At 65.3% G+C, this 53500-nt stretch carries 59 protein-coding genes (2 of these 59 running past the window's edge); 37 read left to right on the top strand and 22 right to left on the bottom strand.

The features are described from left to right. From AC58EF_RS12840 to AC58EF_RS12820, 5 genes are all read left to right on the top strand, one after another. Window positions 1–901 carry the 3' portion of an efflux RND transporter periplasmic adaptor subunit gene (locus AC58EF_RS12840; protein ID WP_497276707.1) on the top strand. It extends 635 nt beyond the left edge of the window, so 901 of the gene's 1536 nt are visible here — the last part of the coding sequence; the start codon falls outside the window, past its left edge; it ends in the stop codon at window positions 899–901. Window positions 902–906: 5 nt separating this feature from the next. Next, complete coding sequence (locus tag AC58EF_RS12835; protein ID WP_497276706.1) at window positions 907–1608, top strand: ABC transporter ATP-binding protein; 702 nt, start codon at window positions 907–909, stop codon at window positions 1606–1608. Continuing rightward, a complete protein-coding gene (locus AC58EF_RS12830; RefSeq protein ID WP_497276705.1) occupies window positions 1608–2813 on the top strand; it encodes an ABC transporter permease in 1206 nt (401 codons plus the stop codon). Before AC58EF_RS12835 ends, AC58EF_RS12830 begins: the two co-directional genes overlap by 1 nt. A 121-nt stretch (window positions 2814–2934) precedes the next feature. Further along, on the top strand, window positions 2935–3102 hold the full coding sequence (locus AC58EF_RS12825) for a hypothetical protein (protein WP_497276703.1): 168 nt from the start codon (window positions 2935–2937) through the stop codon (window positions 3100–3102). A 293-nt stretch (window positions 3103–3395) separates the two neighbouring features. Then, window positions 3396–3779 (top strand): RcnB family protein, encoded by a 384-nt coding sequence (locus AC58EF_RS12820; RefSeq protein WP_497276701.1) that lies wholly within the window; start codon window positions 3396–3398, stop codon window positions 3777–3779. A 53-nt stretch (window positions 3780–3832) separates the two neighbouring features. On the opposite strand, the gene AC58EF_RS12815 is transcribed toward AC58EF_RS12820, so the two are convergent. Beyond that, complete coding sequence (locus AC58EF_RS12815; RefSeq protein ID WP_497276700.1) at window positions 3833–5233, bottom strand: GntP family permease; 1401 nt, start codon at window positions 5231–5233, stop codon at window positions 3833–3835. A 275-nt stretch (window positions 5234–5508) separates the two neighbouring features. On the opposite strand from AC58EF_RS12815, the gene rpsF reads away from it, so the two are divergent. The 3 genes from rpsF to rplI are packed head-to-tail and all read left to right on the top strand — an operon-like array spanning window position 5509 to window position 6776. After that, window positions 5509–5928, top strand: coding sequence for a 30S ribosomal protein S6 (gene rpsF / locus AC58EF_RS12810; protein WP_497276699.1), 420 nt, complete (start codon window positions 5509–5511; stop codon window positions 5926–5928). Window positions 5929–5941: 13 nt separating this feature from the next. Beyond that, entirely contained in the window at window positions 5942–6166 is a 225-nt protein-coding gene (gene rpsR, locus AC58EF_RS12805) for a 30S ribosomal protein S18 (RefSeq protein WP_004212076.1), read from the top strand. Window positions 6167–6179: 13 nt separating this feature from the next. Further along, window positions 6180–6776, top strand: coding sequence for a 50S ribosomal protein L9 (gene rplI, locus AC58EF_RS12800; RefSeq protein ID WP_497276696.1), 597 nt, complete (start codon window positions 6180–6182; stop codon window positions 6774–6776). A gap of 194 nt (window positions 6777–6970) precedes the next feature. Here rplI and AC58EF_RS12795 read toward each other — a convergent pair whose 3' ends face one another. Next, entirely contained in the window at window positions 6971–7564 is a 594-nt protein-coding gene (locus AC58EF_RS12795) for a hypothetical protein (RefSeq protein ID WP_497276695.1), read from the bottom strand. A gap of 351 nt (window positions 7565–7915) precedes the next feature. Continuing rightward, window positions 7916–8221: a plasmid stabilization protein gene (locus tag AC58EF_RS12790; protein WP_497276693.1), complete on the bottom strand. Its 306-nt coding sequence runs from the start codon at window positions 8219–8221 to the stop codon at window positions 7916–7918. Window positions 8222–8338: 117 nt separating this feature from the next. Here AC58EF_RS12790 and AC58EF_RS12785 point away from each other — a divergent pair, with 117 nt between their 5' ends. The 5 genes from AC58EF_RS12785 (at window position 8339) to AC58EF_RS12765 (ending at window position 11822) form a co-directional block, all read left to right on the top strand. Next, entirely contained in the window at window positions 8339–8671 is a 333-nt protein-coding gene (locus tag AC58EF_RS12785; protein WP_497276692.1) for a hypothetical protein, read from the top strand. Continuing rightward, complete coding sequence (locus AC58EF_RS12780; protein ID WP_497276691.1) at window positions 8668–8901, top strand: hypothetical protein; 234 nt, start codon at window positions 8668–8670, stop codon at window positions 8899–8901. Before AC58EF_RS12785 ends, AC58EF_RS12780 begins: the two co-directional genes overlap by 4 nt. A gap of 101 nt (window positions 8902–9002) precedes the next feature. Next, the gene (locus AC58EF_RS12775; RefSeq protein ID WP_497276690.1) at window positions 9003–9938 is read left to right on the top strand and encodes a DUF808 domain-containing protein; all 936 of its coding nucleotides are present in this window, start codon (window positions 9003–9005) and stop codon (window positions 9936–9938) included. A 161-nt stretch (window positions 9939–10099) separates the two neighbouring features. Further along, complete coding sequence (locus AC58EF_RS12770; protein ID WP_497276775.1) at window positions 10100–11410, top strand: MATE family efflux transporter; 1311 nt, start codon at window positions 10100–10102, stop codon at window positions 11408–11410. Window positions 11411–11501: 91 nt separating this feature from the next. Continuing rightward, window positions 11502–11822: a WYL domain-containing protein gene (locus tag AC58EF_RS12765; RefSeq protein ID WP_497276689.1), complete on the top strand. Its 321-nt coding sequence runs from the start codon at window positions 11502–11504 to the stop codon at window positions 11820–11822. Between the two features lie 102 nt (window positions 11823–11924). On the opposite strand, the gene AC58EF_RS12760 is transcribed toward AC58EF_RS12765, so the two are convergent. Both AC58EF_RS12760 and AC58EF_RS12755 read right to left on the bottom strand, forming a co-directional pair. Next, window positions 11925–12695: an ABC transporter permease gene (locus AC58EF_RS12760; protein ID WP_497276688.1), complete on the bottom strand. Its 771-nt coding sequence runs from the start codon at window positions 12693–12695 to the stop codon at window positions 11925–11927. Beyond that, window positions 12692–13624 carry an ABC transporter ATP-binding protein gene (locus AC58EF_RS12755; RefSeq protein WP_497276686.1) on the bottom strand — a complete coding sequence of 311 codons (933 nt, stop codon included), beginning with the start codon at window positions 13622–13624 and terminating at the stop codon, window positions 12692–12694. The genes AC58EF_RS12760 and AC58EF_RS12755 overlap by 4 nt, the downstream gene beginning before the upstream one ends. Before the next feature lie 127 nt (window positions 13625–13751). Here AC58EF_RS12755 and AC58EF_RS12750 point away from each other — a divergent pair, with 127 nt between their 5' ends. After that, window positions 13752–14339, top strand: coding sequence for an RcnB family protein (locus AC58EF_RS12750; protein ID WP_497276684.1), 588 nt, complete (start codon window positions 13752–13754; stop codon window positions 14337–14339). A 51-nt stretch (window positions 14340–14390) separates the two neighbouring features. Here AC58EF_RS12750 and AC58EF_RS12745 read toward each other — a convergent pair whose 3' ends face one another. Further along, on the bottom strand, window positions 14391–15020 hold the full coding sequence (locus tag AC58EF_RS12745; protein WP_497276682.1) for a class I SAM-dependent methyltransferase: 630 nt from the start codon (window positions 15018–15020) through the stop codon (window positions 14391–14393). A 38-nt stretch (window positions 15021–15058) separates the two neighbouring features. Further along, window positions 15059–15961, bottom strand: coding sequence for a LysR family transcriptional regulator (locus AC58EF_RS12740; RefSeq protein ID WP_497276681.1), 903 nt, complete (start codon window positions 15959–15961; stop codon window positions 15059–15061). Window positions 15962–16081: 120 nt separating this feature from the next. Between AC58EF_RS12740 and AC58EF_RS12735 the strand changes: the two genes are divergently transcribed. Beyond that, entirely contained in the window at window positions 16082–17581 is a 1500-nt protein-coding gene (locus AC58EF_RS12735; protein WP_497276774.1) for a CoA-acylating methylmalonate-semialdehyde dehydrogenase, read from the top strand. Window positions 17582–17649: 68 nt separating this feature from the next. Here AC58EF_RS12735 and AC58EF_RS12730 read toward each other — a convergent pair whose 3' ends face one another. Then, window positions 17650–17955, bottom strand: coding sequence for a GIY-YIG nuclease family protein (locus tag AC58EF_RS12730; protein WP_497276680.1), 306 nt, complete (start codon window positions 17953–17955; stop codon window positions 17650–17652). Window positions 17956–18002: 47 nt separating this feature from the next. On the opposite strand from AC58EF_RS12730, the gene AC58EF_RS12725 reads away from it, so the two are divergent. The 3 genes from AC58EF_RS12725 (at window position 18003) to mmsB (ending at window position 21211) form a co-directional block, all read left to right on the top strand. Continuing rightward, on the top strand, window positions 18003–19145 hold the full coding sequence (locus AC58EF_RS12725) for an acyl-CoA dehydrogenase family protein (protein WP_497276679.1): 1143 nt from the start codon (window positions 18003–18005) through the stop codon (window positions 19143–19145). Between the two features lie 85 nt (window positions 19146–19230). Then, window positions 19231–20298, top strand: coding sequence for an enoyl-CoA hydratase/isomerase family protein (locus AC58EF_RS12720; protein WP_497276678.1), 1068 nt, complete (start codon window positions 19231–19233; stop codon window positions 20296–20298). A 28-nt stretch (window positions 20299–20326) separates the two neighbouring features. Then, window positions 20327–21211, top strand: coding sequence for a 3-hydroxyisobutyrate dehydrogenase (gene mmsB / locus AC58EF_RS12715; protein WP_497276676.1), 885 nt, complete (start codon window positions 20327–20329; stop codon window positions 21209–21211). Between the two features lie 145 nt (window positions 21212–21356). On the opposite strand, the gene AC58EF_RS12710 is transcribed toward mmsB, so the two are convergent. From AC58EF_RS12710 to folE, 3 genes are all read right to left on the bottom strand, one after another. Further along, window positions 21357–22136 carry an enoyl-CoA hydratase-related protein gene (locus AC58EF_RS12710; protein ID WP_497276675.1) on the bottom strand — a complete coding sequence of 260 codons (780 nt, stop codon included), beginning with the start codon at window positions 22134–22136 and terminating at the stop codon, window positions 21357–21359. Between the two features lie 85 nt (window positions 22137–22221). Next, window positions 22222–23061 (bottom strand): SDR family oxidoreductase, encoded by an 840-nt coding sequence (locus AC58EF_RS12705; protein ID WP_497276674.1) that lies wholly within the window; start codon window positions 23059–23061, stop codon window positions 22222–22224. After that, the gene (gene folE, locus AC58EF_RS12700) at window positions 23058–23663 is read right to left on the bottom strand and encodes a GTP cyclohydrolase I FolE (RefSeq protein WP_497276673.1); all 606 of its coding nucleotides are present in this window, start codon (window positions 23661–23663) and stop codon (window positions 23058–23060) included. The genes AC58EF_RS12705 and folE overlap by 4 nt, the downstream gene beginning before the upstream one ends. 156 nt (window positions 23664–23819) lie before the next feature. Between folE and AC58EF_RS12695 the strand changes: the two genes are divergently transcribed. Continuing rightward, complete coding sequence (locus AC58EF_RS12695; protein WP_497276672.1) at window positions 23820–24419, top strand: nucleotidyltransferase family protein; 600 nt, start codon at window positions 23820–23822, stop codon at window positions 24417–24419. 2 nt (window positions 24420–24421) lie between these two features. On the opposite strand, the gene AC58EF_RS12690 is transcribed toward AC58EF_RS12695, so the two are convergent. Further along, window positions 24422–26092 carry an MFS transporter gene (locus tag AC58EF_RS12690; RefSeq protein WP_497276671.1) on the bottom strand — a complete coding sequence of 557 codons (1671 nt, stop codon included), beginning with the start codon at window positions 26090–26092 and terminating at the stop codon, window positions 24422–24424. Between the two features lie 337 nt (window positions 26093–26429). On the opposite strand from AC58EF_RS12690, the gene AC58EF_RS12685 reads away from it, so the two are divergent. The 5 genes from AC58EF_RS12685 to pgl all read left to right on the top strand — a co-directional run bounded on the left by AC58EF_RS12685 (window position 26430) and on the right by pgl (window position 32188). Beyond that, complete coding sequence (locus tag AC58EF_RS12685) at window positions 26430–27638, top strand: acetyl-CoA C-acetyltransferase (protein ID WP_497276669.1); 1209 nt, start codon at window positions 26430–26432, stop codon at window positions 27636–27638. A gap of 131 nt (window positions 27639–27769) precedes the next feature. Further along, window positions 27770–29947, top strand: a complete 2178-nt coding sequence (locus AC58EF_RS12680; RefSeq protein WP_497276668.1) for a 3-hydroxyacyl-CoA dehydrogenase NAD-binding domain-containing protein — start codon at window positions 27770–27772, stop codon at window positions 29945–29947. 68 nt (window positions 29948–30015) lie between these two features. Next, on the top strand, window positions 30016–31017 hold the full coding sequence (gene galE, locus AC58EF_RS12675) for a UDP-glucose 4-epimerase GalE (protein ID WP_497276667.1): 1002 nt from the start codon (window positions 30016–30018) through the stop codon (window positions 31015–31017). Continuing rightward, window positions 31014–31490 (top strand): YbaK/EbsC family protein, encoded by a 477-nt coding sequence (locus AC58EF_RS12670; protein ID WP_497276666.1) that lies wholly within the window; start codon window positions 31014–31016, stop codon window positions 31488–31490. The genes galE and AC58EF_RS12670 overlap by 4 nt, the downstream gene beginning before the upstream one ends. Before the next feature lie 5 nt (window positions 31491–31495). Further along, on the top strand, window positions 31496–32188 hold the full coding sequence (pgl, locus tag AC58EF_RS12665) for a 6-phosphogluconolactonase (RefSeq protein ID WP_497276665.1): 693 nt from the start codon (window positions 31496–31498) through the stop codon (window positions 32186–32188). Window positions 32189–32269: 81 nt separating this feature from the next. On the opposite strand, the gene AC58EF_RS12660 is transcribed toward pgl, so the two are convergent. Further along, the gene (locus tag AC58EF_RS12660; protein WP_497276773.1) at window positions 32270–32533 is read right to left on the bottom strand and encodes a hypothetical protein; all 264 of its coding nucleotides are present in this window, start codon (window positions 32531–32533) and stop codon (window positions 32270–32272) included. Window positions 32534–32591: 58 nt separating this feature from the next. Here AC58EF_RS12660 and AC58EF_RS12655 point away from each other — a divergent pair, with 58 nt between their 5' ends. Then, the gene (locus tag AC58EF_RS12655; RefSeq protein ID WP_497276664.1) at window positions 32592–33728 is read left to right on the top strand and encodes a pyridoxal phosphate-dependent aminotransferase; all 1137 of its coding nucleotides are present in this window, start codon (window positions 32592–32594) and stop codon (window positions 33726–33728) included. An 88-nt stretch (window positions 33729–33816) separates the two neighbouring features. Here AC58EF_RS12655 and AC58EF_RS12650 read toward each other — a convergent pair whose 3' ends face one another. Further along, window positions 33817–34113, bottom strand: coding sequence for a chorismate mutase (locus AC58EF_RS12650; RefSeq protein ID WP_497276663.1), 297 nt, complete (start codon window positions 34111–34113; stop codon window positions 33817–33819). Between the two features lie 179 nt (window positions 34114–34292). On the opposite strand from AC58EF_RS12650, the gene rpsD reads away from it, so the two are divergent. Further along, entirely contained in the window at window positions 34293–34907 is a 615-nt protein-coding gene (rpsD, locus tag AC58EF_RS12645; protein ID WP_497276662.1) for a 30S ribosomal protein S4, read from the top strand. Between the two features lie 131 nt (window positions 34908–35038). Here rpsD and AC58EF_RS12640 read toward each other — a convergent pair whose 3' ends face one another. Beyond that, complete coding sequence (locus AC58EF_RS12640; RefSeq protein ID WP_497276661.1) at window positions 35039–37015, bottom strand: alpha/beta hydrolase family protein; 1977 nt, start codon at window positions 37013–37015, stop codon at window positions 35039–35041. A 130-nt stretch (window positions 37016–37145) separates the two neighbouring features. Between AC58EF_RS12640 and AC58EF_RS12635 the strand changes: the two genes are divergently transcribed. Further along, window positions 37146–38816, top strand: coding sequence for a M28 family metallopeptidase (locus AC58EF_RS12635; protein WP_497276660.1), 1671 nt, complete (start codon window positions 37146–37148; stop codon window positions 38814–38816). Window positions 38817–38844: 28 nt separating this feature from the next. Here AC58EF_RS12635 and AC58EF_RS12630 read toward each other — a convergent pair whose 3' ends face one another. Further along, a complete protein-coding gene (locus AC58EF_RS12630; RefSeq protein ID WP_497276659.1) occupies window positions 38845–39288 on the bottom strand; it encodes a DUF6265 family protein in 444 nt (147 codons plus the stop codon). A gap of 100 nt (window positions 39289–39388) precedes the next feature. Here AC58EF_RS12630 and AC58EF_RS12625 point away from each other — a divergent pair, with 100 nt between their 5' ends. The 4 genes from AC58EF_RS12625 (at window position 39389) to AC58EF_RS12610 (ending at window position 42179) form a co-directional block, all read left to right on the top strand. Then, entirely contained in the window at window positions 39389–40378 is a 990-nt protein-coding gene (locus AC58EF_RS12625; RefSeq protein ID WP_497276658.1) for an agmatine deiminase family protein, read from the top strand. A gap of 80 nt (window positions 40379–40458) precedes the next feature. Further along, the gene (locus AC58EF_RS12620) at window positions 40459–40833 is read left to right on the top strand and encodes a DUF2501 domain-containing protein (protein ID WP_497276657.1); all 375 of its coding nucleotides are present in this window, start codon (window positions 40459–40461) and stop codon (window positions 40831–40833) included. Window positions 40834–40924: 91 nt separating this feature from the next. Beyond that, window positions 40925–41773 (top strand): N-carbamoylputrescine amidase, encoded by an 849-nt coding sequence (aguB, locus tag AC58EF_RS12615; RefSeq protein ID WP_497276656.1) that lies wholly within the window; start codon window positions 40925–40927, stop codon window positions 41771–41773. 13 nt (window positions 41774–41786) lie between these two features. Further along, window positions 41787–42179, top strand: coding sequence for a DUF1801 domain-containing protein (locus tag AC58EF_RS12610; protein ID WP_497276655.1), 393 nt, complete (start codon window positions 41787–41789; stop codon window positions 42177–42179). Window positions 42180–42331: 152 nt separating this feature from the next. On the opposite strand, the gene AC58EF_RS12605 is transcribed toward AC58EF_RS12610, so the two are convergent. The 3 genes from AC58EF_RS12605 to pgsA are packed head-to-tail and all read right to left on the bottom strand — an operon-like array spanning window position 42332 to window position 43612. Beyond that, window positions 42332–42775 (bottom strand): molybdenum cofactor biosynthesis protein MoaE, encoded by a 444-nt coding sequence (locus AC58EF_RS12605; protein WP_497276654.1) that lies wholly within the window; start codon window positions 42773–42775, stop codon window positions 42332–42334. Then, entirely contained in the window at window positions 42772–43026 is a 255-nt protein-coding gene (moaD, locus tag AC58EF_RS12600; RefSeq protein WP_497276653.1) for a molybdopterin converting factor subunit 1, read from the bottom strand. Before moaD ends, AC58EF_RS12605 begins: the two co-directional genes overlap by 4 nt. A gap of 22 nt (window positions 43027–43048) precedes the next feature. After that, complete coding sequence (pgsA, locus tag AC58EF_RS12595; protein ID WP_497276772.1) at window positions 43049–43612, bottom strand: CDP-diacylglycerol--glycerol-3-phosphate 3-phosphatidyltransferase; 564 nt, start codon at window positions 43610–43612, stop codon at window positions 43049–43051. Window positions 43613–43733: 121 nt separating this feature from the next. On the opposite strand from pgsA, the gene AC58EF_RS12590 reads away from it, so the two are divergent. Further along, a complete protein-coding gene (locus tag AC58EF_RS12590) occupies window positions 43734–45044 on the top strand; it encodes an MFS transporter (RefSeq protein WP_497276652.1) in 1311 nt (436 codons plus the stop codon). A gap of 20 nt (window positions 45045–45064) precedes the next feature. On the opposite strand, the gene AC58EF_RS12585 is transcribed toward AC58EF_RS12590, so the two are convergent. Beyond that, window positions 45065–45262 carry a hypothetical protein gene (locus AC58EF_RS12585; RefSeq protein WP_497276651.1) on the bottom strand — a complete coding sequence of 66 codons (198 nt, stop codon included), beginning with the start codon at window positions 45260–45262 and terminating at the stop codon, window positions 45065–45067. Between the two features lie 108 nt (window positions 45263–45370). Between AC58EF_RS12585 and AC58EF_RS12580 the strand changes: the two genes are divergently transcribed. Together AC58EF_RS12580 and AC58EF_RS12575 are read left to right on the top strand one after the other, a co-directional pair. Continuing rightward, window positions 45371–47428, top strand: coding sequence for a transglycosylase domain-containing protein (locus AC58EF_RS12580; protein ID WP_497276650.1), 2058 nt, complete (start codon window positions 45371–45373; stop codon window positions 47426–47428). Between the two features lie 152 nt (window positions 47429–47580). Then, the gene (locus AC58EF_RS12575) at window positions 47581–49290 is read left to right on the top strand and encodes an ATP-binding protein (RefSeq protein ID WP_497276649.1); all 1710 of its coding nucleotides are present in this window, start codon (window positions 47581–47583) and stop codon (window positions 49288–49290) included. 60 nt (window positions 49291–49350) lie between these two features. On the opposite strand, the gene AC58EF_RS12570 is transcribed toward AC58EF_RS12575, so the two are convergent. Continuing rightward, a complete protein-coding gene (locus AC58EF_RS12570; RefSeq protein WP_497276648.1) occupies window positions 49351–50523 on the bottom strand; it encodes a BaiN/RdsA family NAD(P)/FAD-dependent oxidoreductase in 1173 nt (390 codons plus the stop codon). Next, entirely contained in the window at window positions 50524–50979 is a 456-nt protein-coding gene (locus tag AC58EF_RS12565) for a YaiI/YqxD family protein (RefSeq protein ID WP_497276646.1), read from the bottom strand. It abuts the gene before it with no gap. A gap of 158 nt (window positions 50980–51137) precedes the next feature. On the opposite strand from AC58EF_RS12565, the gene AC58EF_RS12560 reads away from it, so the two are divergent. The 3 genes in view from AC58EF_RS12560 to AC58EF_RS12550 are tightly spaced (each overlapping or abutting the next) and all read left to right on the top strand, a layout consistent with a single transcriptional unit that may run on beyond the window. Next, window positions 51138–51560, top strand: a complete 423-nt coding sequence (locus tag AC58EF_RS12560) for an iron-sulfur cluster assembly scaffold protein (protein WP_497276645.1) — start codon at window positions 51138–51140, stop codon at window positions 51558–51560. Further along, a complete protein-coding gene (locus AC58EF_RS12555; RefSeq protein ID WP_497276644.1) occupies window positions 51560–53359 on the top strand; it encodes a monovalent cation:proton antiporter-2 (CPA2) family protein in 1800 nt (599 codons plus the stop codon). Before AC58EF_RS12560 ends, AC58EF_RS12555 begins: the two co-directional genes overlap by 1 nt. Continuing rightward, on the top strand, window positions 53356–53500 hold the start of the coding sequence (locus AC58EF_RS12550) for a DUF423 domain-containing protein (RefSeq protein WP_497276642.1). Its footprint extends 182 nt past the window's final position; the window shows 145 of its 327 coding nt (coding positions 1–145); its start codon is at window positions 53356–53358; its stop codon lies off the right edge, out of view. The genes AC58EF_RS12555 and AC58EF_RS12550 overlap by 4 nt, the downstream gene beginning before the upstream one ends.

Raw genomic sequence — 53500 nt, 5'->3', positions numbered from 1 at the left:
GAACGGCGTCGTCCTGTCGCGCGACATCGAGCCGGGCCAGACGGTCGCGGCGTCGCTCAACGCGCCGGTGCTTTTCACCCTGGCTGAAGACCTGACGCAGATGGAAGTGGAAGTATCGGTCGATGAAGCCGATGTCGGTCAGGTGAAGGAAGGCCAGACCGCCAATTTCGCGGTCGACGCCTTTCCCGGCCGCACCTTCCCGGCAAAGGTCACGCGGGTCAATGTCGGGTCGAACGCATCGAGCAGCAGTTCCTCATCCTCGTCCACCACGACAACGACCAGCACCACCGGCACGGTGGTCGCCTATACGGCGGTGCTGTCGGTGGACAACAAGGATGAGACGCTGCGCCCCGGCATGACCGCCACGGCGGACATCGTGACACAGGAACTGCATGACGTGCTGCTCGTCCCCAACAGCGCGCTGCGCTTCAAGCCCAGCACCCAGGCGCAGGGCGGCGGCATCACCAGCGTCCTGCCCGGTCCCGGCCGGATGCGGCGCGGCGGCGGCAACCGTCAGGTCAGTTTCGGCGCCGGGAGCAGCCAGACCGTCTATGTCGTGGGCGAGGACGGCAATCCCAAGGCCATGCAGGTCATAGTGGGCGCCAGCGACGGGTCGCGCACCGTCATCACCGGCGGCGACCTGAAGGCGGGGATGCGCGTCATCACCGGCCAGTTGGCCAAGGGGCAGCAAGCGCCGGCGGAGGACCAGAATGGCGACGCGAAAAGGGACCAGAGCGCGCGCGACCGCCAGCGCAATCCGTCGGCGGACGGCACCCCCGCCACCGTCGGGAAGCTCGGAAATTCGGGTGACGCCGCGCCGGAGACGGCTCCGGTCGAGCCGGTCGACGGCCGGTCCCGCCCGGCCCAGACGCGCGGCAACGGCCGCCAGAGCGGAACCTGACACACATGATCGCCGATCCGATCATTTCCCTGCGCGGCGTGACCAAAATCTATGGCGAGGGGCCGACCGCCTTTCAGGCGCTGAAGGGCATCGACCTGGACATAGCCCAAGGGGATTTCGTCGCCGTCATGGGGCCTTCGGGGTCGGGCAAGTCGACCACGATGAACATATTGGGCTGCCTCGACGTGCCTTCGAGCGGGGAATTCCTGTTCAAGGGCCGCCATGTCGAGCGGCTGGACCGCGACCAGCGCGCGCTGCTGCGCCGCCGCTATCTCGGCTTCGTGTTCCAGGGCTTCAACCTGCTGTCGCGCACCACCGCGCTGGAGAATGTCGAACTGCCCCTGCTCTATCGCGGCGATGAAAAGAAGGCGCGCTACGATGCCGGCATGGCCGCGCTCGACAAGGTGGGGCTGAAGGACTGGTGGGACCATACGCCCGCCGAACTGTCGGGCGGCCAGCAACAGCGCGTCGCCATCGCTCGCGCCATCGTCACCCGCCCCGACGTGCTGCTGGCGGACGAGCCGACCGGCAATCTCGATTCGGAACGGTCGGTGGAGATCATGGAGTTGCTGACCGATCTCAACCGCAACAGCGGCATCACGGTGCTGATGGTCACGCACGAACCCGACATGGCCGCCTTCGCCCGCACCATCGTCCATTTCAAGGACGGCCATGTCGAACGGGTCGAGGAAGGGGTGAAGGGGTAATGCTAGGCACGACCATCATTCTCGCCTTTCGCGCTATCAACCGGCACAAGCTGCGCAGTTTCCTGACGACGCTGGGCATCATCATCGGCGTGGCGGCAGTCGTGACCATGGTCACGCTGGGCAATGGCGCCACCGCCGCGGTGCGCGAACAGATCAGTTCGCTGGGCGCCAATGTGCTCCAGCTGCGCCCCGGCCAGGGTTTCGGCCGCGGCGGCGGCGGCCCGCGCCCGCCCGACTTCAAGCCCGCCGACCTCACCGCCATCGAAAATCAGCTAACCGGCGTGCGCGCCGTGGCGCCAGTCGTGCAGTCGAGCGGCACCGCCATCTATGAAGGCAATAACTGGTCGACCACCGTCTATGGCACCACCTCTGCCTATTCCGAGGTGCAGCAGTGGAAGGTGCAGGACGGCCGCCTGTTCCTGCCCGACGAGGAGGAAGCAGGCAAATCCGTCTGCATCATCGGCAATACGGTGCGCACCAACCTGTTCCAGGGCGCCGAGCCGGTGGGTCGGCGGATGCGGATCAAGGGCGTGTCCTGCCAGGTCGTGGGCGTGCTGGCGACGCGGGGACAGGGCGGGTTCGGCGACCAGGATGATATCGTCGTCATGCCGATCAAATTCGTCCAGCGCCGCTTCACCGGCGATCGCGACATCAGCCAGATCATGGTCGCGGTGGACGATGCCTATGACAGCGCGACCGTCCAGAACAGCCTGGAGGAGCTGATGCGCGAGCGGCGCAAGATCAAGCCGGGCGACCAGGATAATTTCAACGTCTTCGACACCAAGCAGATCAGCGACACGCTGACCGGCACCACCACCATATTGACGCAGATCGTGGGCGCGGTGGCGGCGATCTCGCTGCTGGTCGGCGGCATCGGCATCATGAACATCATGCTGGTGTCAGTGACGGAGCGCACGCGGGAGATCGGCATCCGCCTCGCCATCGGCGCGGTCGCGCGCGAAGTGCTGATGCAGTTTCTGGTGGAAGCGATCGTGCTGTCCTGCCTGGGTGGCCTGATCGGCCTGCTGCTGGCGCTGGTCGCGTCGATCGTGATCGCTCCGCTGATGCAGGTGCCCTTTATCTTCGACGTGAAGGTGAACATGATCGCCTTCCTCTTTTCGGCGGCGATCGGGGTCGTGTTCGGCTATTTCCCGGCGCGGCGGGCGGCAAGCCTCAATCCGATCGACGCGCTGCGGCACGAATGATCGGATTCGTCGTCTGATACAATTTCCGACAAAGGCGGATGTCGGTTGGCACAGTCCTGCGACATCCGAACCCTAAAACCCCCTTCGTGCCGCCAACCCGGCGGCGCGGAAGGACCATCCCATGAAGACCATCGCCCTCAGCATCGCCAGCAGCGCGCTGATCCTGGGCGCGAGCCTTTCCGCTATGACGGCCGCGCCTGGCCGGCAACCCGCACCGATCGTCGAGGGCAAGGACCGGCCCATCCTGCTCCAGCGCATGGTGGTGACGGCGACACCCCTGCCCAACTGAGCGCCCGCTCTCAGACAATAGCCTCGCAGCAACCACTGCGGGGTTTTTTTGACTCACGCTGAGGCGCGGGGGACACAACCAGTTCTCGAACTTTGCCGTTCTTTATTCTCCGCGTCTCCGCGCACACTTGCTTAAATTCGTTCCTTTCTGAACAATTGTTCAGATTAAATCACATTCTGATACAATTTCCGACAATCTTCCCCGCTCCCCGGCACAGGCTTGCGACAAGTGCCGCCTATCTCTGTCTTCGACGCCACGGAACGGCGCCCGGACACACGATAAAGGAGCATTCTATGTTCAGGAAGATCATCATGGCCCTGGCCACCACCACCCTGGTCGCCAGCCCCATCGTCGCCGCGCAGGCGCAGGCTGCCCCCTATCATGGCGGCCAGCATCGCCAGGAAGTCAGCCGCACGGTCATCAAGGAAAAGCCCAACGGCCGCACCGTCGTGAAGAAGCAGACCGTCGTGCGCAAGGCCACGCCGCGCCGCTGGGCCAAGGGGCAGCGTTTCGACCGCCGCTATGCCACCAACTATCGGGTCGTGAGCAATTATCGCGACTATCGTCTGTCCGCCCCGCCGCGCGGCTATCATTGGGTCCGCTCGGGCAATGACGCGGTGCTGATCGCGATCACCAGCGGCCTCATCGGCGCCGTGGTCGGCGGCGCGATCCGCTGAGGACTGAAAACCCAGGAAAATGCCTCGGAGATTCCTCCGGGGCATTTGCGCGTTCAGACCAGCCCGGTCAGATAATAGACCGCGATCACCACGAAGACGGTCAGCGTCTTGATCAGGGTGAGGGCGAATATGTCCTTATAGGCCTGCCGATGGGTCAGGCCCGTCACCGCGAGCAGGGTGATGACCGCGCCATTGTGCGGCAGGCTGTCCATGCCCCCCGACGCCATGGACGCGACCCGGTGCAACACTTCGCGCGGGATGCCCGCGGCGTCGCCCGCCGCCGCAAACTGCTCCGCCATCGCCGCCAGCGCGATCGACAGCCCGCCCGATGCCGATCCGGTAATGCCGGCGAGCGAGGTCACGGTGATCGCTTCATTGACCAGCGGATTGGGAATGGCTCGCAGCGCCTCCTTGACCAGCAGAAAGCCCGGCAGCGCCGCGATCACCGCGCCAAAGCCATATTCGACCGCCGTATTCATGCCCGCGAGCAGCGCCCCGCCGACCGCCGCCCTCGATCCGTCTGCGAAACGCTTCGCCACGGTCGGGAAAGCGAAGAGCAGGATCGTGCCGATCCCCAGCAGCAGCGCACCTTCCACCGCCCAGAGCGCCGATACCTGCGCCACCTTGACCGCGACCGGTTCGGCCATGCCGGGCAGCGAGAGCGTCACCGCCTCCCCGCCCACCCAGCGCGGGATGGCCAGCGTCAGCAGCAGATTGCCAATCCCCACCACCAGCAGCGGCAGCAGCGCGATCAGCGGATGGACATCCACGCCTTCCTCGACCGGCTCCGGTTCGTTCACCAGCGTGTCCGGCGCGCCATAGCCCTCCCCCGCGGCCATCAGCCGGCGTCGGCGCCACGCCAGATAGCCAAGCCCCATCGCCGCAATGCAGACCGACCCGATCGTCCCCAGCACTGGCGCGGCCCAGGCGGTGGTGCCGAAGAAGCTGGTCGGGATGATGTTCTGGATCTGAGGCGTGCCGGGCAGCGCGTCCATGGTGAAGGTGATGGCGCCCAGACCGATGGTCGCGGGCACCAGCCGCTTGGGAATGTCGGCGCGGCGAAACATTTCGGCGGCGAAGGGATAGACAGCGAAGACCGCGACGAACACCGACACGCCGCCATAGGTCAGCAGCGCGGTCACAATCATGATCGCGGGAATGGCGCGCGCCGCGCCCACCACGCCGATCACCGCCGTCACGATGGCGCGGGAGAAACCCGATATCTCCACCAGCTTGCCGAACAGCGCGCCGAGCAGGAAGACAGGGAAATAGAGCTTCAGGAAACTCGCCACCCTCTCCATGAACAGGCCGGAAAAGGCGGCGGGGACGGCGGCCGGATCGGTCAGGAACACCGCCAGCATCGCCAGCAGCGGCGCCATCACGATGACGCTCATCCCGCGATAGGCCGCGATCATCAGCAATATCAGAGATAAAGCCGCAATTCCGACTGCCATGTTCCGCTTCCAACTCCGTTCGGCCGTTCTCTTCTTCTGCCCAGACGCGCATTAAGAAGAAAAGCAGGCCTTCGACAAGCTCAGGCCGCACGGCTTCATTGCACGTACATGGCGCGACAATGCACCCTTGCCTTTGCACCGCTTTTCCGTCATAGGCGCGCCTTCGCATCGGCCCCGAGGTGACTCGGGGGCCTTGCGAAGCATGAAGACGACAGCCGGAGGGGCGTTCCACATGGGGTGGGCGTCAGCGATCGGCCAAGAGATGAGGCTTACCCATGGCTCTTTACGAGCATGTGTTCCTTGCGCGCCAGGATCTGGCACAGGCGCAGGTGGACGCTCTGGCGGAAACCGCCACCAAGATCGTCGAGGAAAACGAAGGCAAGGTCACGAAGGTCGAGACCTGGGGCCTGCGTTCGCTCGCCTACAAGATCGCCAAGAACCGTAAGGCGCACTATGTGATGCTGAACATCGACGCCCCCGCCGGCGTCGTCGCGGAACTGGAGCGCCAGACCCAGATCAACGAAGACATCATCCGCTACATGACCGTCAAGGTCGATGCGCTGGAAGGTGGCCCGTCGGTCATGATGCGCAAGCAGGAGCGTTCGGACCGTGGCGATCGTGGCCCGCGTGGTGATCGCGGCGACCGTGGTGATCGTGGCCCGCGCCGCGAGCGCGAAGACGCTGCTGGCGAATAAGGAGATCTGAACCATGGCACGCCCGTTTTTCCGCCGCCGCAAGAGCTGCCCCTTCGCCGCCAAGGATGCGCCGAAGATCGATTATAAGGACGTCCGTCTGCTCCAGGGCTTCGTGTCCGAGCGCGGCAAGATCGTCCCCAGCCGCATTACGGCTGTGTCCGCCAAGAAGCAGCGCGAGCTGGCCCAGGCCATCAAGCGCGCCCGTCACCTGGGCCTGCTGCCCTACATCGTGAAGTAAGGGAGAAAGACCCATGGAAATCATTCTCCTCGAACGCATCGAGAAGCTGGGCGCCATCGGCGACGTCGTCACCGTGAAGGACGGCTATGCCCGCAACTTCCTGCTGCCCAACAAGAAGGCGCTGCGTTCGAACGCCGCCAACAAGAAGGTCTTCGAAGCCAACCGCGCGAAGATCGAGGCCGACAACGCCGCTCGCCGTTCGGACGCCGAAAAGGCTGCCGAAGGCGTCAACGGCAAGCAGATCGTCCTGATCCGCCAGTCGTCCAACGCCGGCCACCTTTATGGTTCGGTCGCCGTCCGTGACGTCGTGGAAGCGCTGCACGCCGAAGGCGTCACCAACGTCACCAAGGCGATGGTCGTGCTTGAACGCCCGATCAAGACCCTGGGCGTCTTCGACGTCAAGGTCGCGCTGCACCCCGAAGTGGCCGTCACCATCACGGTGAACGTCGCCCGCTCGCCGGAAGAAGCCGACCTGCAAGCGCAGGGCGTCGACGTGATGGCCGACCTGTTCGAAAAGGACGAAGCCGGCTTCACCGAAGATTATGATCCCAACGCGGAACCCGGCGAAATCGCCGCGGAAGCCGAAGAAGCCCCGGCCGAAGAAGCCTGAGCCTTCCGACAGGATCAAATGAGAAAGCCGCCCCTCACCGGGCGGCTTTTTTGTTGCCTATTGGATGCGGTTTTTTTGGGGAGGATGCCGCGGTTCCCGGCCTGCGCCTTTTCGCCATCCCTTCATCGACGGGCGGCCATCATCCACGAAACCCCGTGCGGCGCTCCCCAATGGCGTCGCACAGGTTCTGACGCTCAAGTCACCGGTGACGCCGCTTCCCCCGTTGCGGGTGCGGCGGCGGGCTTGACCGGATCGGGCGCGGATTGCGCCTTCAGGCTGGCAGCGGCCGATTGCAGAGCGATCGCGGCAGCTTCGAGCGCGGCAGCGGGCGAAGCGGACGCGGCAGGCGGAGCGGCCTGCGCGGGGCTGGCGGCGGCGACAGCCACGGTGGGAGGCTGGCCATCAGGTACGGCCTTGACCACTTCGGCTGTTACCACGGGGGCAACCATGGCGCATTCATCCCCAACACCCACCGGACGTTCGGAAAAACTGCGCGCAAGCGTCGGCAATTCCGCATCACTGGCGTTGATCGCCAATGTCAGCAGCGCATCGGCCATGTCGCAAGACCCTGGAGACTGTCGCAGAGCGGCATGGCTATTGGCCAATTTTGTGGAAAAGTCCTGATAGGCCTTATGGCCGTTATCGATACCTAATTCCCGCATATAGCGCATCTTCAATATGTTGTCATAGTTTGCGATCATATGATGTTTTTTCTCTGAGAATTCATTATATCTATCGTAAATATGACCATTGCTTGACCGGCATTTCAGAGATTGCAGCATAAGCATGGTCTGAAGTTCTCTTACCCTTGCCGCCTCCATTTCCTGTGCTTGCCAGCACGTCGTTTCGGCTAGCGCCGTTGTCGGACCTGAAACAAGCACGACAAGGCAGCAGGCGACCTTAGCCGCCATTGACAATTTTCTCATGGTGGACCTCGCAGAGTCGATACATCCCCGCTGAGGAAAGGTTAACATTTTGCCCTAAAAATGCCATTATTTTTCTCTTGACCGTGGCATTTTTAGCGCGATTTTCACTATCGCACCTGCGAAGAATTTTTTCAGGATAGCGCGGTCGCAAACGGAAAAGATGCGATCGGCGTAACCCTGCTTGGAGTGGCCGAAATCGCTCCGAAAGCGCCTTCAATCACGGGCGCGCTTCCGTCGCGTTTCCCAGCCCTTCTTCGCTGCGGCGGAACGATCGGCTGCCGAACGCCGTGCGGAGGCCGCGCCGCCCTTGCGCCCACCCTTGCGCGACGAGACATGGGTGTCGGGCTTGCCGCGACCCGAGCCGGACTTGTTGCCGCCGCCCGATTCCCGGTTCACCGTCGCCCAGGCGCGGCGTTCCGCCTCCTTGTGGCCGACGCCGCGATCCTCATAGCCTTCCTCGATATGCTGCGCCTTGCGCTTCTGCTTGTCGGTATAGCTGCTCTTGTCGCCCTGGGGCATGGCTCGTCTCCTTACATCCCCGCCCCTCCTCAACACGCCGCGCGCGCGGCGGTTCATATGGATGCGATATCGTCACGACGGAGCGGAACGGGCAACGTCGATGCGCGTTCGCCCTTCATGGAAGACCGTTCCCTGATCGAAAGGCTGGCCCGTCATCTCGCCGCGGCGGAACCGGAAAATTGGCCCGTCCGGGTGGAGGATGCCGCCAGCATCCTGGCCCTGATCAAGGAGCCGGACGTCGCCATGCGCGCGGTGGGCGACCCGGATATCTGGCGCGAGATGATCGATGCGGCGCTGCGCGAGCGCTGGAGCGTCGGACCGCTTGCCGCGGATGACGATGCCCCGTTAGGATCAGATGAGGAAGGCGAGATTCGCCTGACGCCCGACACCGTGCGGGGCGATCACGCCGATTGGGTTCATCTTCATCCCGGGCAGGAGAAGCAAGCATGAAGGGGCTGTTGAAACTGGCCATCGTCACCGGCCTTGGCGCGATTGCGTTCAAGGGCTGGCGTGAGTGGATGGGCGATGGCCGGGAGCCGGACGATCGCGGGCCGGTCGGATCATCGGGCGTCGTCCGCGACGCCGGACCGCAACATGGCATCGCGCCCCATGATTGGGACAAGGTCGATGAGCAATCGGACGAAAGCTTCCCGGCCAGCGACCCGCCCGGAAACTTCTGAGCCTCTATTCCCGAACCGACACAGTCCATTGCTCCTCTGATGCGCGCCCTCTATGAGGCTGACGCAAGGGCGTTTTCGTCCGTAACAGGGGAAAGATTGATATGCCTTCGGGTCTGATCGCGCTGCTCGACGATGTAGCGGGCATTGCCAAGCTGACCGCGACCTCGCTGGACGATGTCGCGGCGGCCGCCGGCAAGGCCGGGTCGAAGGCCGCGGGCGTGGTGATCGACGACGCCGCCGTCACCCCCAAATATGTGATGGGCCTGACCCCCGACCGCGAACTGCCCATCATCTGGAAGATCGCCAAGGGATCGCTGCGCAACAAGCTGCTTTTCCTGCTGCCCGCCGCGCTGCTGATGAGCGCCTTCGCGCCCTGGCTGTTGCCGCCGCTGCTGATGCTGGGCGGCGCCTTTCTCTGTTTCGAGGCGGTCGAAAAGCTGCTGGAGGCGCTCCAGGGCGGCCATGACGTGGCGGAAGAAGCGCTGGAGACCCATAGTTCGGCCGAACTTGAGAACCAGAAGGTGTCGGGCGCGATCCGCACCGACTTCATCCTGTCGGGCGAGATCATGGCGATCGCGCTGGGCACGGTCGCGACCGAGCCGGTGTGGGAACAGGCCATCATATTGGTGGTCGTCGCCATCCTGATCACCGCCGGCGTCTATGGCGTTGTCGGCCTGATCGTGAAGATGGACGATATCGGCCTGCACCTCGCCAAGCGCGAGTCCAACGGCACGCAAGCGCTCGGCCACGCTCTGGTAAAGGCGATGCCGATCCTGATGTCGATCCTGTCGGTGGTCGGCACGGCCGCCATGCTGTGGGTGGGCGGCGGCCTGATCGTCCATGGGCTGCATGAGTTCCACCTGGATCTGATCCCCGGCGCGATCCACCATGTCGCGGAAGACGCCGCCCATGCCGTGCCCGCGATCGGCGGCTTTCTCGACTGGCTGGTCAACGCCATCGGCGGCGCGATCGTCGGGCTGGTGGTCGGCGGGATCATTGTCGGGGTGCTGCATCTGTTCCCATCCAAAAAGCATTGACCTCCATCCAGCCGTTCCGCCCTTCGACATTCAAACGAGACAAGTGGCTCGTTTGAACAGGGCGAACGGATCATATTTGACAGCTTACCGGATAGATTGACGTGACTCATCCCTCCCCCTGGCGCATCGAGGCTGGTGCGCTGATCGCGCTGGCGCTGCCGATGATCGCAGGCAATATCGCCTGGTCGGCGATCGCCGCCACCGATCTGCTGCTGCTCGGCCGCCGGGGCGCGGAGAGCGTCGCGGCCGGCGCGCTTGCCATCAACCTGTTCCATGCGCTGCTGATCTTCGGCATGGGCCTCGTCACCGCCGCCTCGCCGCTGATCGCCAGCGAACGGGGACGCCGCCGGCATAGCGTGCGTGACGTGCGCCGCACCGTCCACCAGACCTTGCGCGCCGCCGTCTTCTTCGTCCTGCCCGCCTGGGCGATCCTGTGGGAATGCGAGACGATCCTGCTCGCCATGGGGCAGCAGGCGGACCTCGCCCATGAAGCCGGCCAGTTGATGCGCGGGCTGCAATGGGCGTTGCTGCCCTTTCTCTGCTTCACCACGCTGCGCAACTTCATCGCCGCGCTGGAACGGCCGATCTGGGGCCTGGTCATCATGCTCGCGGCCATCCCTTTGAACGTGCTGATGGGCTGGGCGCTGATCTTCGGCCATCTCGGCTTCCCGGCGCTCGGGCTGTTCGGGGCGGGCCTCGCCAGCAGCCTCTCCTCCAGCTTCCTGTTCCTCGGACTGCTCATCGTCATCCTGATCGACCGGCGTTTCCGCCGCTACAGGCTGATGGGCCGCTTCTGGACCCGCGACCGCGAACGGCACCGGCAGGTCTGGGCGCTGGGCCTGCCCATCGCGATCACGCTGGGGTTCGAAACGACCGTGTTCAACGCCTCGGCCTTCCTGATGGGGTTGATCGGCCGCGATTCGCTTGCCGCCCATGCCGTCGCGATCCAGATCGCCGCTCTGGTTTTCATGGTGCCGATGGGCATCGGTCAGGCGGCCACCGTGCGCGTCGGCATGGCCTATGGCCGCAAGGACCATGCCGGCATCGGCCGCGCCGGCTGGCTGGCGCTGCTGATCGGCACCGGCTTCGCCTTTTGCGCCGCCGCGCTGCTGATCCTGATGCCGCGCACGCTGGTCTCTGCCTTTCTCGACCTGTCCGACCCGGCCAATGCCCGCACCGCCAGCCTCGCCGTCAGCTTCCTTGCGGTTGCTGCCCTGTTCCAGCTGGTCGACGCGGCGCAGGCGGTGGGCGCGGGCGTGCTGCGCGGGGTGCAGGACACCAAGGTGCCGATGATCTTCGCGCTGATCGGCTATTGGGTGGTGGGCATCGGCGTCGGCACTTTGCTCGCCTTCCCCCTGCATATGGAGGGGGTCGGCATCTGGCTGGGGCTGGCCAGCGGCTTGGGCGCGGTGGCGCTGCTGCTCATCACCCGTTGGAGCCTGCGCGCGCGGCTGGGGCTGCTGCCCGCCTGAACGCTTCGTCCCGTCGATTGCACGGGAAGGATATGGTGCGGCGCACAAAGCAATTGAAAGAATCACGAAAATCGGTCAGGGAAAACCGATCATGCAAGCCCCGACCGAGATTTTTGAAGCGATCGCGCTCCAGAAGTGCCTGAAGGTGACCTATAACAAAATGGTCGTCACCCTGGCGCCGCACATTCTCTACACGCGCCATGACGAGATGTATATCGACGCGGTGACAACGGACCGCGACGGCCGCCCCCCGCGCGAGCTGAAGCTCGGCACCTTCAAGCTGACGGGCCTGTCCGACCTTCAGGTCTTGGACGAGACGTTCGAAGCAATGTACGGCCTCTACAATGACGGCGACGACAAATATAAGGACGTGACGCTGTTCGCCGTGACGCCCGAAAGCCAGGCCGCCTGATCCGCTACCCGTTCGTTTCGAACACAGTCGGGAAATAATAGCCGCTTCACGACACGCTGACAGCCAAGGGCGGTTGGGGACATCGCCCCAACTCCGCCCGCCTCATTTCTTCAGCCTGTATCCCGTGCGGAACATCCAGCCGATGATCGCGATGCAGACCGTCAGCATCCCCGCCACGAACAGCAGGCTGAACTCGATCCCCACATCACCCCGGCCGAAGAAGGTCCAGCGAAAACCCGAGATCAGATAGACGATCGGGTTGAACAGGGTGATGGTCCGCCACGGCTCGGCCAGCATATGGACCGAATAGAAAGCGCCGCCCAGAAAGGTCATCGGCATGATCAGCAGCAGCGGGATGACCTGCAACTGCTCGAAACTCTGCGCCCAGATGCCGAGGATGAAACCGAACAGGCAGAAGCTGACCGCGATCAGCACCATGAAGCCGACCATGGCGAAGGGATGCGCCACCGGCACGGCGACGAACAGATGGGCGGTCAGGAAGATGATGCTGCCCACGATCAGCGACTTGGTCGCCGCCGCACCGACATAGGCGATGATTGTCTCGGTGGCCGACACCGGCGCCGACAGCAGTTCGTAGATGGTGCCGGTGAATTTGGGCATGTAGATGCCGAAGCTGGCGTTGAAGATGCTTTCGGTGAACATCGACATCATGATGAGGCCCGGCACGATGAAGGCGGCATAGGGGATGCCATCCACCTCCGTCATGCGCGAGCCGATCGCGCCGCCGAACACCACGAAATAGAGCGATGTGGTGATGACCGGCACCAGCAGCCCCGTCAGCAGGGTGCGGCGGAAGCGATGCAGTTCGAACTTGTAGATGGACGCAATGGCGCGCAGATTCTGGAGACTCATGCGGCCTTCTCCTGATGGACCAGCTCCACGAAAATATCCTCCAGGCTGCTCTGTTTCGTGTTCAGATCCTTATAGGCGATGCCGAGGTCGCCCAGTTGGCGCAGCAACGAGGACACGCCGGTCCGCTCCGCCTGGGTATCGAAAATATAGTCGATCTCATGGCCGTCGTCGCCCAGCGTCACGTCCCATTGGGCCAGTTCCGTCGGCAGCGCCGCGATCGGGTCGGCCAGCACCACCGTCAGCGTCTTCTTGCCCAGCTTCTTCATGAGGGCGGTCTTTTCCTCGACCAGCATCAGTTCGCCCTTGTTGATGACGCCCACACGGTCGGCCATTTCCTCAGCCTCCTCGATATAATGGGTGGTCAGGATGATGGTGACGCCGGTCTGGCGCAGTTCGCCGATCAGCTTCCACATATCGCGGCGCAGTTCGACGTCGACGCCCGCGGTCGGTTCGTCCAGAAACAGCACGCGCGGTTCGTGGCTCAGCGCCTTGGCGATCATCACGCGCCGCTTCATGCCGCCCGACAGTTCGAGGATCTTGTTGTTGCGCTTGTCCCACAGCGACAGGTCGCGCAATATCCTTTCGACATGGGCGTCGTCACGCGGCTTGCCGAACAGGCCGCGGCTGAAGGTCACGGTGTCGATGACCCGCTCGAACTGGTCGGTGCTCAGTTCCTGCGGCACCAGCCCGATCGCCGTGCGCGCGCCGCGATAGTCGCGTACGATGTCATGCCCGGCCACGACCACGCTGCCGCCGCTCGCGCGCGCAATACCGCAGATGATGGAAATCATCGTCGTCTTGCCCGCGCCGTTCGGCCCTAGCAGCGCGAAGATTTCGCCTTCCTCGATCGTGAGGTCGACGCCCTTCAGCGCCTCGAAACCCGACGCATAGCGTTTCGTCAGGCCCTTGATTTCAATGATGGATGCCATGGATGGCTCTGCCCCTTTCGCTTAGCCGAGAAGATAGGGCCGCAACGCCATGATGCAACCGCCTCTAAAACATTGCGCCAGCGACATGATCGGCATAGCGTCCGCTTCCCATAAGCGGAGAAGGCCCATGAAAAAGGCAGTCCTGTTTCTCTCGATCGCGCTCGTCGTCACCCCCGACATCGCTCTGGCCCAGCAACAGCAGGATCGGTTGCAAAGGCCGTCCCAACCGACGACGCGCCCTGCCCCGCCGTCCCGTCCGAATCCATCTCGACCTCAACCGCCCCGACCGCAACCACCCCGCCCCGGCGGTCCTGCCGTGCAGCCCGTCCGTCCAGGTGGCCCCTCCATCCAGCCGCCACGCCCCGGTACGGGCGGCCCCGCCATCCAGCCGCCACGTCCCGGCAAACCGCAACCATCGCGCCCGGTGAAGCCGCTGCCGCCGCATCGTCCCGGCGCGGGCCGCCCGCCACATTTCAAACCGATCCACCGGCCCGGCTTCCAATATCCGCACGGATATCGCTATCGCCGCTGGACCATTGGCCTGCTGCTGCCGACGATCTTCCTGTCGTCGCGCTATTATTACAATGATTACAGCTATCTGGGCGTCGGCGCGCCGCCCTATGGCTATCGCTGGGTGCGCTATGGCCCCGACCTGCTGCTCGTCCGCACCCGCACGCGCAAGATCGTCGATGTGATCTACGGCGCCTTCTACTGACAAACGAAAGGGGCCGCGTCGTCCGACGCGCGCCCCTTTTTCCTGTTCGTGCTATTCGCCCCGGCGAAAGAAGCGGAAGACCGTCGCCGGCGGGAAGTTGCGCACCGTCTGGCCGGCGCGCACGACGTCCAGGTCCAACGCATCCAGCAGTTCGCGATTGACCGGCGGGCGCATGGAATAAGTGAATTGCACGAAGCTGCCACCCGGCTTCAACATGCGGAAGGCTTCGGACAGGATGTCGACATGCATCCGCCGGTCCATCGCCAGCAGCGGCAGGCCGCTCACCACCGTCTGATAGTCGCCCGGCTCGCCAGCCGTCGCGGTCGACACGATCTGCGCCGGGGTTTCCAGCACCGAGACATGAGGGAAATGGCGACGAAGGCCGCGCGCGAAGGCGGGGTTGATCTCCACCACTTCCAGCTTTTCGGGCGGCAGGCCGGTTTCCAGGATGGCGCGGGTGAAGACGCCGGTCCCCCCGCCCAGTTCCAGCACGCGGCCGTCCTGCGGATCGATCTGCGCCACCATCAGCCGCGCGAGATAGCGGCTCGACGGCACGACCGAGGCGGTCTGGCGCGGCTTCTTCACCCAGGCGGCGAGAAAATCCAGATATTCCGTTGCCCGCGCGCGAAATTCACCGCTGGGCAGGGCGATTGCCCGGCTGCGCTTGGGCTTATGCTGCATGGGCGAAATGCGACCGCTCTCTATCCATCGCGACTCCCTTAGCGAGGTCGAGAGGCCACGTCGATTGACTTTAAGATATCGACCCTTTCCTGCAACCAATCGGCTACCGCGCCGATCCGCGCCAGCCGCCGCATGTCGCCCTGCATGACCAGCCAGAAACTGCGTATGATCTCCACCCGATCGGACATCAGTGGCATCAGGCCGGGATCGCGCCGGCCTATGAAATCGGGCAGCACGCCAATCCCGGCGCCTTCGGCGATCATCCGCTGCTGCATGATGATGCTGGTCGATCGCAAATTGGCCTCCAGCCCCGCTTCCACCTCGTCCAGATAGTCGAGTTCGGGAGAGAAGATGAATTCCGGCACATAGCCGATCAGCGTATGGTCGCGCAGGTCGGCGGCCCGGCCCGGCCGGCCGACCCGCTCCAGATAGGCGGGCGACGCATAGAGATGCAGCCGATAGTCGCCCAGCCGCCGCACCGTCAGCCGTCCGCGCTGCGGCCGCGCCAGCATCACCGCCATGTCGGCTTCACGCTTGGAGGGATTGAGGAAGCCCGATGCGGTGATGATGTCGAGGCGGATGCCCGGATGCCGTCGGTTGAAATCGCCCATCCCCGGCGCGAGCACCCAGGTGCCGAAACCCTCCGCCACCGACAGCCTGACCTGGCCGCTGAGCTTGCGTTCCTGCCCGTTCACCTGCTCGATCGCCGCCAGCGCCGCGCTCTCCGCCGCTTCGGCATGGCCCAGCAACTCCTGCCCGCGCGACGTCAGCGACCGTTCGCCCGCTCCCATCTCGAACAATTCGGCGTCGAGCGCCTTTTCCAGTCGCGCCAGCCGCCGCGCGATGGTCGTCGCGTCGATCCCCAGCGCCCGTGCCGCCGGCGCGACCTTCCGCGCCCGCGCCACCGCCAGAAACACGCGGAGGTCATCCCAGTCGAACATGCCGCCCCTTGCCGCTGCATAATTGCAGCATCGCCATGCAATAGTCCGCTGTTGCTTGCAATAACGCCGGAGGTCTAAAAGACGGCAACCAAGGAGAGGCCAATGAAAGGACAACTCCCGATGCGTGAAATTTCGCACAAGCTCGCTTTCGCCCATGACGCCGCGCCGACGCGCACCAGCGACGTGTTCGATCCCAATAATGGCAGCGTGCAGGCCCGCGTCGCGCTCGGCGACGCCGCGCTTCTCGACAAGGCCGTCGAAGCCGCGAAGAAGGCGCAGCCCGCCTGGGCTGCCGTCAATCCACAGCGCCGCGCCCGCGTCATGTTCAACTTCAAGGCGCTGGTCGAAAAGCATATGGACGAGCTGGCGCACCTACTCAGCTCCGAACATGGCAAGGTGATCGCGGACTCGAAGGGCGACATTCAGCGCGGGCTGGAGGTCATCGAATTCTGCTGCGGCATCCCCCATGTGCTGAAGGGCGAATATACCCAGGGCGCGGGTCCGGGCATCGACGTCTACAGCTTCCGCCAGCCGATCGGCATCGGCGCGGGCATCACGCCCTTCAACTTCCCCGGCATGATCCCGCTGTGGATGTCGGGCGTCGCCATCGCCACCGGCAACGCCTTCATCCTCAAGCCCTCGGAACGCGACCCATCGGTGCCCGTCCGCCTTGCCGAACTCTTCCTGGAAGCCGGCCTGCCCGAAGGCATTCTTCAGGTCGTCCAGGGCGACAAGGAGATGGTCGACGCGATCCTCGACCATCCCGATATCGGTGCGATCAGCTTCGTCGGTTCGTCCGACATCGCCCATTATGTCTACAAGCGCGGCGTCGACAACGGCAAGCGCGTGCAGGCCATGGGCGGCGCGAAGAATCATGGCATCGTCATGCCGGACGCGGACCTCGACCAGGTGGTGAACGACCTGGCCGGCGCCGCCTTCGGGTCGGCGGGCGAGCGCTGCATGGCGCTCCCCGTCGTGACCCCGGTGGGTGAGAAGACGGCGATCGCGCTGCGTGAAAAGCTGATCCCGGCGATCGAGGCTCTACGTGTCGGCGTGTCGACCGATCCCGAAGCCCATTATGGTCCGGTCGTCACCGCCGCGCACAAGGCGAAGATCGAAAGCTATATCCAGATGGGCGTCGATGAAGGCGCCGAACTGGTGGTCGACGGCCGTGGTTTCAAGCTGCAAGGCCATGAGGAAGGCTTCTTTGTCGGCCCGACCTTGTTCGACCATGTGAAGCCGACCATGCGTTCCTACAGGGAAGAGATTTTCGGCCCCGTGCTCCAGATGGTGCGAGCGGAGAGCTTTGAGGAGGCGCTCGCCCTCCCCAGCCAGCATCAATATGGCAATGGCGTCGCTATCTTCACCCGCAACGGCCATGCCGCGCGGGAGTTCGCGGCGCGCGTCAATGTCGGCATGGTCGGCATCAACGTGCCGATCCCGGTGCCGGTCGCCTATCACAGCTTCGGCGGCTGGAAGCGTTCGGCCTTCGGCGACACCAACCAGCACGGCATGGAAGGCGTGAAGTTCTGGACCAAGGTCAAGACCATCACCCAGCGCTGGCCCGACGGCGGGGTGGGCGACGCGGCGAACGCCTTCGTCATCCCGACCATGGGGTGAGGGGATGGGGGGAGGCACTGCCCTCCTCCCCTTCCCGTCATGCTGACGAAAGTCAGCATCCATTGTCTCTACGGCAAAGGCTCAAAACCCAGCATGATGGCCCGATATTCCCAGAAGGGATTTTCCTTCTCGATCAACGCGACCTTCCAGTCGCGCCGCCAAGCCTTCAACCGCTTCTCGCGTGAAATCGCCACTTCCATCGTATCGGCGACCTCGAAATGAACCAGCCGCTTCACGCCATAGCGCGACGTGAATCCGTCGATCATGCTGGAGCGATGCTGATGCAGGCGCGCCATCAGGTCGGACGTGACCCCGATATAGATGATGCCGTGACGCCCGCTGGCAAGGATGTAGACGCAAGGTTGACGATCCATTCCAATGCCGCGTTAATGGATGGAATTTTTTGCATGGGCAAGTCATCATGACCCAATTCGACCTGACCGACGACCAGCGCGCGATCCAGGAGATGGCGCGGCGCTTCACCGCGGACGCCATCACGCCCCACGCAGGCGAATGGGACGAGAAGCATATCTTCCCCCGCGACACGATCCGCGCGGCGGCGGAACTGGGCTTCGGCGGCATCTATGTGTCGGAAGCGGCCGGCGGGATCGGCCTGGGGCGGCTGGAGGCGGCGCTGATCATGGAGGCGATGGCCTATGGCTGCCCCTCGACCAGCGCCTTCATCTCGATCCACAATATGGGCGCCTGGATGATCGACCGCTTCGGGTCGCAGGCGGTGAAGGACAAATATCTGCCCGACCTCGTCCCCATGGCGCGCATGGCAAGTTATTGCCTGACGGAGGCGGGCGCAGGCTCCGATGCGGCCAGCCTCAAGACCCGCGCGGTCAGGGATGGCGACCATTATGTCGTCACCGGCTCCAAGCAATTCATCTCCGGCGGCGGCGAGAATGAGGTCTATGTCGTCATGGTCCGCACCGGAGAGGACGGCCCCAAGGGCATCTCTTGCCTGGTCATCGAAAAGGACATGCCCGGCGTCAGCTTCGGCGCGCAGGAGCGCAAGCTGGGCTGGCATTCGCAACCCACCGCGCAGGTCAATTTCGACGGCGTGCGCGTGCCGGTGGACAATCTGGTCGGCGGCGAAGGCGAAGGCTTCCGCATCGCGATGATGGGGCTGGATGGCGGCCGGCTCAATATCGGCGCCTGCTCGCTGGGCGGCGCGCAGCGGTGCATCGACGAGGCGGTGCAATATACCAAGGACCGCAAGCAGTTCGGCCAGTCCATCGCCGATTTCCAAAATACCCAGTTCATGCTGGCCGACATGCAGACCGAACTGGAGGCGGCCCGCACCCTGCTTTATGCCGCCGCGGTCAAGGTGACGGAGAATGCACCGGACAAGACCCGCTTCGCCGCGATGGCGAAACGACTTGCCACCGACACCGGATCGTCGGTGGTCGACCGCGCACTGCAACTCCATGGCGGCTACGGCTATCTGATGGACTATCCGATCGAGCGCTTCTGGCGCGACCTGCGGGTGCATTCGATCCTGGAAGGCACCAACCAGATCATGCGGATGATCGTGGCGCGGGACATGCTGCGGCAATGACTTTCCTGCCGTTCGGTTCGAGCTTGTCGAGAACCGGCCGCAAAGTTCTCGACAGGCTCGAACCGAACGGATTTGAGGAGCAGATATGACAGACCAGGTTCTGACCTTCATCGAAAATGGCGTCGGTCGCATCCGGCTCAACCGGCCCAAGGCGATCCATGCGCTGACGCCGGAAATGTGCGACGCCATCAACGACGCGCTGCTCGGCTGGGCGCGGGACGACAGCGTCATCGCGGTGATGATCGACCATAGTGAAGGACGGGGCTTCTGCGCGGGCGGCGACATCGCGCTGATCGCCAACAGCGCCAAGGCGGACTGCGTCGAGGCGGAGCGTTTCTTCACCCTCGAATATCGGATGAACCATCTGCTGTTCGTCTACCCCAAGCCGATCGCGGCCTTCATCGACGGCATCGTCATGGGCGGCGGCGTCGGCATCTCCCTCCCCGCCCGCTTCCGTATCGCGACCGAGCGCACGACCTTCGCCATGCCCGAAACCGGAATCGGCCTGTTCCCCGACGTGGGCGGCGGCTGGTTCCTGCCGCGCCTGCCCGGCCGGACCGGCGCCTGGCTGGCGGCGACCGGATCGCGGATCGACGGAGCGGATTGCGCCGCGATCGGCATCGCGACCCATTATATCGCTTCCGACAGGCTCGACGCGATCAAGGCCCGCATTCTGGCCGATCCGCTGGGTCTGGGCGAGATATTGGACGAAAATGCGGAAGCGCCGCCGCCGTCGAAACTGGCGGCGCATCGCGACGAGATCGACCGGCTGTTTGCCTCCGACAAGGCCGAGGAGATCGTCGCCGCGCTCACGGCCGATGGCGGGGAATGGGCCACGAAGCAACTGGCCGTGCTCGCCACCAAGTCGCCCCAGACGATCAAGGTCGCGCTGCGCCAACTGGCCGAGGGCGCCGGGAAGACCGACTTCGCCGACAATATGGCGATGGAGTTCGGCCTTGCCTGCGCGATCATCCGACGGCCCGATTTCGTCGAGGGCGTGCGCGCCGTGATCTTCGACAAGGATAATGCGCCAAGCTGGAACCCGCCCACGCTGGAAGAAGCGACCGACGCGATGATCGATGCGATCTTCGCGCCGCTGCCGCCGGAAAAGCAATGGACGCCGCTGCCGGAAGCCGCCGCGATCCGCGTCTGAGATATATCTGAGAGAGGAAGCCCGGAACATGACCCAGACGATCGCCTTTATCGGCCTTGGAAACATGGGCGGCGGCATGGCCGCCAATCTGCTGAAGAACGGCTATGCCGTCCGCGCCTTCGACCTGTCGGAAGACGCACTGGCCAAGGCGGAAAGCCATGGCGCCGCCCGGGCGGCCAGCGCGGCCGATGCCGTCACCGGCGCCGACGCCGTGGTGACGATGCTGCCCGCCGGCAAGCATGTCGAAAGCGTCTATGGCGAACAGGTGTTCGACGCGGCGAAGCCCGGCGCGCTGTTCCTCGACTGCTCCACCATCGACGTCGCCACCGCCCGCCGCGTGATCGAGGCGGCGAGCGCCAAGGGCTTCGAGATGGTCGATGCCCCTGTGTCCGGCGGCATCGCGGCGGCCAATGGCGGCACGCTCACCTTCATGGTCGGCGGCGCGGATACGGCCTTCGCCAAGGCCAAGCCGATCCTGAGCGCCATGGGCAAAGCGGTGATCCATGCCGGCGGCGCGGGCAATGGGCAGGCGGCCAAGATCTGCAACAATATGCTGCTGGGCGCAACCATGGTCGCCACCTGCGAAAGCTTCGCCATGGCGAAGAAACTGGGCCTCGATCCCCAGACCTTCTACGACATCAGCAGCGTCTCGTCGGGCCAGAGCTGGTCGATGACCAGCTATTGCCCCGTCCCCGGCGTCGGCCCGCAGACGCCGGCCGACAATGGCTATCAGGGCGGCTTCACGGTCGGGCTGATGCTGAAGGATCTGAAGCTGGCGACCGAAGCCGCCGCTTCGGTGGAGGCTGCGGCGCCGATGGGTAATGCCGCCGAAGCGCTTTACCAGATGCTTGCCAATCGCGGCGAGGCCGGCCGCGACTTCTCGCTGATGATCGAGATGCTGGAGGGGAAGTAAGCAAACATCTTCCGTTCGTTTCGAGCGTGTCGAGAAACAAAAAGCGCTGTACTGGCCGCTTCTCGACTTCGCTCGAAGCGAACGGAGGTTTAATGCTGAGTAATCGCGAAGACTCCAGTCGAGATGATTGCAGGCTGCTCGGCGATCAGCGGCCCTTCCAGACGCCGGGCCGCTTTTCGACGAAGGCGGTCATGCCTTCCTTCTTGTCTTCGGTCGCGGTCAGAATCTGGAACAGGCGGCGCTCGGTCAGCAGCCCCTGGGCAAGGCCCGTCTCGAACGCGATGTTGACCATTTCCTTGTTCATCATCGCGGCCATGGGCGGCATCGACGCGATGGTCGCGGCGGTCTTGAGCGCCTCGTCCAGCAGGTCGGCGGCCGGGACGATGCGGCTCACCAGCCCGGAGCGCTCGGCCTCCGCGGCGTCCATCATCCGGCCGGTCAGGCACATTTCCATCGCCTTGGCCTTGCCCACGGCGCGGGTCAGGCGTTGCGACCCGCCCATCCCCGGACCGACGCCCAGCTTGATTTCGGGCTGACCGAATTTCGCCGTGTCGCCCGCGATGATGAAATCCGCCATCATCGCCAGTTCGCAGCCGCCACCCAGCGCAAAGCCCTGCACCGCCGCGATCCACGGCTTGCGGGTCGCGACCACGCCGGTCTGCCAGCCGGAGAAGAAATCCTGGAGGAAGAAGTCGGCGGAGTCCTTCTCGACCATTTCCTTGATGTCGGCGCCCGCCGCGAACGCCTTTTCCCCGCTGCCGGTCAGGACGGCGCAAAGCTGGGTCGGGTCCGCGTCATAGGCGGCGAAGGCGGCGCTGAGGTCGGCCAGCACATGGCTGTTGAGCGCGTTCAGCGCCTGCGGCCGGTTGAGCGTGATCAGCGTCACCGCGTCGCGCTGTTCGACCAGGATCGTTTCATAGGTCATCGCCAACTCCCTTAATCCGTTCGGGACCCCTTTATGGGGAAGGCCAACGCTTCACCAGCCCCAAGTCATCGCATTTGCGCCAATGCTATCGGCACAGATGCATGAAATCCCGATCATAGCTTTTGAGGTGCGCGCCGCCGTCGACATAGAGGGTCTGGCCGGTGACGGCGGTCGCGTTCACCAGATAGAGCACGGCCTGCGCGATCTCCTCCGCCCTGGGCAGGCGCGCCAGCGGCATCATCGCACCCAGCCGCTCCATCTGCGCCTCGTCATAGTCGGGCGTCGCGATCGTCAGGCCCGGCGCCACCGCATTGACCCGGACTTTCGGCGCCAGGCTATGGGCGCTGGTGCGCGTCAGGCCGGCGAGCGCCAGCTTCGAGAGCGTATAGGCCAGCTGGTCCGAATGGGGATGGTCGATCCGCTGGTCGAGGATGTTGACGATGCAACGATCGCCCACGCCCGCCGGTACGGTCGCAAATGCCTTGGTCAGCATCGTCGGCGCCGCGCAATTGACCGCATAATGGCGCATCAGATCGTCCGCGCTCACCGTGTCCAGCCGGTCCTGGCCGAAGATGGCGGCGCTGTTGACTAGAATGTCGGGCGGACGGCCGAAACGCTCGGCCACCATCGCCACCAGTTCCTCCGCCCCTTCGGGATCGGCGAAATCGACGACGAAGCCGTCCCATTCGGTCTTCTCCTCCTCGAAGGCCAGCGCCAGATGGGAATCGAGCCGGGTATCATGGCTGCCATGGATGGCGAGCGAATGGCCCGCTCTGGCCAGCGCCGCCGCGATGATGCCGCCCAGCCGCCGGTGCCCGCCGGTGACGAGCGCAAGCCGCTTCTGCGCCAGCGGTGCGCCGACGGGCTTTGCGTCCTCCCGCGCCTTGCCGAGCGGCCGATAGGCAGGCTCCTCCGCTTCGTTCATGAGGCGATGAGCTTCAGCACTTCCTCGCGCGACTTCACATCGTCGCGGAACACGCCCAGCATACGGCTGGTCTTCATCATGACATTGGGGGTGCGCACGCCGCGCCCGGTCATGCAGCCATGGGTCGCCTCGATCACGACGGCGACGCCCTGGGGCTTCAGATTTTCCCAGATGCAGTTGGCGACTTCCGACGTCAGCCGCTCCTGCACCTGGAGCCGGTTGGCGAAGGCGTGCAGCACGCGGGCGAGCTTCGATATGCCCACCACATATTGGCCGGGCAGATAGGCGATATGCGCCCGCCCGATGATCGGCGCCATATGATGTTCGCAATGCGACTGGAACGGAATGTCCTTCAGCAGCACGACATCGTCATAGCCGCCCACTTCATGGAAGATGCGGGAGAGATGATAGCCCGGATCGTCATCATAGCCGCGGCAATATTCCTTCCATGCCCGCGCCACCCGTTCGGGCGTTTCCAGCAGGCCTTCGCGCTCCGGCGCGTCGCCCGCCCAGCGGATCAGCGTGCGGATCGCTTCGCTGACATCGGCCGGAACCGGTTCCTTGCCTTCGCCGACGGTTTCGGCATCGAGGTCATATGCCATGAACAGGGCCACTCCTTATGCTGTTGGCCCCGCATATGGCGACTCGGTTCCGCTATGGCCAGCCCTTTTGGCCCCGCTGGACACAAGATCGCGCTAGTGGCACATCGGAGCCAAAAGAGGTCGCAAACAAAATAATGCCAGTCCGTTTTACACGCCATGCGCACTGAACGTATCGCGGCCGTCCTGCTGGCGGCCGGCACATCGTCCCGCTTCGGCGAGGAAGACAAGCTGATGGCGGACCTGCGCGGCAAGCCGGTGGCGGCGCACACGCTGGAAACGGTGGCGTCCATGGCCTTCGCCGAACTGGTCGCGGTCGTGCGCCCGATCGAGCTGGCGCCGGTGCTCCATCGCAAGCTCGACCGGCGCGGCTACAGCATATTGGTCAATGACCGCCCGGAGGACGGCATATCGGGCAGCATCATCCGCGCGGTCGAGCATGTGATGCCGATCCAGCGCATTCGCGGCATCCTGATCTGCCTGGCCGACATGCCCGACGTGCCGCCCAGCCATTATAACCGCATCTGCATGGCGGCGGAGGATGTCCGATCGGTGGTGGCCAGCACCGACGGCTTCTCCTCCTCCCCGCCCGCCTTCATCGGCCGCAAGCATTTCCCCGAACTGTTGGCGCTCAAGGGCGACCAGGGCGCACGCGCGTTGCTGAGCCACGGCCTCCAGATCGAAACGACGGGCGCGATCCTGCACGATATCGACACGCCGGAGGATCTGGCGGGCGGACGGTCGGTGACGCCGGCCTGAGTTCAGCTTGATCGGGTCGGATCGGTCAGGCCGTCGCCCATCTCGCGCGCGTCGGGCGCGCGGCTGATCGGCAGCGATCCGGTCTGCCGCTCCAGCCGGCGATGGACGACCGGCGCTTCCGGGCCGGCGTGCAGCGCATGAATCGCGTCGCTGTTGGCGATGTCGGCGACGGTGCGCCGCTGATTGTGGCGGACATAATCGAGCCAGGTCGACACATGATAGCGTTCGACCCAGAGGTCGGATTCGCCCAGATCGCGCAGCAATTGCCAGCCATGGGCGCCATCGCGACGCCGGATGCGACGGCGCTCGCTCATGGCGGTCAGGAAGGGCACGACCGATCCGGGCGGGATGCGATATTCGATGGTGATGACGATCGGCCCGCTGCGCGGCTCGACCGGGACAGCGGTGTCCGGCTCCTGCCAGTCGTCGCGCGGATCGAGATTGTCGTTGCCGGTCTGGGGCAGCGGTCGCCACAGCCCCAACATGGCCGAGGCGAACTGCGCCGCCGCGGCGGCATAGAGGCCGGTGACGACACCATGATGCTCCGCCACCCAGCCAAACAGCCAGGCGCCGGCGGCCATGCCGCCAAAGGCGGTCATCTGGTAGAGCGCGACCGCACGCGCCACAACCCAGCGGGGCGCGGACATCTGCACCGACACGTTGAAGGTCGACAGCGCCAGCACCCAGCCGGCCCCCGCCAGCATATAGCCAAGCATCGCCAGCGCCAGCCAGCCGCTCACGCCCGTCAGCGCCGTGCCCAGCGCCAGCGCCAGCCCTGCGAACCGCACGATCGTCTCGATCGCAAAGCGCGCGCGCAGATGGCGGCTCGACAGCGCGCCCAGCACCGCGCCGAAGCCGAACGCGCCGCTGGTGACGCCGAAGGTCAGCGCGCCGCCGCCCAGCAGATCGCGCGCCACCAGCGGCATCAGCGCCGACACGGCGCTGGCGCCGAGGCCGAACGCGCCGCCGCGCAGCAACACCCGTTTGATCTTCGGCGACGCGGCCACATAGCCCACGCCCGCCACCATCGCGACGCCCAACCGCTCGCGCGGCAACAGCTTGGGCGGCAGGTCGGGCCGCCATCGCGCCAGCACGGTAAGCAGGCCAAGATAGCTGAGCGCATTGACCAGGAAGGCGGCCGCCGCGCCCGCCGCCGCGACGATGATACCGCCCAGCGCCGGGCCGACGCTGCGGGCCAGGTTGAAACCCATCGAATTCATCGCCACGGCGCTCGGCAACTGGTCGCGCGGCACCATGTCGCCGACCGACGCCTGCCAGGCCGGACCGTTGATCGCGGTCGCGCAGCCGATCGCGAAGGTGAAGCCCAGCAGCAGCCAGGGCGTCATCAGCCCGGCCCAGGCCGTCGCCGCCAGCAGCGCCGACGTCAGCAACATGGCGGACTGGCAGGCGATCATCACCTGGCGCCGGTCGAGATTGTCGGCGACCGCCCCGGCCCACAGCGACAGCAGCATGATCGGCAACGTGGTCGCCGCCGGCACCAGTGCGATCAGCAAGGGCGAGGCGGAGAGCGAGGTCATCATCCAGGCCGCGCCGACCGACTGGATCAGGCCGCCGAAGTTGGAGGCGAGGCTGGCGGTCCAGATGGCGCGGAAGGTGGGAATGGAGAAAGGTGACGGGGGCTGTCGGGTCGGGGCTTCGGTCACGCTGTCCATGAGTGGGGGATATAGACCCCGGGGACGAAGGCGCAACGCTTCTATGTCCGGCCGCTGCTTCGGCTGACCGCACGACGGACTCCCGACCCTGGGCGGACAGGCCGGCGCCGCGAAGAAAGTCAGGAGATTCGCACGATAAAAGGGGGTAAACACGACAGCGATCTGGACAGTTGCGGCGCGTTTTGCATCAATGGATTGCGGCTGCCGTTACGGCAGGGCCGCCGCGGCGAACGGATCGCAATAGAGACTTGCACTTTACGTAAACGTAAATACATTCACGGCATGTCACATCCATTTGGCGAAGCGCCGGAATGACCCCCACGGAGAGGGAATGAACATGGAAGCCTATATTTACGACGCCGTCAGGACGCCGCGTGGCCGGGGCAAGGCCGATGGCTCGCTGCACGAAATCACCCCCATCCAGCTGGCGACGCAGGTGCTGGAAGCGGTGCGCGACCGCAACCAGATCGACACGGCGGACGTGGACGACGTGATCCTGGGCTGCGTCAGCCCGGTCGGCGAACAGGGCGCGGATATCGCCCGTGTCGCGGTGCTCAACGCCGATTATGCCCAGACCGTGCCGGGCGTGCAGATCAACCGTTTCTGCGCGTCGGGCCTGGAGGCAGTGAACATGGCCGCCGCCAAGGTCTTTTCGGGCGAGGCGATGTTCGCGATCGGCGGCGGCGTCGAATCGATGAGCCGCGTGCCGATGGCGTCGGACGGCGGCGCCTGGGCAATGGACCCGGCGGTCGCTTACAAGACCTATTTCGCGCCGCAAGGCATCGGCGCCGACGTGATCGCCACCAAATTCGGCATCAGCCGCGACGAGGCCGACGCCTATGCGGTGGAAAGCCAGAAGCGCGCCAAGGCGGCATGGGACGAAGGCCGCTTCAAAAAGTCGATCGTGCCGGTGAAGGACGTGATCGGCCGGGTCGTTCTGGACCATGACGAGCATATGCGTCCCGACGCGACAATGCAGTCGCTGGGCAGCCTGAAACCCAGCTTTGCCGCGCTGGGCGAGGATATGCCGGGCTTCGACACCGTCGCCCTGCTCCGCTATCCTGAACTGGAGAAGGTCAACCATGTCCATCATGCCGGCAACAGCAGCGGCATCGTCGACGGCGCGGCGGCCGTGCTGGTCGGCAACAAGGATATGGGCGAGAAATATGGGCTTAAAGCCCGCGCGAAGATCAAGGCCATGGCGTCGATCGGGTCGGAGCCGCTGATCATGCTGACCGGGCCGGAATTCGTCGCCGGCAAGCTGCTCGCCCGCGCGGGCATGAGCCAGAGCGACATCGACCTGTGGGAACTCAATGAGGCCTTCGCCTCGGTCGTGCTGCGCTACATGCAGGCGATGGACCTCGACCATGGCAAGATCAACGTCAATGGCGGCGCGATCGCCATGGGCCATCCGCTGGGCGCGACCGGCGCGATGGTGCTGGGCACCGCGCTGGACGAGCTGGAGCGGTCCGGCAAGGGTACCGCGCTCATCAACCTGTGCGTCGGCGCGGGCATGGGCACCGGCATCATCATCGAACGTATCTGACGCATTCATTCCCCCTCCCGCGAGCGGGAGGGGGTTAGGGGTGGGCTTTCCCATGCACCGCCCCAAGAGGCTAGCCCCCACCCCAACCCCTCCCCTGAAGGGGAGGGGCTAAAGGAGTAGGACACAGGACTATGAACACCATCGCATTCGACATCGACGCCGACGGCATCGCCACCCTGACCATCGACGTGCCCGGGCAGTCGATGAACGTCATCGGCCCGGATTTTCTTTCCGATCTCGACGCCGCGATCACGCGCATCGCGTCCGAGGATGGCATCAAGGGCGCGGTCATCGCGTCGGGCAAGGACAGCGGCTTCATGGCCGGCATGGACCTCAAATATTTCGGGTCGATGCTGGCGACCGGCACGGGCGAACGCCCTGCCCCCGCCGCCATCTTCGACAAGGTATTCGTGCTGAACGCGCTGTTCCGCCGCCTCGAAACCAGCGGCAAGCCGATCGCCTGCGCGATCGAGGGCACCTGTGTCGGCGGCGGCTTCGAACTGGCGCTGGCCTGCCATCGCCGTATCGTGGGTGACAGCCCGAAGACGCAATTGGGCCTGCCCGAAATATTGATCGGCCTCTTCCCCGGCGGCGGCGGGTCACAGCGCCTGCCGCGCGTCATGGGCGTGCAGGCGTCGCTCATGTACATGCTCCAGGGCAAGCTGTTCCGTCCCGCCGAAGCCGCGATGCTGAAGGTCGTGGATCAGGTCGTGCCGCAGGGCACGGCTGTTGCTGCCGCGCGCGAATGGGTGAAGGCCAACCCGACCGCCAACACCCAGCCCTGGGACGTGAAGGGCTATAAGGTGCCGGGCGGCGCGGGCGGCTTCAACCCCGCCTTCGTCCAGACCATGGCGGGCGCACTGCCGATGACGCTGAAGCAGACCCAGCGCAACATGAACGCGCCGATCGCCCTGCTGTCGGCCGTCTATGAAGGCATCACCCTGCCGATGGATCGGGCGATCCAGGTCGAGAGCAAATATTTCGCCAAGGTCGCAGCCGATCCGCAGGCTTCGAACATGATCCGCACCCTCTTCGTCAACAAGCAGGCCGCCGAACGCGGCGCGCGCTGTCCCAAGGACGAGCCGAAGGCGCCGACCAAGAAGCTGGCCATGCTGGGCGCGGGCATGATGGGTGCGGGCATCGCCACCGTCGCGGCCCAGGCGGGCATGGAAGTCGTGCTGTTCGACCGCGATCAGGCCTATGCCGAAAAGGGCAAGGCCCATGTCGAGGAGGTGCTGAAGAAGCGCCTGGGCAAGGGCATGACGCCCGAAAAGATGGCGGAGTCGCTGGCCCGCGTGACCCCGACGACCGACTATGCCGCGCTCGCCGGCGCGGACTTCGTGATCGAGGCGGTGTTCGAGGATGTCGCGATCAAGGCGGAAGTAACCAAACAGGTCGAAGCCGTGCTGGGCGCGGACACCATCTTCGGGTCCAACACCTCCACCCTGCCGATCACGAAGCTGGCGCAGGCCTGGAGCAAGCCCGAGAATTTCATCGGCGTCCATTTCTTCTCGCCGGTCGAGAAGATGCCGCTGGTCGAGATCATCCTGGGCGAGAAGACCGGCCCGGCCGCGATCGCCAAGGCGCTCGACTTCGTCGCGCAGATCAAGAAGACGCCGATCGTCGTGCATGACAGCCGCGGCTTCTATACCTCGCGCAGCTTCGGCACCTATGTGCAGGAAGGCGCGGAACTGGTCGGCGAAGGCGTCAATCCGGCGCTGATCGAAAATGCCGGCAAGCAGCTCGGTATGCCGACCGGCCCGCTGGCGGTCAGCGACGAGGTGTCGATCGAACTGGGCTGGAAGATCATGACGGCGGCGAAGAAGGAATTGGGCGACGCCTATGTTCCCCAGGGGTCGGACGACATCATGGTGAAGATGGTCGAGGCCGGGCGCCTGGGCCGCAAGAATGGCAAGGGCTGGTACGACTATCCCGAAGGCGCGAAGAAGCATCTGTCGCCCGTGCTGGGCGAGATGTTCCCCCGCGCGGCCGCGCAGCCCGATGTCGAGGCGGTCAAGGAACGGCTCCTCTATCGCCAGCTGATCGAATGCGCCCGCTGTTTCGAGGAAGGCGTGCTGGAAACGCCCGAGGATGGCGATATCGGCGCGATCTTCGGCTGGGGCTTCGCGCCCTATACCGGCGGGCCGTTCAGTCACATGGACACGGTCGGCATCGCGAACGTCGTGGCCACGCTGGACAGGCTGGCGGCCGCCCATGGCGCGCGTTTCGCACCCACGGCACAGTTGCGGGAGATGGCCGCCAACGGCGCGACCTTCTATCGCCCCGTTCCATCCCGCGCTGCAGCATGATTGATTTGTAAATCGTAACGCTTCTGTATTAGGTCTCCCCGGACATCTCCGGGGAGACCTTTTTTCTTATGAGCAAGCCTACGGTCCTGGTTACGGGCGGTGCCGGCTATATCGGCAGTCATGCGGTGCTGGCGCTGAAGGATGCCGGCTATGGCGTGGTGGTGATCGATAATCTGGTCACGGGCTTCCGCTTCGCCGTGCCCGACGGCGTTGCCTTCGTGCAGGGCGACATTGCCGACCAGCCGCTGGTGCAGGCGACCTTGCGCGACCATGATGTGAAGGCGATCATGCATTTCGCCGGATCGGTGGTAGTGCCGGAATCGGTCGAGAACCCGCTGAAATATTATCACAATAACAGCGCCAAGACCCGCGACCTGATCGAAAGCGCAGTGGCGGTGGGCGTGCCGCACTTCATCTTCTCCTCGACCGCCGCGACCTATGGCATTCCCGAGGAAAGCCCGGTGAAGGAAACGACGCTGCAGCGGCCGATCAATCCCTATGGCATGTCGAAGCTGATGACCGAATATATGCTGCGCGACGTCGCGGCGGCGCATCCGATCAACTTCTGCGCGCTGCGCTATTTCAACGTCGCGGGCGCGGACCCCGAAGGCCGCACCGGCCAGTCGACGGCGGGGGCGACGCACCTGATCAAGGTCGCGGTCGAGGCGGCGCTGGGCAAGCGCAGCCATGTCTCCGTCTTCGGCACCGATTTCGACACGCCCGACGGCACCGGCGTGCGCGACTATATCCATGTCACCGACCTCGCCAATGCGCATGTTCTGGCGCTGGAGGCGCTGATCGCGAAGCCTGAGCAGAATTATCTGCTCAATTGCGGCTATGGCCGGGGCTTTTCCGTGCTGGAGGTGCTGGATGCGGTGGATCGCGTCACCAACATGACCATCGACCGCCGGCTGGAAGGCCGCCGCGCCGGCGACCCGGATTCGCTGATTTCGGACAATCGCGCGATCATGGCTGAATTTCCGTGGCAGCCGCGCTATGCCGACCTCACCCAGATCGTCACCCATGCGCTCGCCTGGGAACGCAAGCTGAGCGACTTGCGGGGTTCATGAGCGAGGCAAGCGTCCGCGCCTTCTTCGCGGAGAAAGCGCCCGATGTGGCGATCATCGACCAGGGCGTCAGCACCGCGACGGTGATCGAGGCGGCCGCCGCGCTGGGCGTCGAACCGGCGCGGATCGCCAAGACATTGTCGCTGCGCGTCGGGGAGACGGTCGTGCTGGTCTGCGCGCGCGGCGACGCGCGGCTGTCCAACGGCAAGGCCAAGGCCGCGCTGGGCGCCAAGCCCCGGATGCTGGGCGGGCATGAGGTGGAGGAGATTACCGGCCATCCGGTCGGCGGCGTCTGCCCCTTCGGCCTGGCCAGCCCCCTGCCCATCTATTGCGACGTGTCGCTAAGGGAGTTCGCGACCGTCTTCCCGGCGGCAGGATCGCGCACCACGTCGGTCGAACTGACGCCCGACCGGCTTGCCGCCTTGACCGGGGCGCAATGGATCGACATCTGCACGCTTCCTGAAATCGTCGAGTGAGAGCCATGCCGACCGAACATCTTTTCGCCACCGGGGCGGAGGCCGCCGCCGATATCGCCGCGCGCATCGCCACTTTATTGTCGGAAGCCATTGCCGAGCGCGGTGTCGCGGGCCTCGCGGTGTCGGGCGGCCGCTCGCCCCGGCCGGTGCTGGAGGCGCTGTCTAGGGCGCCGCTCGACTGGAGCAAGGTCATTGTGACGCTGGTCGACGAGCGCTGGGTCGAGCCTGACAGCCCGGACAGCAATGAACGACTGGTGCGCGAAACGCTGTTGCAGGGGCCGGCGGCAGCGGCGCGCTTCGTGCCGATGAAGACCGACGCCGCCGACGCCTATGCCGGGCAACCGGCGGTCGAGGCGGTGTTCGCGGACCTGCCCTGGCCGCTCGACATCATATTGCTGGGCATGGGCGATGACGGCCATACCGCCTCGCTCTTTCCCGAAGGCAGGGAACTGGCCGAGGGTCTGGCGTCCAGCGCGCTGACCATCGCCGCGACCCCGCCCGTCGCGCCGCATCAACGCCTGTCGCTGACCGCGCACGCGATCCTCCAGAGCCGCCATGTGTTTTTGCAGATCGGCGGCGCGGAAAAGAAGGCGGTCTATGACCGCGCGCTGGCGGGCGGGCCGGTCGAGGAACTGCCGATCCGGCTGGCGCTGTTGCAGGATGTGGTGCCGGTCGAGGTGTGGATCAGCGAGGCGTGACCACTACCTCCGTTCGTTTCGAGAAACGAGAGAATGGCCCTGACCGTTTCTCGACTTCGCTCGAAACGAACGGAAGAAGGCTTAATCCCTCGGCTCATGCTTGGAGATCAGATAGCGCCACACGCCCACGACATTGATGGCCAACAGCGCCACATTCTGCCAGCCGATCCCCTCGCTGTCCTTGTCGAGGAACCCCCAGCCGATCAGCGCCAGCGAACTGGTGACGAACAGGACGAAGGCCCATCCGGTAATGCGCCGCCCCAGGTTCAGCGACACGACCAGCGCGGCCAGCGCCGCCGCTCCGGCACCATAATATTGCAGGGCGGTGAGCAGCGTCGGGTTCATGACGGCAGGAACGCCGCGCCCATGGACATGGTTGCCGGGGCATAATAGGCACGCGACCATGGTAGCCGAAATCTCCCCCTTCCACGCCATCGCCATCAGCCGCGAAGCCCACGCCCTCGAAGTCGAGGGCCGATCCATCCTGCACATGGAATTCGGCCAGCCATCGACCGGCGCGCCCGCCGCCGCCATCGCCGTGGCGCATGAAGTGCTCGACACCGATCCGATGGGCTATTGGGAAAGCCCGGCGCTGAAGGAGCGGATCGCCCGCCATTATGCCGAACGGCACGACGTCGCCGTCGACCCGGAGCAGATATTGCTGACCTGCGGCGCTTCGCCGGGCCTCGTGCTGGCGCTGACCTGCCTGTTCAGGCCCGGCGCGCGCGTGGCCACGGCGCGGCCGGGCTATGTCGCCTATCGCAATAACCTCAAGGCGCTCTATCTGGAGCCGGTCGAGGTCGCCTGCGGCCCGGCGGAGCGCTATCAGATCAGCGCCGACGCGCTCGCCCGGATCGATCCCGCGCCCGATGGCCTGATCCTCGCCAGCCCCGCCAACCCCACCGGCACAATCATCCCGGCCGACGAGCTAGAGCGAATCGCGAAGGTCTGCGCGGAGCGCGGCATCCGCATCATTTCCGACGAAATCTATCACGGCCTGAGCTTCGGCGAGCCGGCGCACTCCATGCTGGAATATGCGCCCGACGCGGTGATCGTGAACAGCTTTTCCAAATATTACAGCATGGCGGGCTGGCGGCTGGGCTGGATCGTGGTGCCGCCCGACCTGATCGACGTGGCGCGGGCGCGGATGGGCAATCTGTTCCTGACCCCGCCGGTGCTGGCGCAGCGCGCGGGGCTGACCGCGTTCGACTGCACGCAGGAACTGGAGGGGCATGTCGACAGCTATCGGCGCAACCGGCAGTTGCTGCTCGACGCCCTGCCCGCGCTGGGCCTTGCCAGCATCGCGCCGCCCGATGGCGCCTTCTACATCTATGCCGACATCAGCCACCTGACCAATGACAGCCTCGGCTTCTGCCAGACGCTGCTGCGCGAAACCGGGGTGGCGACCGCGCCGGGGATCGATTTCGATCCGGTCGACGGCCATCGCTTCATCCGCTTCAGCTTCGCCGTGTCCACCGACCGGGTCGAGGATGCGATCGCGCGGATGATCCCCTGGTTCCAGGCGCAGGGCGGGCGGTAAAAATCAGGTAATTCGTCATTGCGAGCGCAGCGAAGCAATCCACCGGTGCTCCCCATGGATTGCTTCGCTGCGCTCGCAATGACGAAGCTCACCCCCGCGTCCGGTCGAACTCGTCCATTTCGTAGGCGATGGAGGCTTCGACCAGTTGCTCCCACAGGTCGGCGATGACATCGGCGGGGGCGCCCAGCCGTTCGGCCTCCGCGCGGGCATTGGCGATCACCTGCGCCTTGCGCGCTTCGTCGCGCACCGCGCCGCGATCGGGCTTGATCCGCGCAGCGGCGCGCATATGGGCGAAACGAAGGTCGAGCAGGGCGACCAGCTGGCGGTCGATCGCGTCGACACCGGCGCGCACCTGCGCCATGCTGCTATAGCTTTCGGGGTTCATGGGGGACGGAATTAGGCCGCCCGCCCCGCCCTGTCGAGGGTTGACATGCGCACCCCTTGCCGTCATAGGCGCGCCTTCGCGATTGGCCCCGCACCCCGGTGAAGCGGCGGCCCTGTCCCTGAAACACGGATAACAGGCGATACCGGGAATATCGTTGTTGCATATCGAAGGAAAAGATCATGTCGAAGCGCACAAGCGCCAAGTATAAGCTCGACCGCCGCATGGGCGAGAATATCTGGGGTCGCCCGAAGAGCCCGGTCAACAAGCGTGAATATGGCCCCGGCCAGCACGGCCAGCGCCGCAAGGGCAAAATGTCCGACTATGGCATCCAGCTGCGCGCCAAGCAGAAGCTGAAGGGCTATTATGGCGACATCACCGAAAAGCAGTTCAAGAAGAACTATTTCGAAGCCAGCCGCATGAAGGGCGACACCGGCCAGAACCTGATCGGCCTGCTGGAGCGTCGCCTGGACGCGGTCGTCTATCGCGCCAAGTTCGCGCCGACCATCTTCTCGGCCCGTCAGATCGTGTCGCACGGCCACATCTATGTGAACGGCGTGAAGTGCAACATCGCGTCGCGTCTGGTGAAGCCGGGCGACGAAATCACCCTGGGCAAGAAGGCGCAGGAAATGGCGCTGGTTCTGGAAGCGCAGGGCCTGCCCGAGCGCGACATCCCCGACTATGTGTCGCCCGACGGCGCCGCCAAGGTGACGTATGTCCGCGTGCCCTCGCTGGACGAAGTGCCCTATCCGGTGAAGATGGAACCCAATCTGGTCGTCGAATTCTATTCGCGCTGATCGGTTTTCGGAAAGCTGATTGGTTTTCGGAAAGCAGAATTACAGAAAAGGGCGGCCCCGCAAGGAGCCGCCCTTTTTCTTTGCCTGACTGAAATGAAAATGCGGGAAGGTCATCCTTCCCCTCTTTTTCGTCATTTTCCGGCGGCCAGCAGAAAATCCGCACTCTGTTGCAGCATGTCGGCGCGAATATCGCTATCGTTCAGATTATGGGTAAGGCCGTCGTAGACGACCAGCCGGCTGCGCTTGCCCGAGCCTTCCAGCTTGCCCTGCATGATCTTCGCCTGGCTGATGTCGACATTATTGTCGTTGGTGCCATGGAACATCAGCACCGGTGCGCGAAATTCAGCGGCGTGGTTGGCGGGCGAGGCGTCTTCGGCTTCCTGCCCCGTCCCCATGCGCTGCTGCTGGGTCAAATAATCGCTATTATATTGCGATCGGCGCAACCTGTCGCCGAAATCGGCGACAGGCGCGATCGCAACGACCGCCTTGAACAGGGTCGGGTCGACCGCCTGCGCCTGCAGCGCGGCATAGCCGCCATAGGACCAGCCGGCGATGGTCAGCCTCGCCGGATCGGCGATGCCCTGCGCCACCAGCCAACGCCCGGCGTCGACCACGTCGCCGATCGCCGTGCGCCAGGAACGATAGCCATTGTTCATCAGCCATTTTTCGCCAAAGCCGGCCGCGCCGCGAAATTGCGGCTGAATGACGGCAAAACCGCGCGCGGCATAATATTGCACCATCCAGTCGAAACCCCATTCATCGCGCGCTTCGGGACCGCCATGGGGCATGACGATGGCGGGCAGGCCCTTGGCGCTTTCCTTGCCCGGCGGCAAAGTGAGGTAGGCGGGGATCGTCGTGCCGTCCCCGGCCTTGTAGCTGACCGACTGCATAGTCGCGAGTGAGCGGCCGACCAGTTCAGGCCGATCGGGCATAATCGGCGACAATTTGTGCGCCGCCCGGTCGAACAGATAATATTGGCCCGGATCAACATCGCTGCCGGCCCACACCAGCACACGCTGCCCATCCTTGCTCATGTCACCAATATGGACCGCCTTGCCGCCCAGCGCCTTGCGCAGCGATTTGACCAGAGCGGCGACCTGTTCATCAAAATAGACGGCCTCGCGATGCTCTACCACATAGCTGACGCCGACCACGCGCCGATCGCGTCCAACCCGGAGCAAGCCGCCGACATCAACTTGCGGGTGTGCGAACAGGGTTTTCTTTTCCAGGCCCGGATCGAGCGCGATCGTCACCAGCGCATCGCGGCCATCGGTCTTTTCGAAACCATAGACGATATTCTTCTGCCCATCGACCGCGATCGGGACGAACCCGCTATCGTCGCGCTGGTCATAGGTGGACAGATCGCTCCAGCCCGACTTGCCCAGCGGCCGGTAAAGGAATTTGTAAGTGCCCTTGTCATAGCCCGACCCCTTGGCCTCGCGCAGCCCCATCACGCGCACAGCGCCATGCCCGTCGGAAATATAGTCGATCGCCATCGGCTGCGGCGTCTCGATCCGTTTCGCGCCGCCGCTGCGCGTGTCGATCCGGTCGACGCCCAGCCCTTCCAGCTTCTTCTCGATCAGGCTGCCGATCTTGGCTTCGGGGACATAGGATCGCGTCATCAGGATCGCGCCATCCTCGTCGGGCAACAGGTCGACCACGTCGCCGCCGCGGAAATCATAGCCCAGCGCATTGGCACCGCGCCGCTGGCTCAGCAGCTTCGCGCCGCCGCCGCCAGCGTCGACGGCGACGATATTGCTGAAGCTGTAGACATCGTCGGCGTAACGCTGGGTGCCGAAAATCTGGCAGGCGAGTCGATCGGCCGAGACCCAGCCGCAATTTTGAAGATATTCCGGATTCCCGCTGGTCGAAGCGACCACCTTGGGCTCCGCCCCCTCCTTCGCTTCCAGCACATAGGCGCGGGTCGCCCGCCCGGCGCCCGCCGCAATCAACGCGATCTTCTGGCCGTCGGGGGAGAGGCTGGCGGAAATCACCGTCTCGCGCGCGCCGAACGCCTTGGCCAGCGCATCGGGCTGCCCCTGCGCGAGCGCGCCCTGCGCCGCGCCGGCCGCCAACAGCACCAATATGGCTTTACTCCAACAGGCCATCCCAAATTCCCCCTGAAAACCCCAATGGATCAAGGGCTAAGCCAAGCATCGGACAAAGGCAACGGCCTTGCTTGCCCTTGGACCCGCACGATGGCATCACCTGCGCATTCGTAAAACAAAGGGTTTCCCCATGCGCAGTTCCATCGCGGCGATCGCCGCCATTCTTGCCCTGTCCGCGCCGGTCGTGGCCGTCGCCGCCCGCGCCAAACCCACCGCCGCGAAATCCGCCGAACCGTCGATCGAGACGATGAAGCGGCTGGTGAAAGAGCTTTCCTCCGACGCCTATGAGGGCCGCGCGCCCGGCACGGCGGGCGAGGAAAAGACGCTCGCCCTGCTGGCGTCCGAATTCGGCAAGCTGGGCCTCAAGCCCGGCAACAAGGGCAGCTGGTTCCAGGACGTGCCGCTGGTGGAGATCACCGCGAAGAATGTCTCGGCGCTCAGTTTCGCCGGCGGCAAGGCGCCCGTCACCGCCGCCTATGGCCCGGACATGGTGATCGGCACCTATCGCACGACGCAAAAGCATGTCGCGCTGAAGAACAGCCCCGTCGTCTTCGTCGGCTATGGCATCAACGCCCCGGAAAAGGGCTGGAACGACTATGCCGGTCTGGATGTGAAGGGCAAGACGGTCGTCATCCTGGTCAACGACCCGGATTATGAGACGCAGGGGCTGACCGGTCCCTTCAACGGCCGGGCGATGACCTATTATGGCCGCTGGACCTATAAATATGAGGAAGCCGCGCGGCAGGGCGCGGTCGCCGCGATCATCGTGCATGACACGGTGCCCGCCGCCTATGGCTGGAACGTCGTCCAGTCGAGCTGGACCGGCGCGCAGCATGTCGCCGACAGCGCCGACGGCAATGCGGGCCAGTCGGCCGCGATCGGCTGGGTCACGAAGGACAAGGCGGCGGCGCTCTTCGCCAGCGCGGGGCTGGACCTCGACGCGCAGATGGCCGCGGCCAAGCAGAAGGGCTTCAAGGCCGTGCCGCTGACCGGCGTGTCCGCCAACGTCTCCTTCGACAATGATCTGCGCAAACATAGCTCGAAGAATGTCGTGGCGCTGCTGCCCGGCAAGTCGCGGCCCGACGAATATGTGCTTTACAGCGCGCATTGGGACCATCTGGGCCATTGCCAGGCCGCGCCAGACGGTGACGACATCTGCAACGGCGCGGTGGACAATGCCACCGGCACCGCCGCGCTGGTGGCGCTGGCGGAGGCCAATGTGAAGGCCGGGCCGACCGACCGCAGCCAGGTCTTCCTGGCGGTCACGGGCGAGGAATCGGGGCTGCTGGGATCGGATTATTATGGCAAGAATCCGGTTTTCCCCTTCGCCCAAACGGTGGGCGGCGTGAACATGGACGCGCTCAGCGTCGCGGGGCTTGCGAAGAATGTCGTGGTGATCGGCAAGGGCAAGTCGCAGCTCGACGCCTATCTCGATCGCGCGCTGACCGCCCAGGGCCGTGTCGCCACGCTCGAACCAACCCCGGAAAAGGGCTTCTACTATCGTTCCGACCATTTCAGCTTCGCCAAACATGGCCTGCCGATGCTCTATTTCGAGGGCGGCGAGGATCTGGTGAAGGGCGGCACAGCCGCCGGCATGGCCGCGGCGGAGGATTATACCAAGAACCGCTATCATGGTCCCAAGGACGAATATGATCCCAATTGGGACTGGACCGGCGTGCTGGCCGACCTGAAGCTCTATTATGGCGTCGGCCGCGAACTGGCGACCACGACCGACTGGCCGAACTGGACGGAAGGCGACGAATTCCGCGCCATCCGCGACAAGGACCGGGCGGGGAAGTAGGACAGCCCGAGGCACCTATGCGTCGATGCTATTCCCCCATCGGCGTATAGGTCCATATTTCCAAGCCGCTGCCGTCCAGCTTGGAGATTTCCGCCTTGAGCAACGGCCCCTCGCGCCAATAGCGGATGCGCTGGGGGTAATCATGGGCGGCATTGGCGAAGACGATCTCCGTCGCGCCCTGCGATTCCATCGGAAAACGCGACACCGACACACCCCTTGGCGAGGCGTAGAAGGCGATCGTTCCGTCAGCGTCCCGCTCGATCCGGGTCTGCTCCCAAAATTCCAGCACCGCGCCCTTGCCCGTGCGCGCCGCGCCCAGCAACAGGCCGCCGCGCTCGGGCGTCCAATATTCCTCCGACCAGTTTTCCCCCTGCTGCTCGATCCATGCCCCCGCCATCCAGCCGGGCATTTCCCCCGCCTGCGCGACGGGTGTGCCGATCATCAGCATCAGTGCAACGGCAAGGCTTCGCATCCCCGTCTCTCCCCCTGTCCATGACGCGCCCGCCACGCTATGGAGCGCGCAAGCTCATCTTAGCACGGATCGGCTCTCTCGCCGAGCAAGGACGATATTCATGACTTTCCGTATGCCCGCCGAATGGGCGCCGCACGACTGGACCTGGATCGGCTTTCCGACCAACCCCGCCGAATGGCCCGGCGCGTTCGAGGAGGCCCGGCGGCAGATCGCCGCCTTCGCCAGCGCGCTCCATGCCGACGGCAAGGGCGAAGAGGTCCGGCTGGTCGTCGCCAATGAAGAGGATGCGGACACCGCCCGCGCGCTGCTCGCCCCCGACGTCGTCATCGTCGTGCAGAAGCTGGGCGACGTCTGGCTGCGCGACACCGCGCCGATCGCGGTGTTGAACGGCGCCGGCGGGCGAGCACTGGTCGATTTCGACTTCAATGGCTGGGGCGGCAAATATCGGATGCCCGGCGACGAGGATATCGGCGCGCGCCTGGCCGCGACCACCGGCCTGACGACATCGACCCAGCATTGGGTGTTCGAGGGCGGCGCGGTGGACACCGACGGCACCGGCCTGTTCGTCACCACCGAACAATGCCTGCTCAACCCGAACCGCAACCCGGAGCTGGATCGCGGCAAGATCGAGACTTTGCTGGCCGGGGCGCTGGGCCTGTCGGACATGCTGTGGCTGGGCGACGGGCTGCTGAACGACCATACCGACGGCCATGTCGACAATCTCGCCCGTTTCGTGGCGCCGGGCAAGCTGGCGCTGCCGGTCGCGACGACGCCGGACGATCCCAACGCCGCCGTCTATGCCGATGCGCGCGCCCGCGCGAAGGCGTTCGGCGTCGAGCTGGTCGACATCCCCTCCCCCGGCCTGGTGGTGGTGGACGGCGAGGCGATCCCGGCCAGCTACCTGAATTTCTATGTCGGCAACGCCGCCGTCATCGTCCCCATATACGGCCGGCCCAACGATCAGGCGGCGCTCGACGCCTTCCGCCCCTTCTTTCCGGGGCGGGAGATTGTCGGCCTGCGCAGCGACGCCATCCTTTCGGGCGGCGGCAGCTTCCATTGTTGCAGCCAGCAGATGCCGTCGCTCATCTGACGAACGGCGTTGCGCATCGGCGCGGATGGGATCAGGCTCCCCCCGGCCCGGCAGGAGTCGCCGGGCAGGGAGAAAAGTTCATGATCCGCACGCCTGTCCGCGCCGCCTTGACGCTCATGATCCTGACCGGAGCGAGCACCTCCTCCGCGCAACTGCCTGATCTGGGCGGACTGATGGGGGGAGCGCTGCCCAATATCGCCTCGGTGGGCGCGGGCAATGCGGCGGGCGTGCTCAGCTATTGCGTGAAGAACAAGCTGGTCAACGCCACCAGCGCCACGTCCGTCCTCGGCAAGCTGACCGGCAAGCCCGGCGTCAAGGAATCGAGCGGATTCAAGCTGGGACAGGCGGGCACGATCAAGACCGACAAGAACGCGCTTTCCCTCGACAGCCTGAAGGCCAAGGCGAAGACCAAGGCGTGCGACATGGTGTTGAGCCACGCGACATCGCTGATCTGAACGGACAATATCGTCCGCCAAAATCATGTCCGGTGGCATGTGCTGCGGACATTCCCTATATGGCGCCCAGTTTCCCGCCATGGAGTGAAGAATGACTCGCGTGACCGTCGCCGCCCTGCAACTCGCCTTTTCGGACGATAGGACCGACAATATCGCCATGGTCGCGACCCATGTGCGCAAGGCCGCCATGCGCGGGGCGAAGATCATCCTGCCGCCCGAACTGTTCGAAGGCCCCTATTTCTGCCGTGTGGAGGATGAAGCGCTGTTCGACACCGCCCAGCCGACCGACGAACATCCGGCGGTGCAGGAGATGCGCAAGCTGGCGAAGGAACTGGGCGTCTATATCCCGACCAGCTATTTCGAGCGGGACGGCCATCATTATTACAACTCGCTCGCCATGATCGACGATGAGGGCGAGATCATGGGCGTCTATCGCAAGAGCCATATCCCCGATGGGCCGGGCTATGAGGAAAAATATTATTTCCGGCCCGGCAATAGCGGCTTCAAGGTGTGGAACACCAAGTACGGCACGATCGGCGTCGGCATCTGCTGGGACCAATGGTATCCCGAAACCGCGCGCTGCATGGCGCTGATGGGCGCGGAAATGCTGTTCTACCCGACCGCCATCGGCTCCGAACCCTATGACGCGGACCTCGACACCAGCCGCATGTGGCGCCGGGCGATGATCGGCCACGCGGTCAGCAACTGTATGCCCGTGATTGCCGCCAATCGCATCGGGGAGGAGGAAGGCCAGACATTTTACGGCCACAGCTTCATCAGCGACGAATGGGGCGATTTCGCCGCCGAAGCCGGTGCGAAGGACAGCGGCGCGCTGGTGGCGACGCTGGACCTGGCCAGGGCGAAGATCCATCGCGCCGGCATGGGCTTCTTCCGCGACCGCCGGCCTGAGCTGTATGGACGGATCGCGCAGGATATCTGAACGGAGCATAAGCATGGCGGATCAGGAGACGGACAGCCCCTCGGCCCTTATCGACGCGCGGATCGCGTCGCTGGACGATTGGCGGGGCGAGACGCTGGCGAAGGCCCGCGCCCTGATCCATCAGGCCGTGCCCGATGTCGCCGAGACATGGAAATGGCGCGGCGTGCCCGTCTGGGAGAAGGACGGTATCCTCTGCACCGGCGAAAGCTACAAGAACGCGGTCAAGCTGACCTTCGCCAAGGGCGCGATGCTCGACGATCCGGCCGGCCTGTTCAACGCCAGCCTGGACGGCAATGTCCGCCGCGCGATCGATATCCAGCAAGGCGAAAGGATCGACGAAGCGGCGTTCACGGCGCTGATAAAAGCGGCGGCGGAACTGAATGCAGCCAAGCCGGGCAGGCGTTAGAGCGAATGCGTTAAATCGGGACATCTTACTTCCGTTCGCCCTGAGCCTGCCGAAGGGGCCGGGGTGACGTTCAATTGACGTCCGCTTCGCTTCCAGACCGATCGGCCAGGCCGCCTAGAGCCTGTTCCGATTAGATTGAATCGGAACAGGCTCTAGGCGTCCCACCCCTTCGCCTTCGCTTCGTCCTCGGCGCGGGCTTCGACCCAGCGGGTCGCGCCGTCGGCGAAATGCTCCTTCTTCCAGAAGGGCGCCTCCGACTTCAGCCAGTCGATGAGGAAGGCGCAGCTTTCCAGTGCCGCCGTGCGATGGCGGGATGCGGTGCTGACGAAGACGATGCGCGCGCCCGGCTCCAGCCGCCCGAAACGATGGATGACGCTGACGCCCAGCAGCGGCCAGCGGGCCGTCGCCTCGTCCACGATCCGTTCGACCTGCGCCTGCGTCATCGTCGGATATTGTTCCAGCTCCAGTGCGACCAGCCCGCCTTCGCCGCGTACCACGCCGGTGAAGCTCGCCACGCCGCCGCCGCCCAGCGCCTCCAGCGCCGCCAGTTCGGCGGCGACGTCGAAATCCTCCGCCTGGATCGAAACCCGCTTCATCCGCCCGTCACCGGCGGAAAGATCGCCACTTCGCGGGCGTCGCCGATCGGCGTGTCGAGCGGCACGAATCGCTGGTCGATGGCCGCGCGCAGCCGGGTCGAATCGCCCAGCGCCTGCGCATAGCCGCCGCCCCGCGCCGCCAGCGAAGCGACCAGATCGGCGACCGTCGCGCCAGCGCCCGGCCGGTCGACCCGTTCCTCGTCATGGCCCACGGCTTCGCGGACCCAGGCGAAATAGACAATGTTAAGCATGGGGGACAGTTGCGTCATCGCATCAATCCATATGCTTGATGCCGACGCGCAGATAGTCCCAGCCGGTGATCAGGGTCAGGATGGCGGCGGCCCAGAGCGTCACGATGCCGACCATCTGCACGAGGGGGAATTGCGGCACGGCGCCCGCCAGGATCAGCGCGCCCAGGGCAATGATCTGGAAGGTCGTCTTCCATTTGGCGAGGCGCGACACCGGCACCGAAACCTGAAGCCCGGCGAGAAATTCGCGCAGCCCCGACACGGCGATTTCCCGCAGCAGGATGATCATCGCCGCAACGATGTGCAGGCCGGCAATGTCGCGCGTCGCGGCGAGCATCAGGATGACCGCGCCGACCATGATCTTGTCGGCGATGGGATCGAGAAAGACGCCCAGTTTCGACACCGTTCCCTGCGCGCGCGCCAGATAACCGTCGAAATAGTCGGTGATGCCCATCAGGCAGTAGAGGCCGAACGCCAGCGCATAGCCGGTGGTCCAGCGGGCGCCGATATCGGCCGGCCAGAGCAGGGCGACGAGCAACGGCACAGTCAATATGCGCGAAAGCGTCAGCAAATTGGGGAGCGTCAGCATGGCCGCGAACTGCCACAGACTGGGACGCTGCACAAGCGAGGCGATGCAAGCATTGGACAGGGACGATGCCAGCCGCTAGACCCCGCCCCGGTCGCTAACGGGAAAGAAGACCCCCTATAACATGCAAGCCTCTCTCAGGCTCCTGAACAAGCGCCGTTTCCTGCCGCTTTTCATCACCCAGCTGCTGGGCGCGTTCAACGACAATCTGTTCAAGAACGCGATGGTGCTGTTCGTCGTCTATCAGGTCTATAATGACGAAAAGTCGGAAACCTGGTTCAGCGCGCTGGCGACGGGCCTGTTCATCCTGCCCTTCTTCCTGCTGTCGGCCTTGTCCGGCCAGCTCGCCGACCAGCGCGACAAGGCGGTGATCATCCGCTGGGTCAAGGCGGCGGAGATCGCCATCATGGGGGTCGGCGCCATCGGCCTCGCCCTCATCTGGAGCGGCATCGCGGTCCATACGCTGGCGATTCCGCTGCTGCTCGCCGCCTTGTTCGCGATGGGTGTCCATTCGACCTTCTTCGGCCCGATCAAATATGCGATCCTGCCCCAGCATCTGCATGACGAGGAAGTGCTGGGCGGCACGGGCCTCGTCGAGGCGGGCACCTATATCGCGATTCTCGCCGGCACCATCCTGGCCGGCATCATCCCGGTCGAAGCCGCCGCGGTCGCCATCATCATCACCGCGCTGGTCGGCTATGTCGCCGGGCGCAAAGTGCCCCCCGCCCCGTCGCTGCTCGAACAGCAGCCGATCGATTTCCACATCATCCGATCCTCGATCGCGCTGGTGCGCGGGACGATGCATATCCGCCGCCTGTTCCTGGCGATCATGTCGATCAGCCTGTTCTGGGCGGTCGGCTCCATCCTGTTCATCCAGTTCCCGCCGCTGGTGAAGAATGTGCTGACCGCCGACAAGCCGGTCGCCAGCCTCTTCCTCGCCATCTTCTCGATCGGCATCGCGATCGGGTCGATCGCGATCAACCGGCTGCTCCAGGGGCATGTGTCGGCCAAATACGCCCCTGCATCTGTGATCGGCATGGGGCTGTGCATCGTCGCCTTCCACATCGTATGCGACCTGTGGACGCCCGCGCCGGAGGGGCGGATGCTCTCGCTCGGCGGCTTCCTGGCCCATCCGCTCGCGATACCGCTGTCGCTCTGCCTGCTGGGCGTCGCGACCTTCGGCGGCATGTTTGTCGTGCCGCTCTACGCCTTCCTCACCACCACGGTCGAGAAATGCGAGGCGGCGCGCACGGTGGCGGCAAACAATATCGTCAATTCGGGCGCGATGGTGGTGGGATCGCTTTGCGCCATCGGCCTCAGCATCGCGGGCATATCGGTGGTGATGCAGCTGCTGCTGGTCGCTGTGCTGACTTTGCCCTGCGCGGCGATGGCGTGGAAGCTGCACAAAGCCTGCGACGGGCCGCTCTGTCATTGAGCGATGCGCCGTTCAGCGCCTCAGTAGATGAAGCTGTAAAAGGCCGTGAAGAAGGCGCAGAAGCTGAGCGCGAACAATTTCCAGTCGCTGTCGTCATCGACCGCGCGCTTGCGGCGGGCCGCGCGGTCATCGACCACCCGGAAGACATGGGCGGGCAGCCGCTGGCGGAAGGGATGGCGGGCCGATTCGGTGGTGAGGACGAGGGGGCGGTTTCGCATGATGCTGGGTTAACGAAATATTTACCATTATGGCCACTGCCATTCCGGGTTAATTTCCACCTGTCCCGGCGCGGGACATGCTTGACTGTATGATGTGAATAATACAGCATGACCGAACCGATGAACGAGTCCGCCCCTCCCATCGCGCCCGATGCGCTGCCGCCGCGCGAATTCGGCGCGGGGCCGCCCAGCGCCTTCGCGCCGCCCACGCCATGGCGCCGCCGCTTCCAGATTTTCGGCTGGCTCGTCGCTGCGGGACTGGCCGTGCTGATGATCCTGATCGCCTGGCTGGCGGTGACGGCGCCGCTGTCGCAATCGCTGAAGCCCATCGCCCCGCCCGCGATCAGCCTGATGTCGGCGGACGGCCATCTGATCGCCCGCCGCGGCGCGGTGATCGACAAGCCGGTGACGATGGAGGAACTGCCCGCCCATGTGCCGCAGGCCTTCATGGCGATCGAGGATCGCCGCTTCCAAAGCCATTGGGGCGTCGATCCGCGCGGCATTGCGCGCGCGCTGTGGCATAATCTCTGGTCGGACGGCTCCTCGCAGGGCGGCAGCACCATCACCCAGCAGCTCGCCAAGGGCGTGTTCCTCTCCGCCGACCGCACCTTCGGCCGCAAGGCGCGCGAGGCGCTGATCGCGATCTGGCTGGAAGCCTGGCTGACCAAGGACCAGATCATGGAGAGATATCTCTCCAACGTCTATTTCGGCGACAATGTATACGGCCTGCGCGCCGCCGCGCGCCATTATTTCAACCGCTCGCCCGATCGCCTCACCATCCCGCAGGCCGCGATGCTGGCGGGGCTGCTCAAGGCGCCGTCGCGGCTGGCGCCGACCAGCAACCTGAAGGGCGCGCGCACCCGCGCCGCGCTGGTGACGCAGGCGATGGTGGAGGCGGGCTATATCAGCCAGGCGGAGCGCAACGCCCTGCCCCCCGCGCGCCTCAACATCCATGACGATCCCGACCCGACCAGCGGCACCTATTTCGCCGATTGGGTGCTGCCCCATGCGCGCGACCGGGCCGGGGCGGTCTATGGCGAGCAGGAGGTGCCGACGACGCTCGACTGGCGCATCCAGCGGCTCGCCGAAGCGGCGATTCGCCGCGCACCGCTTGGACCGGCGCAGGCGGCGCTGGTGGCGATGAAGCCCGACGGCAGCGTCGTCGCCATGGTCGGTGGCAAGAATTACGGGAAAAGCAGCTTCAACCGCGCGGTGCAGGCCAAGCGCCAGCCCGGATCGACCTTCAAGCTGTTCGTCTATCTCGCCGCCTTCCGCGCGGGGATGACGCCGGACGACATGATCGACGACACGCCGATCACCACCGGCACCTATCGGCCGGCCAATCATGGCGGCAAATATCGCGGCCGCATCACCCTGCGCCAGGCCTTCGCGGCGTCGAGCAACGTCGCCGCCGTCCGCCTGACCCAGAAGGTGGGCGTCGACACTGTCATCAAGGTCGCGCGCGACCTGGGCGTCACCGCGCCGCTGACCGAAGATCTCAGCCTCGCGCTCGGCACGTCGGAAATTCCACTGGTCGAACTGGCGGAGGCCTATGCGTCGGTCGCCGCCGGCGCCTATCCGGTCATCGCCCATGGCCTGCCGCCCGAGGAACAGGGCTGGTTCGAGAAGCTGATGCAGCGCCAGCGCCAGTTCAGCGACGACCAGCTGGAAATGATCCGCGACCTTCTGTCCTCCGCCGCCAATCGCGGCACGGGCAGCGCGGCGGCGCTGCGCACCAGCACCTTCGGCAAGACGGGCACGACGCAGGACAGCCGCGACGCCATCTTCGTCGGCTATGCCGGCGGCCTGGTGACGGCGGTGTGGATCGGCAATGACGACAATGCCCCCCTGCCCGGCGGCGCAGCGGGCGGCGGCGTCCCCGCGCGCATCTGGCGCAACTTCATGCGCAGCGCGATCAACGAGCCGGTCGAGAAGGTGCCCGAGGAGGAACAGGACCCCGACCTGGTCAACGCCATCGCCAATGTCACGGTGGAGACGGGGATCGGCAATGTCGGCCTGGGCGTCGATCAGGACGGGATGACGGTCAATATCGGCGGCAACCAGCTCCGCATCCCGTCCGACCAGCCGCTGCCGCTGCCGCCGCAGGGCGCCCCGCCGCCGCGCATCGCGCCGACCCAGCCCGAAGCGGAGGATGGCGGACCCTAATCGATTCAAAGGCCAAGATGGTTAAGGCGGAGCCGCTCCACAGCTCGAAACCGTCTCCGAACGATCCACCCTAACCCTCTGACGATCGTCCATTTCCCTATGTGTCATCTTCAATGATATAGGGGAATCATGTCCGATTCAGGGGTCGCACGATGAAGACAGGCACCAACAGCGATTTGGCGTCCGAGCAGAAGGCGCTCGCGGCGCGCTGGAGCATGGCGGCGGAGACAATGGAGGCCCTGGCCGGCGCGCGCTCGCTGGACGCCGTCACGGCCGTCCTGCGCGCCTTTGCGCGCAGGGTCGTCGGCGCCGACGGCATCACCATCGTCCTGCGAGATGAAGATGAATGCCATTATATCGCCGAGGATTCGATGGAGCCTTTATGGGCCGGGCAACGCTTCCCGATGGAGCGCTGCGTGTCCGGCTGGGCCATGCTCAACCACCAGACCGCCGTCATCCCGGACGTGTTCCAGGACGAGCGCGTCCCGGCCGAGGCCTATCGCCGGACATTCGTGCGCAGCATGGTGATGGTGCCGATCGGCCGGATCGACCCGATCGCCGCGGTCGGCGCCTATTGGTGCGAGGCCGAAGCGCCCACCGACAACCAGATCGCCCTGCTGGAAGCGTTGGCCCGCGCCGCGTCGACCGCGCTTGAAAATGGCCGCCTCTTCGCTTCGCTGGAGGCGCTCAACGGCCAGCTCGACCAGCGCGTGCGGGAGAAGAGCAGCGAACTGGAAAAGTCCCAGGACAAGCTGCGCCAGATGCAGAAGATGGAGATGCTGGGCCAGCTGACGGGCCATGTCGCGCATGACTTCAACAATCTGCTGACACCGATCATCGGTGGCCTGGACCTTATCCTGTCGGGCAATGGCGCGCCCGGCGCGACCGGAAGGACCGCCGGCATCGCCATGCAGGCGGCGGAAAGCGCGCAAACGCTAGTCCAGCGACTGCTCGCTTTCGCCCGCCGCCAGCCGCTCCAGCCGACCGGGGTCGACCTGCCCGACCTGCTCGCCGGCATGGGGGCGCTGCTCGCCAGCACGATGGGACCGCGCGTGACCCTGGCGGTCCATGCGCCGCAATCGCTGCCGGCGGTTCATGCCGACGCGCACCAGCTGGAACTGGCGATCCTCAACCTCGCCGTCAACAGCCGCGACGCCATGCCCGACGGCGGAAAGCTGAGCATCACGGCCGAGGTCCGGCAAAGGGGGCTTCCCACCCTGCTCAAGCCTGGCAAATATGTGTGCCTGACCATCGCCGACACCGGCACGGGCATGACCCCGAAGGTGAAGGCAGCGGCCATGGAGCCCTTCTTCACGACCAAGCCGGCCGGCCATGGCACTGGCCTGGGCCTGTCGATGGCGCATGGCCTGGTCGGCCAGCTGGGCGGCGCGCTGGAGATCGACAGCGAAGTCGGTCGGGGCACGCAGATACAGCTCTGGCTGCCGGTCGAGAAGGCGAAGGCCGCGCCCGCCGATCCGGCGACGCCCGACGCGGCGGCCGGCGCCTATCAGGGGAAGGCGCTGCTGGTCGACGACAATGCGCTGGTCCGCAACAGCACGCGCGAGATGCTGATCGACCTTGGCTATGACGTGGTCGATGTCGAAAATGCCGAAACCGCGCTCGGCATGATCGAAGCCGGCTATCGCCCGGACATCGTCATCACCGATCATGTCATGCCGGGCATGACCGGCGTCGAACTGGGACTGCGGCTGCGGGTCGATCAGCCGGACATCGCCGTGCTGATCATATCCGGCTATGAAGGGATCGACCTGATCGCGCCCGACATTGCGCGTCTGTCCAAGCCCTTCCGCCAGAAGCATCTCCAGGCGAGCGTGGCCGCCGCGCGGGCGCAGGTGGCCTGACCCGGCTTCCTAGAGTATGATGACTTCACATTGATCCACCCAGGGAAATGTCATCCCGCTCTAAAGTGCCTGCCCGGCGGCCCGGCCGCTGGCCCAGGCCCATTGGAAATTATAGCCGCCCAGCCAGCCGGTGACGTCCACCGCCTCGCCAATGGCATAGAGGCCGGGCATTTTGGCCGCCTCCATGGTGCGGGACGACAGGCCGGCGGTGGCGATGCCGCCCACCGTCACTTCCGCCTTGGCATAGCCTTCGGTGCCCGACGGGATGAAAGGCCAGTCGGAAAGTCGCGCCCCGGCCTGACGCAGCGCCTTGTCGGACAGGGCGCCCACCTCCCCCTGCACGCCGATCCGCTCCAGCAGCGCATCGGCCAGCCGTTCGGGTAGCGCCTGCGCCAGCGTCTTGCGCAAGGACGCGCGGGGCCGTTCGCGCTTTTCGGCAAGCAGCCAGTCAGCCGCGCGATCGGGCAGGAAATTCACCTGGATCGGCGTGCGATGCTGCCAATAGCTGCTGATCTGGAGCATCGACGGACCGGACAGGCCGCGATGGGTGAACAGCGCCGCCTCGCGGAAGCGCGTCTTGTTCCAGCGCACCTCGACATCGGCGGACACGCCCGACAGCGACTGGAACAGCGCGTCGTCAGGCCCCAAAGTGAAGGGCACCAGCGCGGGGCGCGGCTGCACCACCGACAGGCCGAAGCGCCGCGCCACGTCATAGGCGAAGCCGGTCGCGCCCAGCTTGGGAATGGACGGCCCGCCGGTCGCCAGCACCAAAGCGGGCGCGCGATGCTCCCGGTCGCCGATCCGCACGCGATAGAGGCCGTCGCCATGGCCGATGTCCGTGACCGGCTGGCCCAGCGCCATGGCGACGCCACCCTTCGCGCATTCCGCCTCCAGCATGGCGACGATCTGCTTCGCCGACCCGTCGCAGAAGAGCTGCCCCAGCGTCTTTTCATGCCAGGCGATGCCGTGGCGATCGACCAGCGCAAGGAAATCCTGCGCCGTGTAGCGGCCCAGCGCCGACTTGGCGAAATGGGGATTGGTCGACAGATAGCGGTCGGGCGCGGTGTGGATATTGGTGAAATTGCACCGCCCGCCGCCGGAAATCAGGATTTTCTTGCCCGGCGCATCGGCATGGTCGGCGAGCAGCACCCGCCGGCCCCGCTGCCCCGCCACGCTGGCGCACATCAGACCGGCCGCGCCCGCGCCCAGCACGATCGCATCATAGTCCGCCATTCAGCGGCCCCGCTTCAGACGCACCAGCGCCTCGTCCAGCGCCGACAGGAAGCGCGAGCGATCGGCCTTGGAGAAGGGCGGCGGCCCGCCGATCGCATCGCCCACTGCGCCCGCGCGCAGGTCCGCCATGATCGCCCGCGTCGCGACCGCCGCGCCGATCGAGCTGGTGGTGAAGGGCTTGCCATTGGGCGCGATCACCACCGCGCCCGCCTTCAGGCAACGATCGGCCAGCAATATGTCGGCGGTGATGCAGATGCTGCCTTTGTCGGCCCGTTCGGCGATCCAGTCGTCGGCGGCGTCGAAGCCGTCGCTCACCACCACCCGGTCGAGCAAGGGATGGGCGGGAATGCGGATCGGGCTGTTGCTGACGATCGTCACGGGCACCTCATGCCGCCAGGCGACCTTGTAGATTTCCTCCTTCACCGGGCAGGCATCGGCATCGACCAATATCTTCATGGCCTGCGCGATAGGCGGGTGGATCAGTCGAGACAATGGCCCAGCGATCAAATCCTCCCCTTGCAGGGGAGGATTTCGTGCAGGCTAATTCCTTCTATTTTCCTCCAAACCCAATCGCCACCTTCACCCCGCGCCGCTCCTGTCCTACATGGTTCGATATGAGTGCCCCCCTGTATAACAAGGACATATTGCGGCTGGCCGCGAGCATCCCGCATCACCAGCGCCTGCCCGACGCGCAGGCGACCGTGGAGAAGCGATCCCCCACCTGCGGGTCGCGCGTGACGGCCGACGTCAAAATGGCGGACGGACGGCTGGCCGAAATGGGGCTGGACGTGAAGGCCTGCGCGCTGGGGCAGGCGTCGGCCGCTTTGATGGCCGCGCAGGCGATCGGCCTGACGGCGGAGGAACTGGCCGACGCGCGCGACCGGCTGACCGCCTATCTGGCGGGGGAAAGCGACGATCTCGACTTCTGGCCGGGCCTTGCGGTGCTGGCCCCGGCGCGCGGCTATCCCGCCCGCCATGCCTCGATCCGGCTCGGTTTCGAGGCGATCGCCGAAGCCGCACGCATGGCCGACGCCTGATGGACGCCCATGCCGCCACCGGCGCCACCGACATATTGCTCACCGAAGGCGTCATCCTGCTGGGCGCGGCGGTTCTCTTCGTGATGCTCTTCCGCCGCTTCGGGCTGGGCGCGGTGCTCGGCTATCTGGTCGCGGGCGCGCTGGTCGGGCCGCAGGGGCTGGGGCTGGTCGGCGGCGCCGAGTCGAAGCTCGCCATCGCGGAAATCGGCATCGTCCTGCTGCTGTTCCTCGTCGGCCTCGAACTGCATCCGGCGCGGCTGTGGCGGCTGAAACGCGACATTTTCGCGCTCGGCGCGGCGCAGGTCATCTTGTGCGGCTGCGCGCTGACGGCGCTCATCTTCTATTCGACCGGCTTCAGCTGGGGCGCGGCGATCGCGCTCGGCCTGCCGCTCGCCTTGTCGTCGACGGCGCAGGTGCTGCCCAGCCTAAAGTCCAGCGGCCGCATCAACTCGCCTTTCGGTGAAAAGGTCTTTTCGATCCTGTTGTTCCAGGATCTCTCGATCGTTCCGCTGATCACCATCGTCGCCGCCCTGTCCCGCAACCCGGCCGATGCCGGCGGCCCGCCGGGATGGATGATGGCGGGCTATACCGTGGCCGCCATCGCCGGACTGGTGCTGGCGGGCCGCTTCATCCTGCGCCCGCTGCTGGCGCTGGTCGGGCGGATGGGCGAGCGCGAACTGTTCGTCGCGGTCGGCCTGTTCACCGTCCTCGCCGCCGCCGCGCTGATGCACGCGCTGCACCTGTCGACCGCGCTGGGCGCCTTCGTCGCGGGCGTGATGCTGGCCGATTCGCCCTATCGCCATGAGATCGAATCCGACGTGGAGCCGTTCCGCTCGATCCTGCTCGGCCTTTTCTTCCTGGCGGTCGGCATGGTGCTGGACCTCCACACGGTGGCCGCCAACCCGATCTTCGTCCTGTCGATGGCGGCGATGCTGGTCGTCACCAAGACCGCGATCATCACCGGCCTCGCCCGTCTGTTCGGCATGAACGGGCAGCAGGCGCTGGGCGCTGGCCTGCTGCTGAGCCAGGGCGGTGAATTCGGCTTCGTCCTGTTCGCCCAGGCGCAGGGCGCGCTGCTGATCGCGCCGCAGGCCGCCAGCCTGTTCAGCGCCATCGTCACTTTCTCCATGGCGACGACGCCCTTCCTGATGCTGTTCGCCCGCCGGTTCGAATTCGCCCGGCCCAAGGACGATGGCAGCCTGCCCGGTCCCGAGGATGCGCCACGCGGCAGCGCCATCATCGTGGGCTATGGCCGCTTCGGCCAGACCGTCGCGCAGATGCTGATGGGTCATGGCTTCGGCGTCACCCTGATCGACAAGAAGCCCGCGCAGATCGAGGTGTCGAGCCGGTTCGACATGAAGGTCTATTATGGCGACGGCACCCGCATCGACCTGCTCCGCCGGTCGGGCGCGGACGAGGCGCGGCTGATCGCCTTCTGCATCGACGATCCCTCGCTCGACAGCCGGGCGCTCCAGCCGATCGCCGAAGCCTTCCCGCAGGCGGCGCTGATCGTCCGCGCCTTCGATCGGCGGCAGGTGCTGGCGTTGCAGGACATGGACCTGGCCGGGGTGGTGCGCGAAGTCTATGAATCGGCCATCTGCATGGGCGTGCAGGCGATGCAGTCGCTGGGCGTGCCGCAGGGGGAGGTCGAGGAAGTCGAGCGCCAATATCGCGCCAATGACGAACAGCGTTTCGCGCTCCAGATCAAGCATGGCGATCTGATCGCGGCCAAGGATCTGCTCTATCGGCCGGGCAAGGCGATGCGGCTGCTGAGCCGGGGGGAGAAGGAAGACATATGATCGCGATACTGGCCTGCCTGTCCGCGGCGCTCGCCATCGGCGCGGGCGCGTTCGGCGCCCATGGCGTCACTGATCCCAAGGCGGCGGAATGGCTGCGCACCGGCGGCCTCTACCAGTTGATCCACGCCGTCGCGGCGGTCG

This window comes from Sphingobium sp. WR1, from assembly GCF_059693745.1.
This window is presented reverse-complemented; position numbering and strand designations above follow the sequence as displayed.

Excerpts from the sequence above, each read along its gene's own strand:
- AC58EF_RS12835 (WP_497276706.1), top strand. The coding sequence starts at position 907 with ATGATCGCCGATCCGATCATTTCCCTGCGCGGCGTGACCAAAATCTAT.
- AC58EF_RS12830 (WP_497276705.1), top strand. The coding sequence starts at position 1,608 with ATGCTAGGCACGACCATCATTCTCGCCTTTCGCGCTATCAACCGGCAC.
- AC58EF_RS12825 (WP_497276703.1), top strand. The coding sequence starts at position 2,935 with ATGAAGACCATCGCCCTCAGCATCGCCAGCAGCGCGCTGATCCTGGGC.
- AC58EF_RS12820 (WP_497276701.1), top strand. The coding sequence starts at position 3,396 with ATGTTCAGGAAGATCATCATGGCCCTGGCCACCACCACCCTGGTCGCC.
- AC58EF_RS12815 (WP_497276700.1), bottom strand. The coding sequence starts at position 5,233 with ATGGCAGTCGGAATTGCGGCTTTATCTCTGATATTGCTGATGATCGCG.
- rpsF (WP_497276699.1), top strand. The coding sequence starts at position 5,509 with ATGGCTCTTTACGAGCATGTGTTCCTTGCGCGCCAGGATCTGGCACAG.
- rpsR (WP_004212076.1), top strand. The coding sequence starts at position 5,942 with ATGGCACGCCCGTTTTTCCGCCGCCGCAAGAGCTGCCCCTTCGCCGCC.
- rplI (WP_497276696.1), top strand. The coding sequence starts at position 6,180 with ATGGAAATCATTCTCCTCGAACGCATCGAGAAGCTGGGCGCCATCGGC.
- AC58EF_RS12795 (WP_497276695.1), bottom strand. The coding sequence starts at position 7,564 with ATGCTTATGCTGCAATCTCTGAAATGCCGGTCAAGCAATGGTCATATT.
- AC58EF_RS12790 (WP_497276693.1), bottom strand. The coding sequence starts at position 8,221 with ATGCCCCAGGGCGACAAGAGCAGCTATACCGACAAGCAGAAGCGCAAG.
- AC58EF_RS12785 (WP_497276692.1), top strand. The coding sequence starts at position 8,339 with ATGGAAGACCGTTCCCTGATCGAAAGGCTGGCCCGTCATCTCGCCGCG.
- AC58EF_RS12780 (WP_497276691.1), top strand. The coding sequence starts at position 8,668 with ATGAAGGGGCTGTTGAAACTGGCCATCGTCACCGGCCTTGGCGCGATT.
- AC58EF_RS12775 (WP_497276690.1), top strand. The coding sequence starts at position 9,003 with ATGCCTTCGGGTCTGATCGCGCTGCTCGACGATGTAGCGGGCATTGCC.
- AC58EF_RS12770 (WP_497276775.1), top strand. The coding sequence starts at position 10,100 with ATGATCGCAGGCAATATCGCCTGGTCGGCGATCGCCGCCACCGATCTG.
- AC58EF_RS12765 (WP_497276689.1), top strand. The coding sequence starts at position 11,502 with ATGCAAGCCCCGACCGAGATTTTTGAAGCGATCGCGCTCCAGAAGTGC.
- AC58EF_RS12760 (WP_497276688.1), bottom strand. The coding sequence starts at position 12,695 with ATGAGTCTCCAGAATCTGCGCGCCATTGCGTCCATCTACAAGTTCGAA.
- AC58EF_RS12755 (WP_497276686.1), bottom strand. The coding sequence starts at position 13,624 with ATGGCATCCATCATTGAAATCAAGGGCCTGACGAAACGCTATGCGTCG.
- AC58EF_RS12750 (WP_497276684.1), top strand. The coding sequence starts at position 13,752 with ATGAAAAAGGCAGTCCTGTTTCTCTCGATCGCGCTCGTCGTCACCCCC.
- AC58EF_RS12745 (WP_497276682.1), bottom strand. The coding sequence starts at position 15,020 with ATGCAGCATAAGCCCAAGCGCAGCCGGGCAATCGCCCTGCCCAGCGGT.
- AC58EF_RS12740 (WP_497276681.1), bottom strand. The coding sequence starts at position 15,961 with ATGTTCGACTGGGATGACCTCCGCGTGTTTCTGGCGGTGGCGCGGGCG.
- AC58EF_RS12735 (WP_497276774.1), top strand. The coding sequence starts at position 16,082 with ATGCGTGAAATTTCGCACAAGCTCGCTTTCGCCCATGACGCCGCGCCG.
- AC58EF_RS12730 (WP_497276680.1), bottom strand. The coding sequence starts at position 17,955 with ATGGATCGTCAACCTTGCGTCTACATCCTTGCCAGCGGGCGTCACGGC.
- AC58EF_RS12725 (WP_497276679.1), top strand. The coding sequence starts at position 18,003 with ATGACCCAATTCGACCTGACCGACGACCAGCGCGCGATCCAGGAGATG.
- AC58EF_RS12720 (WP_497276678.1), top strand. The coding sequence starts at position 19,231 with ATGACAGACCAGGTTCTGACCTTCATCGAAAATGGCGTCGGTCGCATC.
- mmsB (WP_497276676.1), top strand. The coding sequence starts at position 20,327 with ATGACCCAGACGATCGCCTTTATCGGCCTTGGAAACATGGGCGGCGGC.
- AC58EF_RS12710 (WP_497276675.1), bottom strand. The coding sequence starts at position 22,136 with ATGACCTATGAAACGATCCTGGTCGAACAGCGCGACGCGGTGACGCTG.
- AC58EF_RS12705 (WP_497276674.1), bottom strand. The coding sequence starts at position 23,061 with ATGAACGAAGCGGAGGAGCCTGCCTATCGGCCGCTCGGCAAGGCGCGG.
- folE (WP_497276673.1), bottom strand. The coding sequence starts at position 23,663 with ATGGCATATGACCTCGATGCCGAAACCGTCGGCGAAGGCAAGGAACCG.
- AC58EF_RS12695 (WP_497276672.1), top strand. The coding sequence starts at position 23,820 with ATGCGCACTGAACGTATCGCGGCCGTCCTGCTGGCGGCCGGCACATCG.
- AC58EF_RS12690 (WP_497276671.1), bottom strand. The coding sequence starts at position 26,092 with ATGGACAGCGTGACCGAAGCCCCGACCCGACAGCCCCCGTCACCTTTC.
- AC58EF_RS12685 (WP_497276669.1), top strand. The coding sequence starts at position 26,430 with ATGGAAGCCTATATTTACGACGCCGTCAGGACGCCGCGTGGCCGGGGC.
- AC58EF_RS12680 (WP_497276668.1), top strand. The coding sequence starts at position 27,770 with ATGAACACCATCGCATTCGACATCGACGCCGACGGCATCGCCACCCTG.
- galE (WP_497276667.1), top strand. The coding sequence starts at position 30,016 with ATGAGCAAGCCTACGGTCCTGGTTACGGGCGGTGCCGGCTATATCGGC.
- AC58EF_RS12670 (WP_497276666.1), top strand. The coding sequence starts at position 31,014 with ATGAGCGAGGCAAGCGTCCGCGCCTTCTTCGCGGAGAAAGCGCCCGAT.
- pgl (WP_497276665.1), top strand. The coding sequence starts at position 31,496 with ATGCCGACCGAACATCTTTTCGCCACCGGGGCGGAGGCCGCCGCCGAT.
- AC58EF_RS12660 (WP_497276773.1), bottom strand. The coding sequence starts at position 32,533 with ATGAACCCGACGCTGCTCACCGCCCTGCAATATTATGGTGCCGGAGCG.
- AC58EF_RS12655 (WP_497276664.1), top strand. The coding sequence starts at position 32,592 with ATGGTAGCCGAAATCTCCCCCTTCCACGCCATCGCCATCAGCCGCGAA.
- AC58EF_RS12650 (WP_497276663.1), bottom strand. The coding sequence starts at position 34,113 with ATGAACCCCGAAAGCTATAGCAGCATGGCGCAGGTGCGCGCCGGTGTC.
- rpsD (WP_497276662.1), top strand. The coding sequence starts at position 34,293 with ATGTCGAAGCGCACAAGCGCCAAGTATAAGCTCGACCGCCGCATGGGC.
- AC58EF_RS12640 (WP_497276661.1), bottom strand. The coding sequence starts at position 37,015 with ATGGCCTGTTGGAGTAAAGCCATATTGGTGCTGTTGGCGGCCGGCGCG.
- AC58EF_RS12635 (WP_497276660.1), top strand. The coding sequence starts at position 37,146 with ATGCGCAGTTCCATCGCGGCGATCGCCGCCATTCTTGCCCTGTCCGCG.
- AC58EF_RS12630 (WP_497276659.1), bottom strand. The coding sequence starts at position 39,288 with ATGCGAAGCCTTGCCGTTGCACTGATGCTGATGATCGGCACACCCGTC.
- AC58EF_RS12625 (WP_497276658.1), top strand. The coding sequence starts at position 39,389 with ATGACTTTCCGTATGCCCGCCGAATGGGCGCCGCACGACTGGACCTGG.
- AC58EF_RS12620 (WP_497276657.1), top strand. The coding sequence starts at position 40,459 with ATGATCCGCACGCCTGTCCGCGCCGCCTTGACGCTCATGATCCTGACC.
- aguB (WP_497276656.1), top strand. The coding sequence starts at position 40,925 with ATGACTCGCGTGACCGTCGCCGCCCTGCAACTCGCCTTTTCGGACGAT.
- AC58EF_RS12610 (WP_497276655.1), top strand. The coding sequence starts at position 41,787 with ATGGCGGATCAGGAGACGGACAGCCCCTCGGCCCTTATCGACGCGCGG.
- AC58EF_RS12605 (WP_497276654.1), bottom strand. The coding sequence starts at position 42,775 with ATGAAGCGGGTTTCGATCCAGGCGGAGGATTTCGACGTCGCCGCCGAA.
- moaD (WP_497276653.1), bottom strand. The coding sequence starts at position 43,026 with ATGCTTAACATTGTCTATTTCGCCTGGGTCCGCGAAGCCGTGGGCCAT.
- pgsA (WP_497276772.1), bottom strand. The coding sequence starts at position 43,612 with ATGCTGACGCTCCCCAATTTGCTGACGCTTTCGCGCATATTGACTGTG.
- AC58EF_RS12590 (WP_497276652.1), top strand. The coding sequence starts at position 43,734 with ATGCAAGCCTCTCTCAGGCTCCTGAACAAGCGCCGTTTCCTGCCGCTT.
- AC58EF_RS12585 (WP_497276651.1), bottom strand. The coding sequence starts at position 45,262 with ATGCGAAACCGCCCCCTCGTCCTCACCACCGAATCGGCCCGCCATCCC.
- AC58EF_RS12580 (WP_497276650.1), top strand. The coding sequence starts at position 45,371 with ATGACCGAACCGATGAACGAGTCCGCCCCTCCCATCGCGCCCGATGCG.
- AC58EF_RS12575 (WP_497276649.1), top strand. The coding sequence starts at position 47,581 with ATGAAGACAGGCACCAACAGCGATTTGGCGTCCGAGCAGAAGGCGCTC.
- AC58EF_RS12570 (WP_497276648.1), bottom strand. The coding sequence starts at position 50,523 with ATGGCGGACTATGATGCGATCGTGCTGGGCGCGGGCGCGGCCGGTCTG.
- AC58EF_RS12565 (WP_497276646.1), bottom strand. The coding sequence starts at position 50,979 with ATGAAGATATTGGTCGATGCCGATGCCTGCCCGGTGAAGGAGGAAATC.
- AC58EF_RS12560 (WP_497276645.1), top strand. The coding sequence starts at position 51,138 with ATGAGTGCCCCCCTGTATAACAAGGACATATTGCGGCTGGCCGCGAGC.
- AC58EF_RS12555 (WP_497276644.1), top strand. The coding sequence starts at position 51,560 with ATGGACGCCCATGCCGCCACCGGCGCCACCGACATATTGCTCACCGAA.